The sequence below is a fragment of the Amycolatopsis sp. NPDC031561 genome (genome assembly GCF_055580625.1).
The window spans coordinates 1-46,190 of record NZ_JBVILA010000007.1 but is presented as its reverse complement, the minus strand read 5'-3'; the positions used below and the strand labels follow the sequence as shown (position 1 = coordinate 46,190).

The 46,190-nt window shown below is 66.3% G+C and carries 40 protein-coding genes, 1 tRNA gene and 2 pseudogenes; 21 read left to right on the top strand and 22 right to left on the bottom strand.

The window, feature by feature from the left end; translation table 11 throughout:
* The first annotated feature begins 298 nt into the window (after window positions 1-298).
* Together ACZ5IK_RS17130 and ACZ5IK_RS17125 are read left to right on the top strand one after the other, a co-directional pair.
* Window positions 299-1,861, top strand: coding sequence for a molybdopterin-dependent oxidoreductase (locus ACZ5IK_RS17130; protein WP_465488551.1), 1,563 nt, complete (start codon window positions 299-301; stop codon window positions 1,859-1,861).
* A gap of 88 nt (window positions 1,862-1,949) precedes the next feature.
* Window positions 1,950-2,621 (top strand): fasciclin domain-containing protein, encoded by a 672-nt coding sequence (locus ACZ5IK_RS17125; RefSeq protein WP_101606175.1) that lies wholly within the window; start codon window positions 1,950-1,952, stop codon window positions 2,619-2,621.
* Window positions 2,622-2,691: 70 nt separating this feature from the next.
* On the opposite strand, the gene ACZ5IK_RS17120 is transcribed toward ACZ5IK_RS17125, so the two are convergent.
* The 6 genes from ACZ5IK_RS17120 to ACZ5IK_RS17095 form a co-directional block, all read right to left on the bottom strand.
* A complete protein-coding gene (locus ACZ5IK_RS17120) occupies window positions 2,692-2,997 on the bottom strand; it encodes a hypothetical protein (RefSeq protein ID WP_410604329.1) in 306 nt (101 codons plus the stop codon).
* Window positions 2,994-3,395 carry an Asp23/Gls24 family envelope stress response protein gene (locus ACZ5IK_RS17115; protein ID WP_410604330.1) on the bottom strand — a complete coding sequence of 134 codons (402 nt, stop codon included), beginning with the start codon at window positions 3,393-3,395 and terminating at the stop codon, window positions 2,994-2,996. Before ACZ5IK_RS17115 ends, ACZ5IK_RS17120 begins: the two co-directional genes overlap by 4 nt.
* Window positions 3,385-3,951: an Asp23/Gls24 family envelope stress response protein gene (locus ACZ5IK_RS17110; protein ID WP_465488550.1), complete on the bottom strand. Its 567-nt coding sequence runs from the start codon at window positions 3,949-3,951 to the stop codon at window positions 3,385-3,387. The genes ACZ5IK_RS17115 and ACZ5IK_RS17110 overlap by 11 nt, the downstream gene beginning before the upstream one ends.
* The gene (locus ACZ5IK_RS17105; RefSeq protein WP_465488549.1) at window positions 3,942-4,523 is read right to left on the bottom strand and encodes an RNA polymerase sigma factor; all 582 of its coding nucleotides are present in this window, start codon (window positions 4,521-4,523) and stop codon (window positions 3,942-3,944) included. Before ACZ5IK_RS17105 ends, ACZ5IK_RS17110 begins: the two co-directional genes overlap by 10 nt.
* 153 nt (window positions 4,524-4,676) lie before the next feature.
* Complete coding sequence (locus ACZ5IK_RS17100; RefSeq protein ID WP_465488548.1) at window positions 4,677-5,855, bottom strand: FAD-dependent monooxygenase; 1,179 nt, start codon at window positions 5,853-5,855, stop codon at window positions 4,677-4,679.
* Between the two features lie 59 nt (window positions 5,856-5,914).
* Window positions 5,915-7,060, bottom strand: a complete 1,146-nt coding sequence (locus tag ACZ5IK_RS17095; protein ID WP_465488547.1) for a CaiB/BaiF CoA transferase family protein — start codon at window positions 7,058-7,060, stop codon at window positions 5,915-5,917.
* Between the two features lie 148 nt (window positions 7,061-7,208).
* Here ACZ5IK_RS17095 and ACZ5IK_RS17090 point away from each other — a divergent pair, with 148 nt between their 5' ends.
* Complete coding sequence (locus ACZ5IK_RS17090) at window positions 7,209-8,036, top strand: SDR family oxidoreductase (RefSeq protein ID WP_465488546.1); 828 nt, start codon at window positions 7,209-7,211, stop codon at window positions 8,034-8,036.
* Between the two features lie 54 nt (window positions 8,037-8,090).
* On the opposite strand, the gene ACZ5IK_RS17085 is transcribed toward ACZ5IK_RS17090, so the two are convergent.
* Window positions 8,091-8,840, bottom strand: coding sequence for a DUF4389 domain-containing protein (locus tag ACZ5IK_RS17085; protein ID WP_465488545.1), 750 nt, complete (start codon window positions 8,838-8,840; stop codon window positions 8,091-8,093).
* 83 nt (window positions 8,841-8,923) lie between these two features.
* Here ACZ5IK_RS17085 and ACZ5IK_RS17080 point away from each other — a divergent pair, with 83 nt between their 5' ends.
* Window positions 8,924-9,481 (top strand): TetR/AcrR family transcriptional regulator, encoded by a 558-nt coding sequence (locus ACZ5IK_RS17080; RefSeq protein WP_465488544.1) that lies wholly within the window; start codon window positions 8,924-8,926, stop codon window positions 9,479-9,481.
* Between the two features lie 4 nt (window positions 9,482-9,485).
* Here ACZ5IK_RS17080 and ACZ5IK_RS17075 read toward each other — a convergent pair whose 3' ends face one another.
* Entirely contained in the window at window positions 9,486-9,923 is a 438-nt protein-coding gene (locus ACZ5IK_RS17075; RefSeq protein ID WP_465488543.1) for a DUF5994 family protein, read from the bottom strand.
* A gap of 147 nt (window positions 9,924-10,070) precedes the next feature.
* Here ACZ5IK_RS17075 and ACZ5IK_RS17070 point away from each other — a divergent pair, with 147 nt between their 5' ends.
* The 7 genes from ACZ5IK_RS17070 (at window position 10,071) to ACZ5IK_RS17040 (ending at window position 15,609) form a co-directional block, all read left to right on the top strand.
* Window positions 10,071-11,219 (top strand): N(5)-(carboxyethyl)ornithine synthase, encoded by a 1,149-nt coding sequence (locus ACZ5IK_RS17070; protein WP_465488542.1) that lies wholly within the window; start codon window positions 10,071-10,073, stop codon window positions 11,217-11,219.
* A 71-nt stretch (window positions 11,220-11,290) separates the two neighbouring features.
* Window positions 11,291-11,578 (top strand): hypothetical protein, encoded by a 288-nt coding sequence (locus ACZ5IK_RS17065; RefSeq protein ID WP_465488541.1) that lies wholly within the window; start codon window positions 11,291-11,293, stop codon window positions 11,576-11,578.
* 9 nt (window positions 11,579-11,587) lie between these two features.
* Window positions 11,588-12,979 (top strand): sensor histidine kinase, encoded by a 1,392-nt coding sequence (locus ACZ5IK_RS17060; RefSeq protein WP_465488540.1) that lies wholly within the window; start codon window positions 11,588-11,590, stop codon window positions 12,977-12,979.
* On the top strand, window positions 12,976-13,638 hold the full coding sequence (locus ACZ5IK_RS17055; protein WP_465488539.1) for a response regulator transcription factor: 663 nt from the start codon (window positions 12,976-12,978) through the stop codon (window positions 13,636-13,638). The genes ACZ5IK_RS17060 and ACZ5IK_RS17055 overlap by 4 nt, the downstream gene beginning before the upstream one ends.
* Before the next feature lie 60 nt (window positions 13,639-13,698).
* Window positions 13,699-14,283 carry a DUF4956 domain-containing protein gene (locus tag ACZ5IK_RS17050; RefSeq protein WP_465488538.1) on the top strand — a complete coding sequence of 195 codons (585 nt, stop codon included), beginning with the start codon at window positions 13,699-13,701 and terminating at the stop codon, window positions 14,281-14,283.
* The gene (locus ACZ5IK_RS17045; RefSeq protein WP_465488537.1) at window positions 14,280-15,044 is read left to right on the top strand and encodes a polyphosphate polymerase domain-containing protein; all 765 of its coding nucleotides are present in this window, start codon (window positions 14,280-14,282) and stop codon (window positions 15,042-15,044) included. Before ACZ5IK_RS17050 ends, ACZ5IK_RS17045 begins: the two co-directional genes overlap by 4 nt.
* 64 nt (window positions 15,045-15,108) lie before the next feature.
* Window positions 15,109-15,609 carry a hypothetical protein gene (locus ACZ5IK_RS17040; protein WP_465488536.1) on the top strand — a complete coding sequence of 167 codons (501 nt, stop codon included), beginning with the start codon at window positions 15,109-15,111 and terminating at the stop codon, window positions 15,607-15,609.
* Between the two features lie 21 nt (window positions 15,610-15,630).
* Here the strand turns inward: ACZ5IK_RS17040 and ACZ5IK_RS17035 are convergent, their stop codons facing one another.
* Entirely contained in the window at window positions 15,631-15,792 is a 162-nt protein-coding gene (locus tag ACZ5IK_RS17035) for a hypothetical protein (protein ID WP_465488535.1), read from the bottom strand.
* Window positions 15,793-16,038: 246 nt separating this feature from the next.
* Between ACZ5IK_RS17035 and ACZ5IK_RS17030 the strand changes: the two genes are divergently transcribed.
* Window positions 16,039-16,112: transfer RNA gene (locus tag ACZ5IK_RS17030), tRNA-Ile, on the top strand.
* 808 nt (window positions 16,113-16,920) lie between these two features.
* On the opposite strand, the gene ACZ5IK_RS17025 is transcribed toward ACZ5IK_RS17030, so the two are convergent.
* Window positions 16,921-17,211 (bottom strand): DUF3040 domain-containing protein, encoded by a 291-nt coding sequence (locus ACZ5IK_RS17025; RefSeq protein ID WP_465488534.1) that lies wholly within the window; start codon window positions 17,209-17,211, stop codon window positions 16,921-16,923.
* Between the two features lie 78 nt (window positions 17,212-17,289).
* Window positions 17,290-17,970, bottom strand: coding sequence for an HAD family hydrolase (locus ACZ5IK_RS17020; protein WP_465488533.1), 681 nt, complete (start codon window positions 17,968-17,970; stop codon window positions 17,290-17,292).
* A gap of 38 nt (window positions 17,971-18,008) precedes the next feature.
* Between ACZ5IK_RS17020 and ACZ5IK_RS17015 the strand changes: the two genes are divergently transcribed.
* A complete protein-coding gene (locus ACZ5IK_RS17015; protein WP_465488532.1) occupies window positions 18,009-18,833 on the top strand; it encodes a hypothetical protein in 825 nt (274 codons plus the stop codon).
* A gap of 1 nt (window position 18,834) precedes the next feature.
* Here the strand turns inward: ACZ5IK_RS17015 and ACZ5IK_RS17010 are convergent, their stop codons facing one another.
* Genes ACZ5IK_RS17010 through ACZ5IK_RS17000 form a run of 3 tightly spaced genes read right to left on the bottom strand, consistent with a single transcriptional unit; the run spans window position 18,835 to window position 21,470 of the window.
* Window positions 18,835-19,275 (bottom strand): NUDIX hydrolase, encoded by a 441-nt coding sequence (locus tag ACZ5IK_RS17010; protein WP_465488531.1) that lies wholly within the window; start codon window positions 19,273-19,275, stop codon window positions 18,835-18,837.
* 21 nt (window positions 19,276-19,296) lie between these two features.
* Complete coding sequence (locus ACZ5IK_RS17005) at window positions 19,297-20,508, bottom strand: MFS transporter (protein WP_465488530.1); 1,212 nt, start codon at window positions 20,506-20,508, stop codon at window positions 19,297-19,299.
* A 2-nt stretch (window positions 20,509-20,510) separates the two neighbouring features.
* Window positions 20,511-21,470: an NAD-dependent epimerase/dehydratase family protein gene (locus ACZ5IK_RS17000; RefSeq protein ID WP_465488529.1), complete on the bottom strand. Its 960-nt coding sequence runs from the start codon at window positions 21,468-21,470 to the stop codon at window positions 20,511-20,513.
* A 201-nt stretch (window positions 21,471-21,671) separates the two neighbouring features.
* On the opposite strand from ACZ5IK_RS17000, the gene ACZ5IK_RS16995 reads away from it, so the two are divergent.
* The 4 genes from ACZ5IK_RS16995 (at window position 21,672) to ACZ5IK_RS16980 (ending at window position 33,137) form a co-directional block, all read left to right on the top strand.
* Complete coding sequence (locus tag ACZ5IK_RS16995; protein ID WP_465488528.1) at window positions 21,672-22,811, top strand: N-acetylmuramoyl-L-alanine amidase; 1,140 nt, start codon at window positions 21,672-21,674, stop codon at window positions 22,809-22,811.
* Between the two features lie 1,768 nt (window positions 22,812-24,579).
* Window positions 24,580-24,924 (top strand): trypco2 family protein, encoded by a 345-nt coding sequence (locus tag ACZ5IK_RS16990; protein WP_465488527.1) that lies wholly within the window; start codon window positions 24,580-24,582, stop codon window positions 24,922-24,924.
* A 21-nt stretch (window positions 24,925-24,945) separates the two neighbouring features.
* Window positions 24,946-29,874, top strand: a complete 4,929-nt coding sequence (locus ACZ5IK_RS16985; protein ID WP_465488526.1) for a hypothetical protein — start codon at window positions 24,946-24,948, stop codon at window positions 29,872-29,874.
* A 614-nt stretch (window positions 29,875-30,488) separates the two neighbouring features.
* On the top strand, window positions 30,489-33,137 hold the full coding sequence (locus ACZ5IK_RS16980; protein ID WP_465488525.1) for an ATP-binding protein: 2,649 nt from the start codon (window positions 30,489-30,491) through the stop codon (window positions 33,135-33,137).
* Window positions 33,138-33,207: 70 nt separating this feature from the next.
* Here the strand turns inward: ACZ5IK_RS16980 and ACZ5IK_RS16975 are convergent, their stop codons facing one another.
* The 3 genes and pseudogenes from ACZ5IK_RS16975 to ACZ5IK_RS16965 form a co-directional block, all read right to left on the bottom strand.
* Complete coding sequence (locus ACZ5IK_RS16975) at window positions 33,208-33,351, bottom strand: hypothetical protein (RefSeq protein ID WP_465488749.1); 144 nt, start codon at window positions 33,349-33,351, stop codon at window positions 33,208-33,210.
* A gap of 26 nt (window positions 33,352-33,377) precedes the next feature.
* Window positions 33,378-33,674: pseudogene (locus tag ACZ5IK_RS16970) on the bottom strand (ATP dependent DNA ligase); the annotation flags it as partial.
* 200 nt (window positions 33,675-33,874) lie between these two features.
* Window positions 33,875-37,555: an nSTAND1 domain-containing NTPase gene (locus tag ACZ5IK_RS16965; RefSeq protein WP_465488524.1), complete on the bottom strand. Its 3,681-nt coding sequence runs from the start codon at window positions 37,553-37,555 to the stop codon at window positions 33,875-33,877.
* Between the two features lie 220 nt (window positions 37,556-37,775).
* Between ACZ5IK_RS16965 and ACZ5IK_RS16960 the strand changes: the two genes are divergently transcribed.
* Both ACZ5IK_RS16960 and ACZ5IK_RS16955 read left to right on the top strand, forming a co-directional pair.
* Entirely contained in the window at window positions 37,776-38,000 is a 225-nt protein-coding gene (locus tag ACZ5IK_RS16960) for a hypothetical protein (RefSeq protein WP_465488523.1), read from the top strand.
* A gap of 958 nt (window positions 38,001-38,958) precedes the next feature.
* Window positions 38,959-39,489 carry a DUF402 domain-containing protein gene (locus tag ACZ5IK_RS16955; protein WP_465488522.1) on the top strand — a complete coding sequence of 177 codons (531 nt, stop codon included), beginning with the start codon at window positions 38,959-38,961 and terminating at the stop codon, window positions 39,487-39,489.
* A gap of 340 nt (window positions 39,490-39,829) precedes the next feature.
* Here the strand turns inward: ACZ5IK_RS16955 and ACZ5IK_RS16950 are convergent, their stop codons facing one another.
* Entirely contained in the window at window positions 39,830-40,657 is an 828-nt protein-coding gene (locus ACZ5IK_RS16950) for a hypothetical protein (RefSeq protein WP_465488521.1), read from the bottom strand.
* A gap of 120 nt (window positions 40,658-40,777) precedes the next feature.
* On the opposite strand from ACZ5IK_RS16950, the gene ACZ5IK_RS16945 reads away from it, so the two are divergent.
* Complete coding sequence (locus tag ACZ5IK_RS16945) at window positions 40,778-41,581, top strand: hypothetical protein (RefSeq protein ID WP_465488520.1); 804 nt, start codon at window positions 40,778-40,780, stop codon at window positions 41,579-41,581.
* A 641-nt stretch (window positions 41,582-42,222) separates the two neighbouring features.
* Here the strand turns inward: ACZ5IK_RS16945 and ACZ5IK_RS16940 are convergent.
* The 3 genes and pseudogenes from ACZ5IK_RS16940 to ACZ5IK_RS16930 all read right to left on the bottom strand — a co-directional run.
* Window positions 42,223-42,339: pseudogene (locus tag ACZ5IK_RS16940) on the bottom strand (hypothetical protein); the annotation flags it as partial.
* Between the two features lie 222 nt (window positions 42,340-42,561).
* Window positions 42,562-43,734 (bottom strand): hypothetical protein, encoded by a 1,173-nt coding sequence (locus ACZ5IK_RS16935; protein WP_465488519.1) that lies wholly within the window; start codon window positions 43,732-43,734, stop codon window positions 42,562-42,564.
* Between the two features lie 232 nt (window positions 43,735-43,966).
* The gene (locus ACZ5IK_RS16930; protein WP_465488518.1) at window positions 43,967-44,860 is read right to left on the bottom strand and encodes a tyrosine-type recombinase/integrase; all 894 of its coding nucleotides are present in this window, start codon (window positions 44,858-44,860) and stop codon (window positions 43,967-43,969) included.
* Between the two features lie 175 nt (window positions 44,861-45,035).
* Here ACZ5IK_RS16930 and ACZ5IK_RS16925 point away from each other — a divergent pair, with 175 nt between their 5' ends.
* Window positions 45,036-45,902 carry an esterase/lipase family protein gene (locus tag ACZ5IK_RS16925; protein WP_465488517.1) on the top strand — a complete coding sequence of 289 codons (867 nt, stop codon included), beginning with the start codon at window positions 45,036-45,038 and terminating at the stop codon, window positions 45,900-45,902.
* Here the strand turns inward: ACZ5IK_RS16925 and ACZ5IK_RS16920 are convergent.
* On the bottom strand, window positions 45,903-46,190 hold a 288-nt coding region (locus ACZ5IK_RS16920; RefSeq protein WP_465488516.1), incomplete at its 5' end, for a transposase.

Sequence of the window (46,190 nt, the reverse complement as noted above, 5' to 3'; positions counted from 1 at the left end):
CACGTTTGCATTACCCCTCAAGAGAACCCGGGTGTCGCGAAAGCCACTTTCGGGACACCAGACGTCCCGAAAGTGGCTTTCGCGACACCCGAAGCAGGCGCGTGGGCAGGCGGACAACCCCCTCGCGACGCGCTCCAGAGCGCACGTCCACTGTGGACTTCAGGGACCGTGTCCCTTTTGTGACCTGTCCGCGGGCGCCTCCGCCACGAATACCGGGTGACGCCCGTTGTGAAATCAGCGATTTTCCTTACAGGAAAAGAAAACCAGTCCGTTCCGCCATCGGCCACGAATACCCGGCATGAAGACTTCGCGAGCCGATCGGGAACCGCGCCTCCCCTTCTTCGGGGCGGCGCTGATCGGTGTCGTGGCCCTCGCCGCGGCACTGGCGGCCGGACACCTGGTGGCCGGGTTCATCAGCCTCAACGCCTCGCCGTACCTGGCGGTCGGCAACGGGGCGATCGACCTGACCCCGGTGGAACTGAAGGACTTCGCGGTCCGGACGTTCGGGGTCTACGACAAGCTCGTGCTGCTCGGCGGGATGGCCGTGGTGATGGTGCTCGCCGCCGCGGCGGCGGGGATCGCCTCGCGCCGGTCACCCGTTCCGGGGATCGTGCTGATCGCGGCCTTCGGGTTGCTGGGCGGTTTCGCCGTGTCGCAGCGGCCCGACCTCTCCGCGGTGGCCATGCTCGCGCCGCTGGCCAGTCTGATCGCCGGAGTCGGCGTCTTCTTCTGGCTGCACCGGCTGGCCGCGGCCAGGTCGCGCGTCACCGATGACACCCCTGGCGGGGCTCCGTCTCGCCGGTCCGTGTTGCTGGCCGGAGCCGGGGCTGTCGTGGCCGCCGGTGCGGCCGGTGCCGGTGGGCAACTGATCTCCGGGACGCGAGACGCCGAGTCTTCCCGGGAAGCCATCGGACGGCTGGTGCCCGCCGCGCCGGCGCCGCCGATCCCGGCCGACGCGGATTTCGCCAAACTGGGCACGCCGACGTTCCTCACCTCGAACCGTGACTTCTACCGCGTGGACACCGCGTTGTCGGTGCCGCAAGTCCGGGCCGAGGACTGGAGTCTCCGGCTGCACGGGATGGTGCGCAACGAAAAGCGGTTCAGCTACGACGACATCCGGAACCGCCCGCTGATCGAGCGCACGATCACCATGACGTGCGTGTCCAACGAGGTCGGCGGGACCTACGTCTCCACGGCGAACTTCATCGGCGTGGACCTCGGGGATCTGTTGCGGGAGGCCGACGTTCTTCCCGGTGCCGAGCAGATCTTCTCCACCAGCGTCGACGGCTGGACGGCGGGCAGCCCGGTCGTGGCCGCGCTCGACCCGGAGCGGGGCGCGATGCTGGCGATCGGGATGAACGGGGAACCGTTGCCGGTCGAACACGGTTTTCCCGCCCGAATGGTCATCCCGGGTCTCTATGGCTATGTTTCGGCGACGAAATGGGTCAAGGACCTGGAGATCACCACCTGGAAAGCGCGCCGCGCGTACTGGCTCGATCGCGGCTGGGGCGAACAGGCCCCGATCAAAACGCAGTCCAGGATCGACAGTCCGAAAGGATTCGAAACGGTACCCGCCGGCAAGGTCCGGATCTCGGGTGTCGCCTGGGCGCAGCGCACCGGTGTCGAGCGGGTCGAGGTCCGGCTCGGCGCGAACGGGAATTGGCAGCCCGCAACGCTTTCCCGCGAGGTGGGTCTCAACACCTGGCGTATGTGGTGGACCGAATTCGACGTTCCGGCGGGCAGTCACCAGGTCACCGTCCGCGCGGTCGACAAATCCGGCTACACCCAGACCGACGCGCGTGCCGGAACCGTTCCGGACGGTGCGACGGGCTGGCACGTCATCAGTTTCACCACACGGTGATCGGCGTCACCCGAAAGAGTGGCAATCCGATTTCGCAGCAGTTCCGAATACCCGGTAAGAGTCCGAAAAACAAATGGAGTGATTTTCCGTGAGCAAGCTTCGCGTCGCAGGAATCGGTTTCACCGCGGTCGCCGCACTGGCCCTGACCGCCTGCAGCAGCAACGACACCCCCTCGGCGGGCGGCTCCAGCAGTGCCCCGGCGCCTTCGAGCTCGATGTCCGCCCCGATGTCCAGCGCCGCCTCCGGTGACGGCGTCACCACCAACGCCGACGTGTTCGGCCCGGCCTGTTCGCAGCTGCCGCAGGGCAGCTCGCCCGGTTCGCTGGACTCGATGGGCCCGCAGCCGGTCGCCAGCGCCGCGTCGACCAACCCGCTGCTGACCAAGCTGGTCGCCGCGGTCAAGGCCACCGACCTGGTCGACACGCTCAACAGCCAGCAGGCCATCACCGTGTTCGCCCCGGCGGACCCGGCCTTCGCCGCCCTCGGCGACGCGAAGTTCAACGAGCTGGCGGGCAAGCCGGCCGAGCTGGCCCCGATCCTGCAGTACCACGTCGTCGGCAAGCGTTACGACGCCAAGGGTCTGGAGTCGGCCAAGACGCTGGAGAGCCTGAACACCGCGGGCGGCCCGCTCAAGATCGAGGGTACCGGTGACAACATGACCGTCAACGGCGCCAAGATCCTATGCGGCAACATCCCCACCAAGAACGCCACCGTGTTCGTCATCGACAAGGTGATGACCCCGGGTACCAACAAGAACTAGGTCCCCACACGACGATCGCGGTGGCCACGCCCTCGGGCGCGGCCACCGCGATCGTCGTGTGCCAGGAAGGTCAGGGAACGAGCGCGGCGGCGTCCACGTCGGTCACCACGAGGCGCAGGCTCGCGTTCTCCCAAGGGGTTCCGGTCAGCACGGCGCGCAACGCGGCGCCGGCGACCTCCGTCAGCGGCGGGATCGGCACCTCCAGCGCGACGACGCGGATCTCGACGACGTGCTCGGAGATGTCGACGGCCATCACGTCGAGATCCCACGGCACCGCCGAGGCGGCGGCCGTGGTGGACGGTGTCGCCGCGCGCAACCCGGGGATGTCTCGGAGCGTGCTCAGCAGCGACGCGGTCAGTTCGGAACGTGCGGTCACAACAGTCCTCCACGGATTTCGATGTCCAAAATGGACACCGAGACGGCCGACGGGGTGAGCCCGGTCGCCTCGGTGACCGCCCGGCTGACGGCACGCTGCACCGCCTGCGCGGTCGCCGCTGCCTGGTCCAGCCCGGAGAGCGAAACGTCGATCTCCACCCGCACCCCGGGCGGATCGTGATCGAGGAACGCGCGGACCCCTTCGGTCGGCGCCGGTTCGAGGCCCTTGATCCGCTGCCGCGCGATCCGGGTCAGCGAGCCCGCCAGTCCGCGCAACCCGGGTTCCAGGCGCACCACGCCGGGGACCTTCGCCGCGGCGTGCGCGGCGACCGCCGCGATCACCGGCGGGGAGATCACCGTTTCGACCAGCTGCCCGGCCGGTGCCTGCTCACGCGTCATAGATGTCCTCCACCACGAGATCGAGCCGCGCCAGGCGGAGACCGATCCTGGCGCCCGCCGCCGCCGTGACCCGCTCCCGGACCACGTCCAGCGAGTCACCGTCGAAATCATGCGCGATCGCGAGGCTCAGTTCCACGTCCACGGCCAGCGCGTCGGTGTCTTCCGGTGAGCGCTGGACCCGGCAGTGCCGGGCGCGGACGCCGTCGACGGAGTCCGCGGCGAACCGCAGCACCGCCGCGACCGCCTGATCGCTCACCTGTACCTCGCCGGGCTCGGGGCTGGCCAGCGGCACCAGGTCCCGGCGCCGCACTTCGGCGCGGACAGCGGACATGATCCGGCTCGCGAGGTCCGGTGACGGCTCGGCGTCGTCGTCGGCCAGTTCCCTGGTCAACCCGCGCAGCACCCGGAGGCTTTCGCGGGTCGCCCGGCAGTGCGGGCAGTCGAGTTCGTGCGTGTCCGCGCGGCCGGCGTCGACCTCGTCGAGTCGTTCCCAGACCTGTTCGACGTCCCTGCCGCACGGGAGCAAGTAGTCCTGAGTCGCGTGGTTCATCGCCATGGCGCCATCACCTCCGCCAACTGTGCTCGTGCTCGCGCGATGCGTCCCCGCACCGCGGTGGTGGTCGCCCCGATCGCCTTCGCGATCTCTTCGTAGGAACGGCCGTGGACCTCGCGCAACAGCCAGCAGGCCCGTTGCTCGGCGGTCAGCTGGTCCAGTGCCCCGGTCAGCGCCGTCATCTGCGCGCTGGTCTCCGCGGCGCGGTCCGGCCGTCCGGCCGACCCTTCGGACTCCCGCAGGTCGAGTTCGACGTCGGCCACCGGTTTCCTGGCGCGGATCACATTGAGGCACCGGTTGGTCGTCATCCGGTAGAGCCAGCCGACGAACGCCGCGTCCTCCTGCAGCTGGTCGAGCCGCCGCCAGGCGAGGAGGAACACCTCTTGGACGACGTCCTCGGCATCCCCCTTGTTCCCCAGCATCCGCAGCGCCAGCCGGTACATCGGCCCTTGGAACCGCAGGACGAGCTGCTCGTACGCGCGGATCTCGCCGTCACGGGCCCGCGCCACCAGCGTGGCGTCGTCCAGCATCGTCTCGCCGGCGGCCGGTGCGTCGTCTCTCGCTGACGTCGTCATCCAGCGCACCTGTGCAGTGACGCCATCCGAAGCTCCCTTCACGCCACCTTCTCGGGTGACTCCCGTAAGACACGTCTTCCCCGGAAACGTCACGCGGGAAACCCGGTCCAGCCGACCACGTCACAGCGGACAGCGCACGCCGAAGTCAGGTGGTCACGCACGGTACGCGAGCGCGGGGTAGTCCTCCAGGTCGATGTCGGTCGCGAGCTTGTCGGTCACCCACAGCATGCAGCGCAGCACGAACGGCCGCCGGAACATCTGGTTGCGCAGGCTCATCCGCAGTTTCGTCGGCGGCGCGAGGAACGGGCCCGCGTTGGCGCTGCGAGCGATCTTGGCGTAACCGCGGAACTTCTCCTCGTACCGCCGGAACGCCACCTCGTGGTCGCCGTTCGCCGACGCGAGCTCACCCGCGATGACGTACGCGGCCACGATCGCGAGCCCGGTGCCGAAGCCGCCCAACGTGTTGCCGTAGGCCGAATCGCCGATGAGCGCGACGCGGCCGGTGGAGTAGGTCTCCATCGTCACGCGGCTGATCGAGTCCAGGTAGACGTCGTCCGACCGCTTCACCGCCTCCATCAGTTCGGGCAGCCGCCAGCCGCCGTCGGCGAACGCGCCGGACAGGATCTTCTTCTGCTGGTCGGTGTCGTACCGGTCGTAGGCGATCTCGGGGGAGGCGAAGACGAAGAACGCGGAGGCCTTGGGCCCGCCGGTGGCGGCGAGACGACCGGGCTCGTTGTACATGACCGAGGTGCCGCCCGGGCCGCGGAAATCGTCACCTTCGCCGGTCTCGACCAGGGCGTAGTAGTGGCCGAGGTGCTTGACGTAGTCGGCCTCCGGGCCGAACGCCAGCCGTCGCACGGTCGAGTGGATGCCGTCCGCGCCGAAGACGAGATCGAACCGCCTCGGCGCGCCGCGTTCGAAGGTGACATCGACGCCGTCGGCCGTCTCGGTCAGCGAGGTGATGGAGTCGCCGAAGACGTACTCGCAGTCCTGAGCGGTCCGTTCGTAGAGGATCTCGGACAGGTCGCCGCGCCGGATCTCGACGTCGCCGCCGGTGAACTCGCCGGGCATGACCGCCAGCGGCCGTTCCGTGGCGTCGATGATGGTCTGGTCGTGCCCGCCGGTCTGGCGCCGGTACACCTCGTCGAGGATCCCCATCCGCTCCAGCACGGCGCGATGGGTGGCGCCCTTGAAGTCGACCGCCTGGCCGCCGGTGCGGAGTTCCGCCGACCGTTCGACGACGGTGACCGCGTAGCCCTGGCGGGAGAGCCAGAAAGCGAGCGCGGGTCCGGCGATGCTTGCGCCGGAGATGAGGACTGTCCTGTTCGTCATGGCCAGGAGCTTCGCGGCCGATGTTGACGAAGCGCTGACGGTCCGCTGACGGCCGTCCGTCAGCTCCAGCCAGGCAGGGGGAGGGTGAGTTGCCCGGGGTCGTCCGGCGGCGCGCTCTCGTACCGGGGCGGCGTCGCGGACAACCCGATCGGGTTGCGGGTCAGCCGGACGGAGGTGCCGTCGGGCCGGGGGAGGTCGACGGTCGGGTTCAGGCCGAGCCGTTCCGCGAGGGCGAACGCGCCCGCGACGTCGTTGACCTCCCCGGCGGGCACCCCGGCGGCGCTCAGGTCCGCGGCCCAGTCGGCGGCCGGACGGCGGCCGAGGTGCTCCTCCAGTAGCGCGCGGAGTTCGGCGCGGTGCTCGACCCGCGCCGGATTGGTCGCGAACCTGGCCTGGTCCGCGAGTTCCGGCAGGCCGATGACCTCGCACAACGCCGCGAACTGCCGGTCGTTGCCGACGGCGAGCGCGAGTTCGTGATCGGCGCAGGGGACGAGTTCGTACGGCGCGATGCTGGGGTGCCGGTTACCCATCCGCGCCGGGACCGCCCCGCCCGAGGTGTACGCGCTGCCCTGGTTGACCAGCGCGGCGAGCAGACTGGACAGCAGGTCGATCTCGACGAGCTGCCCCTGCCCGGTCCGGTCGCGGTGGCGCAGGGCGGCGAGGACGCCGACGCTCGCGAACAGCCCGGCCAGCACGTCGACGAGCGCGACGCCGACCTTCTGCGGCTCGCCCGCGGGGTCGCCGGTGATGCTCATCAGCCCGCCGACGGCCTGGATGAGCAGGTCGTAGCCGGGCAGCGCGGCGCCACCGCCGGAACCGAAACCCGTGACGGAGCAATAAACCAGGCATGGGTTCGCCGCTCGCAGGGTCTCCGGGCCCAGGCCGAGGCGGTCCATCACGCCGGGCCGGAAGTTCTCGACCACGACGTCGGCCTCCAGCGCGAGCGCGCGGGCCTTCGCGAGATCGTCCGGATCGCCGAGGTCCAGCGCCACACTCGTCTTGTTCCGGTTCACCGACTGGAAGTACGTAGCCTGGCCCGCGGCGTCGTAGGGCGGCCCCCAGCTGCGGGTATCGTCGCCGGTGCCCGGCCGCTCGACCTTGACCACCGTCGCGCCGAGGTCGGCCAGCAGCATGGTGGCGAACGGGCCGGCGAGCACCCGCGAGAAGTCGAGGACGCGCAGCGGGCCGAGTGCGGTGTCGGGCATGGACCCGACCCTAAGCGGCCGCTCGCGTCTTCGAAGTTGTGATCGCGCTCACGAAAGGCCGGTTTTCCCAATACTTTCCTCTAGGTACCTACTATCCCCAGGAAGGTAGCTTCGGTCGCGTCAACGAAAAGCGAACCGAGGAGCGACCATGATCGTGGTGACCGGAGCGACCGGGAACGTAGGACGGCGGCTGGTGAAAACCCTTGCCGCGGCAGGGGAAGAGGTGACGGCGGTGTCGCGCCGGATCTCGGCGGCGGACGTGCCGGACGGCGTGCGGACGGTGCGGGCCGATCTCGCGGTGCCCGGAGACCTGAATCCGGTTTTCGAGGGTGCGGACCGGGCATTCCTTCTGACGTCGGGGGAATTCCTGGCGGCGGGCGGTGACGTCGCGGACGTCGTCGCGGCGGCACGGGAAGCCGGGGTACGGCGGATCGTGCTGCTGTCCTCCCAAGGCGTCGGGAGCGGACGGCACGCGCCTGCGTTCGAAGATGCGGTCAAGGCGTCCGGTCTGGAATGGACGGTGCTGCGGCCGGGAGGCTTCGCCAGCAACGCTTTCCAGTGGGCACCGGCGATCCGTGCCGACCGGGCCCTCGCCGCGCCGTTCGGCGACGTCGCGCTGCCGGTGATCGACCCGGCCGACATCGCCGACGTCGCGGCGGCCGTCTTGCGGGAATCAGGCCACAGTGGACAGACCTACGTGCTGACCGGACCCGAGCCGATCTCGCCCAGGGAGCAGGCGGCGGCCCTCGGCGACGCGCTGGGCGAGCCGGTGCGGTTCGCCGAACTGGCCGAAGAAGAGGCTCGCGCCGCGATGTCGGCGTTCATGCCGCCGGTCGTCGTCGAGGCCACGCTCGCCATCCTCGGCAGGCCGACGGAGGACGAGCGGCGGGTCAGCCCCGACGTCGAGCGGGTGCTCGGACGGCCGGGGCGGACCTTCGCCGACTGGGCGGGGCGGAACGCGGCGGCGTTCAAATGAGCCAGGCGCGGTGAAGGCACTTCCGCGACGACGGAAGTGCCTTCACCGCCTGCCTCATGGCCCGGGATGGCCCGCGGGTACGGGTGTTTCGGTGACGTCCACCGGTTTCGGATCGCCCGGCTCGCTGCCGCCGAGGTCGAGCCGGAACGGTGGATAGCGGTCGGTCATCAGCGCGGTGTAGCCGGCGACCCGCAGTGCCCAGCGCTGGATCCCGACGATGAGGTCGAAGAGCGGGCGGGGATAGGTCCCAGTGAAGGTCAGCGCGAGCGCGGCGATCAGCACGAGTACACCGATCAGGCTGCCGCCCCAAGCCCAGCCGTCGTCGCCGAGTCGCCACGTGAACCACGTGCCGCCGCCGAACAGGACCGCGAGCACGAGATAGTGCGGGATGGCCAGGAGCCACCACTTCACGAGCGCGAGCCCGCGGGAAAGCCGCTCGGGATACTCGACGTCGAGCGTCGCCGGATAGTCCGGCTGTTCGCCGAGGCTGAACGGCGGGTAGCGGTCGGTGCCGAGCGCGCCGTAGGAGTAGTACGTCACGCGCCAGCTCCAGCGCATCACCCCGAGGTTGAACTCGAAGAGCGGCCGGGGATACCGGGCGGTGATCACGATCGCGACCAGCGCGACGATCCCGAGCAGCGACGAGGCCACCCAAAGCGCCATCAGCACCAGGACGTGCGGCACGATCAGCAGCCATTTCACCAGCCACAGCCAGCGTGACACCGGCTCGTCCAGTACTGCCCTGACCTGGACCGGGTAGGGCCGGCCGGGGATGCCCGGATGCCGTGGAGCCGTTGCGGTCATGGCACTCGCCTCTAATTCTGTACGTCGTACAATTACTGTACGCTGTTCAGAGATGTTCCGATAGGCACATACGCGGAGGAACCATGACCGGCAAAGCCCGCCCGGGTCCCCGGCGGACGCTCAGCGAACAAGCCATCCTCGACGCGGCTCTCGCCCTGCTCGCCGAGCGAGGCATGGACGGGGTCACCGTCCGCGGCATCGCGACCCGCGTCTCCGTCGCGCCGAACGCCGTCTACACCTACTTTCCCGACAAGGCCTCGGTTCTCCGGGGGATGGCGGAACAACTGCTCGGCCGCGTCGAGCACGACCGGTTCACCGATCCGTCGCTCCCTTGGCGGGATCGAGTCCGGGCTTTCGCCCTCGAACTGCGGTCGGAGCTCCGCGCCCATCCCGGCTCGGTGTACCTGATGCTCGGTCACCCGCTCGACGGCCCGAACGCGCGCGGGATCGCCGGGACCCTGCTGTCCATCCTCGCTGAGGCGGGACTCGGCGAGGAGGCGGCCGTCCAGGCGTCACACCTGGTCAACGTGCACATCCTCGGTTCGGTCGCCTTCGAAGGCCCGGAAGCCGCCGAGACCGAGAGCGAGCGCTTCCGGTGGGGGATCGACCGCGTTCTCGACGGACTCGCCGCACTCGTCTAGCAGGTCATTCGCGAGAGGCGAGCAGAGTCTCGATGTCGTCGACGCTGTCCCGGTGCGCGGCGGTCATCAGCAGGTGGTGCGCGAGATCCGGTTCGGTCTCCGGCGGGACGACCAGCAAGGTCAGCCGCCGCCTGCCCCCGGTGCCGATCACCGTCAAGGTGTGGGCGTGCTGCGAACGGAACCCTTCGAGCCGGACGTCGCCGCTTTCGACGACGAGCCGCCGGGGAGCGGGTGGCCAGGCCTCGAGGTGGTAGGTCACCCGCTCGATGTGGTCGAGCTGGACGGCCAGCACCACCAGCAGGGACGGCAGTTCGACGGCCAGATCACGGGAAGCGGGCCACCAGGCGCCGTCGACATAGCCGGTGGAGGGCGCTTTGGGCTTCAAGCGCAAGCGGGCGACGTGCTTCGGATGGTCAAGGGTGTTCGTCTGCGGGACCGTCATGGCGGTACTCCGTCCCAGGCCGAACGGCCCGGATGCGCCGAGGACGACGTGAGCTCGACCGCCCACGCGCGAAATGCTCTCGGACAGCCCGAGTTTACGCTGGTCGCGGTCTTTGTGCTTAGACTGTGGTCTAGCTAAGGGGCCCACGTGGACCAGCTCACTCTCGGCGTCATCTCCCGCTCTCGCAAAGAAAACGAGTGGCGGCTTCCGATCCACCCGCGCCATCTCGAACGGATCGACCCGGAACTCCGGAAACGCATCTACCTCGAACACGGCTACGGCGAGCGCTTCGGCATCCCGGACGAGGATCTGGTGCTGCTCGTGGCCGGTCTGCGGTCACGGGAATGGCTCATCGCGGAATGCGACATCATCCTCCTGGCCAAACCGCTCGCGGACGATCTGGCCGAACTCCGGCCGGGACAGATCCTGTGGGGCTGGCCGCACTGCGTCCAGGACGACAAGCTCACCCAGCTGGCCATCGACCGGAAGCTGACGCTCGTCGCCTTCGAAGCGATGAACCACTGGCGCGGCGACGGTTCGTTCGGCTTGCACGTCTTCCACAAGAACAACGAACTGGCGGGCTACTGCTCGGTGCTGCACGCGTTGCAGCTGATCGGTTCGACCGGCGACTACGGCCGACGCCTCCGCGCCGTCGTGATCGGCTTCGGGGCGACCGCGCGGGGTTCGGTGACGGCGCTGAACGCCCACGGGATCCACGACGTGCACGTGCTCACCCACCGCGGCGTCACCGCGGTCGGTTCGCCGATCCATTCCGCGAACATCGTGCACCTCGACCACGACCTGAACGGACCGGCCGATCTCCGCCGCAGCCACGCCATCACCGAGACCGGCCGCGTACCGCTGTCGGACTTCCTCGTGGGGCACGACATCGTCGTCAACTGCGTGCTGCAGGATCCCAAGGCCCCGTTGATGTTCCTCAAGGAAGAAGATCTCGCCGGGTTCAGGCCCGGAAGTCTCGTCGTCGACGTTTCCTGTGACGAGGCAATGGGTTTCAGCTGGGCGAAGCCGACGACGTTCACCGAGCCGACCTTCGCGGTCGAGGGTGTCACCTACTACGCCGTCGACCACAGCCCGTCCTATCTCTGGGACTCCGCCACCTGGGAGATCAGCGGCGCGCTGCTGCCGCATCTGAAGCGGATGCTCGGCGGACCCTCCGCCTGGGCCACCGACGAAACGCTCGACCGCGCCGTCGAGATCAGCGCGGGCACGATCCGGAACACCGACATCCTGTCCTTCCAAGACCGTTCGCCGGAGTACCCGCACGCGCGTCTGTGAGCCCGGCTCGATGAGAAAGTTCTCATCGAGTCCTCATCGGCGTATCACCCGCGCCGGGCAACCTGGGTGCTATGCGAGTCCGAATCTTCGTCCTGGCCGGGGTCGCCGCCGTCGTGGTGGCGGCCACCGGCACGTTCGCCGTCATCGCGGCCACCGCCGCCGCGCCGCCCGACCTCGGCCCGGCGGTCGTCGCCCCCGCCGGACAGGCCGTCACCGGACCGGGGGAGGGCGGCGCCCCGCCCGCCGTCGTCCCGCCCCGGCTGGCCGGGCACGACGACGACCTCGATGATGACCATGACCATGACCATGACCATGACCATGACGGTGACGACCACTTCGACTTCGACCTCGACGACTGAGCGGGGCCGATGAGCGCCCGCGCCCGGATCCTCGCGTGGGTCCTGCTGGTCGTCCTGCTCGCACTCGCCGGCTCGCTGCTGGCGACCCGCACCGTCCTGCACAACCAGCTCGACCAGCGGCTCGACAACGAGATCGCGCACGAGACGGGCAAACTCAGGGCCTTCCTGGCGTCGCCGGACGCCCGGCCCGCCGGGCAGCCCGCCACCGTCGAGGCGATCCTCGGCCGTCACCTGGAACGGAATCTGCCCGAGAAGTACGAGACGTTCTTCTCGATCGTCGACGGCGCCGCGTCGAGGAGGAGCGCGATCGAGCCGCCGGTCCGCCTCGACACCGACCCGAAGTTCGCCGCCGAGCTGTCCCGGGCCACGAGCCCGGCGTACGGCACGGTCACCACCGCTGTCGGATCCGCGCGCTACGGTGTCGTCCCGGTGACCATCGAGGGCTCGCCGGGCCGCGGCGCGCTGGTGATCGTCGAGTTCGTCGACCACGCCGCGGGCGAGATCAACGACGTCGTCGGCGTCATGGCCGCGATGTCCGGCGCCGCGCTGGTACTGGCCGGGCTGATCGGCTGGCTGGTCGCGGGCCGCATCCTCGCGCCGGTGCGGGAGGTCCGCCTCGCCGCGGAACAGATCGGGGAGACCGATCTTTCACGCCGGATCGAGGTCCGCGGCTCGGACGATGTCGCCGCGCTGGGGCGCACCTTCAACACCATGCTGGACCGGCTCGAAAGCGCCTTCGCCGGGCAGCGCGACTTCATCGACGACGCCGGGCACGAACTGCGCACGCCGATCACGATCGTCCGCGGTCACCTCGAATTGATGGGTGACGACCCCGAGGAGAACGCGGCCACGCGGCATCTGGTCCTCGACGAACTCGGGCGGATGCAACGGATCGTGGACGACCTGCTGATCCTCGCGAAATCCGGCAGCCCTGACTTTCTTTCGCCCGGCGATACCGACCTCGCCGATCTCACCGTCGAGACGCTCGCCAAGTCCCGCCCGCTGGCCGACCGAGCCTGGCGGCTGGACGCCGTCGCCGAGGTGACCGTCCGCGCGGACGGGCAGCGGCTCACGCAAGCCCTGCTGCAACTGGTCTCCAACGCCGTCCGGCACACTTCGTCGGGCCAGGAGATCGCCCTCGGCTCGGAGGTCACCGCGACGGCGGCGCGGCTCTGGGTCCGCGACACCGGCGAAGGCGTGCCGCCTGATTCGAGGAGCCGGATCTTCGAACGGTTCAAACGCGGCAGCAACTCGAGCGGCGACGACGGCGCCGGACTCGGCCTGGCGATCGTCGCCGCGATCGCCGAGGCGCACGGCGGCCGCGTCCTGCTCGACACCGTGCCTGGCGAAGGCGCGCGGTTCACCATGGAGATCCCTGTCGAGGAAGGGGCGGACCGGTGACCAGTGTGCTGGTGGTGGAGGACTCCGCGCGGATCGGCGCGTTCGTCGAGAAGGGCCTGCGGGCACAGGGTTTCGCGACCCGCTGGGTCAAGACCGGCTCCGAGGGGCTGACCGAGGCGTTGACCGGCGCGCACGATCTGGTCGTGCTCGATCTCGGGCTCCCGGATCTCGACGGTTCGGATCTGTTGCGCGCCTTGCGCGCGGCGGGCCGGACGGTGCCGGTGATCATCCTGACCGCGCGGGACAGCGTCGTCGACCGGGTCGCCGGGCTGTCCGGCGGCGCCGACGACTACCTGGCCAAACCGTTCGCGTTCGAGGAACTGCTGGCCCGGATCCGGTTGCGGCTGCGGGGAAATCCCGAAGCCGAACCGGCGGTGCTGCGCGCCGGGGACCTCTCGCTCGACCTCCGCACGCGGAAGGCTTCGGTGGCGGGGGAGGAGAAGGACCTCACCGCTCGCGAGTTCGCGCTGCTGGAGACGCTGCTGCGCAACCGCGGCCAGGTCCTGTCCCGCGAGCAGCTGCTCGGCGGGGTCTGGGGTCTCGATTTCGACCCCGGCTCGAACGTGGTGGACGTCTACATCCGTTACCTGCGCGGCAAGATCGGCGTCGAGCGGATCGAAACCGTGCGGGGGATGGGTTACCGGCTCGGTGAGTCCTGATGAGACGGTTCTCATCCGGCTCTCACGACGGTCTCTTTTCCCGGCGGCACAGTGGTTCCCATGACCACGACCCTGCTTCATCTCGCCGTCGACCTCGTCGCCGCCGTCATCCTCGCCTACGGCATCTACGCCCGTCGCCACCACCGCGGTGACCTCGCCTGCGCCTACCTCGCGCTGAACGTCGGCGTCTGCGTTTCGGTCGCCGTGCTGCTTTCCGTGTCGACCGCGAGCGCGCTCGGGCTCGGCCTGTTCGGAGTACTGTCGATCATCCGCCTGCGGTCCGATTCGATCAGCCAGCAGGAGGTCGCGTACTACTTCGTCGCGCTGGTACTGGGGTTGGTGAACGGGCTGCCGTCCGCGGACTGGCGGATCGTCGCGGTTTTCAATGTCCTGCTGCTCGCCGTCATGTACGTCGCCGACCACCCCTCGCGCACGCGCGGACCGCAGCGGCGGACGGTCGTGCTCGACACCGTGTATCCCGACGAACAGACCATGCTGATGGAACTGCGGGCACGGCTCGGCGGAACGATCGTGCGGCACACCGTGTCCGAAGTGGACTATGTCCGCGAGGTCACCGTCGTCGACGTCCGGTTCCGGCCGGACGCCACCCCGGTCGTCCACGGTGCTCCGGCGGGTCACCGGTGAGCGGGCGCGGAACGGCCACCGTCGCGGCGGTGGCCAAAGGGCTTCCTTCGCTGTCGCTGGCCGAAGTCGTCGCCACGAGCGGGTTGATGAGCCGCACGGACCGGAAGTACGTCCTGCCGCTCAACGACTTCCTGGCCGTCATGGAGGCGCTGTCGTCACGGTGCCTGGAGATCGACGGGCAGCGGGTGTTCGGCTACTCGTCGACCTATTTCGACACGCCGGATCTCGCGATCTTCCGCGCGCACCGGCAAGATCGGCGGCGCCGGTTCAAGATCCGCACGCGCACCTACACCGACTCGGCCGACACCTACTGTGAACTCAAGGTCAGCGGACGGCGGGACGAGACGGTCAAGGTCCGCCGCCCGCATCCGGCCGGGTCGGCGCACGGCCTGACCGCGCCCGCGCTGGCGTTCCTCGACGACGCCCTCACCGCCGCTTACGGCCGTCCCGCGCCCCGGCCGCTGACCCCCGCGCTGGTCACCGACTACCGGCGGACCACCCTCGTCACCGCCGACACCCGGATCACCTGCGACACGTCGCTGGTCTGGCGTTCGGGTTCGCGGAGCCTCGCCGCCGGGGGTGATTTGGTGCTGCTGGAGGTGAAGTCGGCTTCCGAGCGCAACAGCGTCACCGAGGCGCTGGCGAAACTGCGGATCCGCGAGCAGTCGGTGAGCAAGTACTGCGCCGGCCTGGTGGCGCTGGGGCTGGCGACCGGCGGGAACCGGTGGCGACCGGCGCTGCGGCGGCTCGGGGTGGCGTAACGATCGCGGCGCGGCGGCCGACCCCTGCTGTTGGGCCATCCGGCCCGAACGAGGGAGGGTGAGCATGAAAACGAGGGACAAGGTCGCGCTCGCGGCCGCTGGGCTGGCCGTCGCGGCGGCCGCGGGCACGGTGTTCGCCGGGACGTCCGGGGCCGTCGGCCCGTCGCCCACGCCGAGCGTGCAGGCCGCGGAGACGTCGTGCGTGACCGACGGCGCCGGGATGTGCACCGTGCCGCACGCGCTGGGCGCGGTCCCGGCCGCGGTGGTGGTGTCGGCGAACACGCCGGGCCAGTTCAACGCGTACATGCTGAACACGGTGCAGGGTTCGTACACGGCGACGACGTTCCAGGTGCGGGCGATGTTCAACCAGACCACGCCGAAGGCGGGCGGGGCGATCTGGTTCAGCTTCGCGGCCTACGGTGGGCCGGTTTCGCCGCCGACCACTGCGACACCGACGAAGACGACTCCGCCGACCACGCAGTTACCGCCCACGACGACCCCGGTGCCGACCACGAGCCCGACTCTTCCGGGCCTTCCGGGTGGTGGCTCGGGCTCGGGCAGCTGACTGTCCAAAGAGGACCGGCGATCACTGCCGGGGTCGCGGCGACGGCCGGTCGTCCAGTTCTTCGGCGAAGATCGTGTCGAGGTGGAGACGGGCCCGCCGCAGTACCCGGATGCTCGCCCTCAGTGACAACGCGGCGCCGATGACCGCCACGACACCGAGCCCGATGGCGATCGAATTCGCCACGAGCGCCTCCCTGCCCCGATGGGCGAGATACCGGTGCCCATCTTGATGGTGAGCGTGAGCCGCTCGGCGTTGGTCCCTGCAACCTAGACGAGCCGAACCCGTCCTGTACTGGAAACCAGCTGTTTGGCCTAGGCGATCGCGGCAGGTGAGCGCTGTGATAACTTGGAGCGAACTGGGACTTCTGTGCGTTAGCAAACCCGCTGATCGGGCTGGGACGGCTCCCGCGGAGGTGTCAGGACACCCTTGGGGCCGGTAGCTCAGTTGGTTAGAGCAGGGGACTCATAATCCCTTGGCCGTCGGTTCGAGCCCGACCCGGCCCACAACATCAACATCGCCACCGACCTGCAGAAATGTTGGTCCTTCGGCGGCATTTTCGCCTCGGCGTTGATCGCGACTGGGCTCCGTTATGTCTCCGTTTGCTCCGGTGTGCTCATAGGTGGAGGAGTGCTCTGCAGAGCTGGTTGGTGGCGTAGCAGCGTTTCTGCTTCCTCGCCACAACCGCTGCGGTGGGGACCTGCGGTAGTGGACGCGTGCGTTGCTTGTCGATACCTGCTCACGAAGTGGTCAGCTCTGGATTGACGTCATTGCCGGAGACTCGTCTGACGCCTTCGCCTGCGACTGTGGGTAGTCGGCTTCGGCGGTGCGTGTCGTCTTGCGCGAATCTCTCAGTCACTTAAATGACAGCTTTCTGATCTGCGAGAACAGCATTCGTGACCCCCCTCACTGCCAGTCAGGTTCTGACAGGGCACTGACCGGCTGTAGCCCGGTGGCACCGAGCACGGCAGGCAGGCCGAAGTCCAGCCACGGGTATCAGAATCGGCGGCGACGCAGATAGGTCAGTGCTTGGGCCTGCTCGGCCTCCGGGGGCGATGCACCGCGCGCACGTCGTTCCGTTCCCAGATCAGCTCGGTCTTCAAATACCCCGGGAAGGCGCTGGGGCAGCGTAGTTACGAATGACGCAGCCCAGCCGGGTACCCACCTAGCCCAAGGAGCTTTTGAGCGTGGAGAGCATGGACGCCGCAAGGTCGAGCAGACGCGGTGAGGGCGTTGATCGTCGGATCGATGGTCGGCAGCTCGGTGTCGAGCTTTGGCTCTGATCGAGCCTCGATTGACATTTGCTTGGTACCGCTACTCTTCGGTCACTCGTTGTCCGGACGTTTCACGCGGCTGTCGTGCCAGATGCGTCCCTCCTACGACGGCGAGGCCGAGGATCCCGAGCAACACCGTTTGGTTGCTATCGGCGAGGACTCCCACAAAGAGGGTGATAGCGATTGTGGCGTCCGCGCAGATCAGAATCCACTGCCATCTCGGCGCTCGTCTACGGTCTGCGCTTCCCATTGCTTCGGCCAGCCGTGGGTCAGTGGCCAGCAGTTCGTCTTCAATCTGACGTAGCGTCCGGCGCTCATGTTCGGGGAGCATGTCTTCTCCTCCGCGGCTACTACCAGGGATACCTGGGGTACCCGGTTGCGTGCGAGGCTAAGCCTGCGGCCGGAATGCTTAAGGCTCGTGAGGGCGCCGCGGCGATGTGCGAGCCAGAGAGACGGTGTCGGAGAGCCTTTCGACCACTGGAAACGAGGTCGCGTAAAGGTCGTCCTTGCGGTGAAGCGCGTGTTCTCCGGCGAAATAGAGTACGCACGCGATGCCGCAGTCCCGGGCGGCCGCCGCGTCGTCGACGCTGTCCCCGACGAGCAGCACCTGCGCCGGGTCGATGTCGAGGGTGGCGAGGTGCGCGGCGAGATGCGGCGCCTTGCCCGCAGGCGTCGTCGGACGCGCTCCGGCGATCCGATCGAAGTACTCGGCTATTCCGTTCTCTGCCACGAGCGGGACGAGCTTTTCGTGTGAGTACAGCGATAGCAAGGACTGACTTCCACCCCATTGCTTCCAGGTCTTCAGGGAATCGGCCGCTTCCGGATCGAGGACCACGTCGGCGAGTCGGCGAGTGTAGCGTGCTCGGAAGTCCTCGAGCAGGTTCTGCAATTCGGACTCGGCGAGTGGGCGCCCGGCGAGCTGCTCGAAGAAGAGGGGTACGGCCTTTCCGTGGAACCGCTGATAGCGCTCTTTGGTGACCGATCCGTGGCCGGCCGCGGCGAATGCCTCCAGGGTCGACACAATCAGCGCTTCGCCGTCTTGAAGGAGGGTTCCGTTCCAATCCCAGACGATATGGCGGATCTCTTCCACAGGCTGCTTAACCTCTCCTTCGGGATTAGGGTCGGGGCATGCCGAAGATTCGTGTCGCGGAAGAAGCCGGTGTCGGAGTACGCGGCGAGGAGAGGGCCAGCGAAGACGTCGTGGCTGTTCTGGGCAACGCGGTGCTTCTCCTCGACGGCGCGACCAATCTGACGCCCGGTCTCCCCAGCGGTGGCTGGTATGCCGGAAAGCTGCGGGATCGGCTCGTCCGAGCGCTGGAAGCCGACCCGCACGCGCCTCTGTGGTCGGTGCTGGAGGAGGCGATCCGGGGTCTCGCGGCGACCGAAGGACTGATACCAGGGTCCTCGCCGTCGAGTACGGTGGCGATGGCCCGCTGGACGGACGAGCGGGTCGACGCGCTGGTCCTGTGTGACAGCCCGGTCGTGGCTTTCGGGGCTGACGGTCCCAGACCGCTGGTCGACGATAGGGTACGACGCCTGCCCTCGTCGCGGCACACCTATCAACGGGCGTTGCGCGATGGCGCGGGATACAGCGAAGGCCATGTTGGTGCCCTGCGCGCCGGAATGGCGACGACAGCGTCCCGGTATCGGAATCGTGAGGAAGGTTTCTGGGTCGCGGAGGCCGACCCCGTCGCGGCCTCGCACGCGGAATACGCGACGTGGGCACGCGACGAGGTCGAGGGGCTCGTCCTCGCCAGTGACGGAGTTTCGTGCGGCGTCGACGATTATGGGATTTTCGACTGGCCTGGTGTTTACTTGCTCGCCGGGCGCGAGGGACCGGGAGCGGTGCTGGCCGCAGTCCGCCAAGCCGAGCGCGAGGATCCGCACGGACGCCGATGGCCCCGTCCCAAATGTCATGACGACCAAGCTCTCGTCCTTGTCGAAGGGTTATGAGTTATGGGACCGGGTCGAGGAGAACCTGCCCGTCGTGAGCGCGGACGGCAACCTCTGAGGTAGCGAGTGCGTCGATCACTCTGACGGCGAACACTTCGGCCAGCAGAGTGCTGACTTCGGCGGGATGGATCCATCGGAAGGCCCGTACCTCGTCGTTGAGCGCGAGTTGGCCGCCCACCGGGCGACAGCGGAACATCAGCGCGACCACGCCAAGCTTCATGTTCTTGTAGACGCCGGTAAGTCGGTCGACGTCGATGTCGAGACCGGTTTCCTCATGTACTTCCCGGCGAAGCCCGCGCTGGATGTCTTCGTCGAGTTCGAGGACGCCACCTGGTGGTTCCCACCGTCCGTTGTCACGGCGCTGGGTCACCAGGATCCGGCCGTCTCCGCTGGTGATCGTCGCGGCGACGCTGACCGAATGCCGCGGTGTCGATGTCGTCACGGACAAGCCTTTCTCGAGCCTTCACAGTCGGATTTCGCCGAGTTTGGTCATGCCGATGGCCAACGCCGTCAGTAGTGCGGCGAACGCTGCGAAGGCCACCGGCAGTCCCAGAGTCTGGGCGGCTAGCCCGCCGAGCAAGGAACCTCCGAACTGCCCGGCGAAAGCGAAGATGAAGTACACCGCCAGCAATCGGCCTCGTGTCTTGTCGGAGGCGGAGGTGTTGACCGTCGAGTTGGTGATGCTGATCGCTCCCAGCCAGCCGGCACCGCTCAGCGCCGCAGCCACGAGTGCCAGCACGAGGTGCGGTGAGAAGGCCAGCGCCGCCATCCCGGCCGCGCTTGCCAGACAACAGATCGCGACGAACCGGTTGTAGCCGAGCTTGGCCGCCAGGCTGGCGACGAACAGTCCGGCCAGGATGGCGCCCGCTCCGAACGCGCTGAGCAAACCTCCGAAGCCCAGTGCGCCGCCCTGCAGGGAATCCCTCGCGACGATGGGAAGCAGCGACATCGCCGGCATCGCGAGCAGGGAGAAGAGGAAGGCGACGCCGTAGAGCTTGCGGACGATCGGATCACGCAGCGGCCGGATGCGTTCGGCAGGGGCACGACTGGTCTCCATCGGTGGTAGCAACCGCCAGACGAGCACCGCCATCAACGCAAAGCTCACGGCGTCGAGGAAGAACGCCGCGGGCGCGCCGACGGTGATCAGAAGCCACGCACCGATGGTCGGTCCCAGTGTTCGTGCGGCGTTGTATCCAGTGCTCACCAGCGCCACCGACCCGTGGACGTCCTCGTCCGGGACCTGACGGGGAACCGTCGACTGCCACACCGGGTTGTCCAGCGCGACGAACGCGCCCATGAGCGCGGTGAGCACGAACAAGGACGGGATCCGCAGCTGATCGAGAGCGGCCAGCAGGCCCATGGCCAGGGAGACGGCCATCAGCGAGAGGTTGATCCAGACGAGGAGCTTCCGGCGGTCCCGGGTGTCCGCCATTTTCCCGGCGACGACCGACAGCAGAACGATGGGCAGAGCCTGCAGGGCATCGACGACGCTGACCAGGAAAGGGGAGGGTGAGAGGGTGGCCACGGTCCACCGGGCGGCCACATTGTGGATCCACGTACCGAAGAACGAGACCACGCCCGCCAGCCACAGCCAGCGAAAACGGCTGTGGCGCAGCGGACGGAGCCCCACCGGCAGTGCGCGGCGTGGACGTCGGATCTGTCGCGGGGTGGGCATCGCTACCTTGACGGCACGCCGCTTGAGCGGGTCCGGTTACGCCATTCGACCAGGCTTCGCAGGCCGTCGGCCAGATCGACACCCGCGGAGAAACCGAGAAGGTCGGCCGCCTTGTCCTTGCCGCCGATGCGTTTCGTCACCAAATTGGCCGGGATGGCGGCCTCGCGGTACTCCGGCTCGATGTCGCGGCTGGTCAGGTCGCTGAGCATCGAGACGACCTCTCGAACCGTCGTACCCACGCCGGAGCAGACATTGAAGAATCCGCTCTTCGTGTCTGATTCCATGGCGCGGACGTTCGCCGCCGCGACGTCGTGAACGTGCACGAAGTCCAGCATCTGCGACCCGTCGCCGTGGATCACCGGCGGCTTGCCCGCCTCGAGCCGATCCAGCACCTTGTGGAGAACCGAAGTGTAGGCACCTTTGGAGTCCTGCCGCGGACCGTAGATGTTGAAGTAGCGCAACGCCACCCAGTCCAAGGAGTACAACTCACCACAGGCCAGCAGGAGGTGTTCGGCCGCAACCTTGTTGGCCCCATAGAGGGTTCTGTTGTTGTAGGGATGTTCCTCGGTCATCGGCACGATCTGAGGTTGACCGTACACACTGGCCGACGACGAATGGACGACCTTGCTCACGCCGTTCCGCCCAGCGGCCTGGAAGACGTTCCAGTTGCCCTCGACATTGATGGTGAAGGCATCGTCCGGTGATTCGTTGCTCGCGACGATGCCGATCGCCGCGAGGTTGAAAACACCGTCGACGCCCTGCATCGCCTCATTGAGCCGATCGAGGTCACGGATGTCGGGCTGACCTGGCAGCACGGTCAGCCTGGGATCGCCGACCGCGCTTTCCAGGTTACTCAGGGCCCCTCGGATAAGGGAATCGTAGATGATTACCTCTGAAACCTGCGTTTTCAGTAGTCGGTCGACGACGTGGCTGCCGATGAAACCGGCGCCGCCGATGACCATGATCCGCTTTCCTGTCAAGTTCACAGCACATGCCCCCATTGGATGGCTTTCCCGGAGTTGACCTTCGCCTGGTACCCGTTTTGGGGCGGCTAAACACGTCTCCAAGAAAATCTCGGCAATCTCTCTCCAGCGGCTGCAGGCCCCGCCATGCTGTGCAAAAGTGAAACGGTGGTCGGTACCGCAACAAGGGGGCTAAACGAAATGCGGATGCTTCGTCGTGGTGACTCGGGCGCTGCTGTGGCCGAGGTCAATTCGATTCTTCAGGACCAGAAACTACTTGACATGTCAGGGCCTACCGCCGATCAGGGGTACTTCGGGGAAGCGACCGAACGGGCTTTGCGAGCGTTCCAGCAAGAGCGGGGCCTCGACCCGGACGGGGTGGTGGGACCGGCTACTTTTCGGGCTTTGCGCGGCGCGATGTTCCATCTCGGTAGCCGTCCGCTGACCTACCTCTTTTCTGCGCCTGTCTTCGGCGACGATGTGCTGGCACTGCAGGAGAAGTTGACGGCACTCGGCTACGACGTCGGCCGATGTGACGCCGAGTTGGGGCCACAGACCCACAGTGCGTTGCGCAGGTTTCAGCACGACGTCGGTCTGGCCCCGGACGGCGTGTGCGGCGCCGAAACCGTCCACGCCCTGGACAGATTGCACCGCGCACCCGCGACTGGAGGCAGCCCGGTACTGCTGCGGGAGAAGGAGCGCTTGCGCCGGTCGGGGCCGCGCCTGCACGGTAAACGGATCGTGATTGACCCTGGTCACGGGGGCGAGGACAGCGGCGTGATCCACGATGGGGTGACCGAAGCTGCCCTGATGTGGGATCTGGCTCGACGGCTGGAAGGCCACATGATCGCGGTGGGTATGGAGGCATTGCTGTCGCGCGGGCCGGCCAGTGTGCCGGCCACCGGCCGCGCGGAACTGGCCAACGAAGCCGATGCGGATCTTCTACTGTCCTTGCACGTCGATGGCTCCGCGTCACCCCGTGCTCAGGGTGTCGCGAGCTTCTACTTCGGCACTGGAAACGGGCGGCACTCCACCGTGGGAGAGTTGCTGGCCGGACTGGTCCAGCGGGAGATCGTCGCCAGAACCGGGCTCGCCGACTGCGGTACGCACCCGAAAACCTGGGACATCCTCACCCGATCGCGCTGTCCCTCGTTGCGCCTGGAGATCGGCTATCTGACCAACGACGGCGACCGCGGTCTCTTGCTGGACCCCGCGTTCCGGGATCTGGTAGCCGAAGGGATTCTCGTCGCGGTCAAACGACTGTACCTCTTGGACGAAGAGTTCCAGCCGATGACCGGGACCTACAGCATCCACGACATCCTCCGGCACGAATCAGCGTGAGTGATCGGCGTGCACTGTTCGGACGCCCCCTACGAGACCTCATCGCCGACACCCAGTGGCACTCGGTCCGGGCTCAAGCTGGCGTTGACCTGCACAAACCGGTAAACAAGCATTCGGCGACACTGCCTGATATATCGGAACTGGGGTCTCATAATCCTGGCCGTCGGTTCGAGCCCGACCCGGCCCACAACATCAACATGGCTGCTGACCTGCGGGAACGTTGGTCCTTCGGCGACAATTCCGCCTTGGCGTTGATCGCGACTGGGCTCCGTTATGTCTCCGTTTGCTCCGGTGTGCGCATAGGTGGAGGAGCGCTCTGCAGAGCCAGTTGGTGGCTTAGCAGCTTTTTGCTTCCTCGCCACAACCGCTGCGGTGGGGGCTTCGGCAGGTCCGGAGTTCTTTGCTTCCACGGCTGGACAAGCTCGTTGTGGTCGCAGGTTGGCTGGGCGTGCTCCGTGTTCTCGAGCAGAAGGCCAGTGATGTCCACGGTTCTGCCCGCGCACTGCGCGCCGTCGAACCGACGAGGTCACGTCGGGCGATGAACTTGCGGTAGAGCGTGGCGTACCCAATGAAGTTTGAGTTCGGCGTCGCGTTGGTGTTTGGCGAGTTCGATCTGTTCGGGGCGTCGGGCGTACTTGTGGTCCGCTTTGGCTTCGAACGACCCGGCGCAGGGGGAGGCCAGGTATCGACTGGAATCAGTCAACCGGCGGGTTCTTGGTTCGAGTCCAAACGGGGGAGCGCAACCCCAGGCCACGCGGCCTGGGCTTCTTCGTGTCTGGGGTCTAGGGCGATTTGGTGTCGATTGTGACGCCTGTCGAGTGGTCACCCTGAAGTGCCGCTTGTGCAGCGATACCGGCGTCCGGGTGGGCCCGACTTGGCGTTGGGTCTCCGGCGGGTGCGCGAGGCGCGGCGAAGATCGTGGCTGTGGCAGCGCTCAGTGTGCTGCTCTCGGATGGCCGGCTTCAGCGGTGTGGAGCACCTAGCGGAAAGCGGAGTCACTCAAGTGGAAGCTTTCTGACCTGCGAGAACGGCATCGGTGACCCCCTCACTGCCAGTCAGGTTCGAGCAAGGCGCTGACCTGCGGTTATCGAGAACCCGCTGGTCGACTGGAGCAGTTGTGCTCTGACCGATGCGGTTCGGCGTCGTTGGACGCGGTTGTAACCGACGTTGTGCTCCAGGATTGCTCCTGAAAAATTAGTGTGAGAGTTCGGGATAGTCGTTTTGATTGCTGTTGCGGAGTGACGTCGTCGCTGGAGTGCGTCGATCTAACGGGCCGTCCTTATGACGTTTCAGATAGCCGTTTGATCGCTGGGTCTGGGTGCGGGTGGCGTCCGCTCATGCCGACGAGCGGACGCAACCTGACCACGGCACTAGCGTTGATCAGCACCGTGCGTAACAACCCAGACGGAAGAAGCGACTGTGTGTGGTAGCGGAGGGAGGAGTCACGGTGGCGGATCAGATTGTGGAGATACGCTTCGGCGGGACCGAAGTACTGGTAGCGACGGTCTCTGTGGCGGGACGGAACCAACGTCGAAGCTCAGTGATGCCGACGCGAAGGCGTTGGGTGCGTTCAGCCGTGCACATGAGGTGAACGCGGCGATCACATGGTGAAGCTGACCGACCTACGCGCCAAAGGCCGCCCAGTAGCCGACGTGCGCGCGGATCCACGCATCGCTCGCTACCTCGTTCACGTCGCTAGACTCAGAGGCCGCACCGAGCGGGCACTTGCTTCCTAGTCGCACGTTTTCGACAGCAGAGGAGTAAGTAAATGACCGACTACGGACTCGGTTTGGCCGAGTCTATTGCCGCACTTCGAGATGAGCTTCACGCCGCTATGGCGAAAATGCCGCAGACCGGATTGCTGTTTCGTTTGGCTCCCATTGAATTAACCCTTGAAGTCGTGGTCACCAAGGTCGGTGAGGGCAAGATCGGCTGGCAGATCGTCGAGGCCGGAGGAAAATATGAGAAAGGCCGCACGCAGACTCTCAAGCTCACACTCGACCCAGCCTTTCGCGATGCCGCTGGCAGGCTCACGGAGAAACCATACGTCTCCGATGCAAGCCAACTCAGTCAGCACATCGGGCCGAGGAATGAGTCTGACGAGGAGAGCTGACATCTCCCGTAGCCCGAGCCGATGAGTCGACTAGCAACCACGGGCGGCGTCCGGCTCGACCGGGTTGTCGCCGTGCTAGCCACCCTGGCCGACGGGACCGAGCAGATCGGTTCCGGGTATATGGTCAGTCCGGAAGTCATCGTGACGGCCAAGCACTGCACCCTCGACAGGGTGACCAAGGAGCCGGCCGAGACCATCCGAGTGGTCAACGCTGCCACCGGCGAAGTTCGGGATTCGTTGCGGATATGGAGCCTTCCTGGGGTGGACATCGCCGCCCTTACCCCTAACACTGACGGTACTTTCCACTCTGACGACGTCGTCACCACCTACGGGCGGGTGGATCGCACACAGTCCGGGAAGTTGCGCGACTGCGTGGGAATCGGATTTCCTCGATTTCAGTTCGATCCACGAGCGCTGACTCGGGGGCACAGTGAACTGCACGGAGTGATCTATCAGACTGATGAGTCAGAATCGGGCAACCTGCTTCTCCGCGAGCCACTGCTAGAGACTGTTCGCATCGACGAAAGCACTGACGACTCAACGGCCTGGTCCGGTTTCTCAGGGGCTGTCGTATTCCGTGGTGGACTCGCATTGGGTGTCATCGTGGAGCACCATCGGCGGCAGAGTTCATCATCCACTCAATTGGTCACCTTCGAGCAGGTCGCGCTGCGGTCAGGTCGGTCGGAGCGGCACCATGAGTTTCGCGATCTGCTTGGTATTCCAGGTCACGCTGACCTTGTCGTGGCATGTCCGGACGCGGAGCCGGGTACGGACTCCGGAGCGTTGTCGGCTGGTGAGATTCTCCCGTTCGAGCTTGTCGATGCCCATTGCTCCATATTCGGGCCGGCGAGAACTAGGTCTCTCCAGCCAGCATATTCCGAGTACGCGGACGGGCAGGTCCGTATCGGCAAGCGGGGACCTGAGCTGGAATCTCTGCTGGCGGCTGGAAGCGTCATGCTCACGGGCGCGGGTGCGGCGGGGAAAACAACCGTGTGCGCGTGGGTGGGCGTCCAACACAGCCTGCGCACTGGCGATGCCTACTACCTTGACCTGGCTCTACTCGATGACTCGGACGACCTGGCGGTCCAGAACAGAGTGGTCGACCTGGTGCCCAAACTCGCCACCGAGCACTCGATTTTAATCGTCGAGAACACTCACCGGGCCACAGCGCTAGCCTCCACCCTGCACCGGCAGTGGTCCAGGATCGGGGCGCCTGGGCGCTTGCTGATGTCAGAACGCCTGGTCAGAAACCTTCGGCATCACAACGAGCACTCACTGATCGCAGAGCTGGTTGACGTCGTGTACGAACTGACGACAACGACGAGGGATCTGGTTCTCACACTCGAGCGCAACGCCGGGATCGATGCGGCCGAGACGGGTACGCTGGAGATTCCGCATGAAAAGGCAACTGAATGGCTGGCGCTGTTCGCAGGCGACCGAATGGTGTTCACGCTCGCCGTGCGCAAACACCTCGAGACCGAGGGGCTCGAAACTTGGATCCGCCGCAGCGCGACGTTGACCGCAGACGACTCGGTCGCTCACGTCCTTGACGAGTATGTCTTCCACTGGCCGGAGGCACGGCCCGATCTTATCCGGCTGGCTGTCGGGGCCTCCCTCGAGGTTGCGGTCTCTGAGGATGCTCTGAACTTGGACGCGCTGGAAGCGCCGTTGCGCGAGGGATTCGTGCACCGGACAGTCGACGAACGCAGGGCGCACCGCTACTACACCCTCGCGCACAGCGGTCTGGGTGCCCTCGTGCTGTCCGCGTGCCGGATGGAGAGCAAGTCTGATCAGCTTGATGTCGTCCTGGAGATTGTTCGCCGATCGCCAGCGACGGGTTACCAGTTGGCAGGGCGACTTGAGGAAGGTGGTGACATCGAGGAGGCCGTGGCGACGCTGCGGGCGTGCGTCCGGACCGTGCCAGGGCTGTTGGCGGGGATGCAGCCGACGAATCTGAAACGGTTTTCCAGGTACGGGATCATCTCCTTAGGGCGCATTGACCAAGTCTTGTCTGAGCCGTCGAACGCTCCGCTCAGCGTCGCGATGATCCGCGGCTACCCGGAGATGATCGCCCTCAGCTACCTTCGCTCGATTCAACGAAGCCTGCCCAGGTTGTTCGGATTGCTGGCTGCGGAACTGCGGCCGAGGCTGACGACTCCGCGCGATATCAGCAGGTTTAGCGAGTACCTGCTGAGCAACCTCGGCGAATCAATCAGACTGTTGAGCGATCTGCCAAGCCTGTTTCCCGACGTCGGTTTCGCCATATCTGGCGCAATCGCTAGACAGCTAGCGACTCCCGAAAACAATGAAGCCCTGACAAACGCGACTTTGCGTGACCTGAGTGAGGGTATTGATTTCTTCACCCGCTTTCCTAAGTTGTTACCGGGGCTTGGGGACAACGTCGTGCAGGCGGTGATCGAGCGTTGGGCCACCCCTGAGTACATCGATCGGGTGGCCCGAGCCTGCCTAAGCCACCTCGGCTATGCTGTCAAGTTTCTTAATGAAGTCCCAGAGCTGTTTCCGGAGGCTGGACGCGACCTCGCCGAAGCCGTCTTCGAGCGGTGGAACTGGCAGAAAGAGATCGCCCTGCTCGCAGATATGTGCACCCGCGACTTGAGCAACGGGATGGACTTCCTGAGTCAGTTCTCCCGGCTATACCCTCAGGTGGGCACCACTGTCGTGCAGGCGGTGATCGAGCAGTGGACCACCCCTGAGTACATCGATCGGGTGGCCCGAGCCTGCCTAAGCCACCTCGGCCATGCGGTTAACTTCCTGGAACACGTCCCCCAGTTGGCCCCGGCGGGGGGCCCAACCCTCATCCACGCAATCGTGGTGCACTGGAACACGCCATCGGGCATCACGGTCTTCGCCGACGCATGTCTCAAGCACATCGGCTACACCATCGACCTCTTCTACAGGCTGGCGACATTGTTCCCCGGCATGGGCAGCACGACCGTGCATGCGGTCGTCGAACGATGGAGTAGCGAGGAGGACATCGACCGGCTAGCCGAGGCATGTCTCAAGCACATCGGCAACGCCATCCACTTCTTCGACGGGATCTTGAGGCTGCTGCCCGACGCAGGCTCCATGCTCGCCGACGGTGTCATCACGCTCTGGGAAACCCCAAACGGCGTCGAGCGACTGGCTGACGCGTGCCTCAAACACTTAGGTTACACGGTTGTATTCCTCGATCGCGCGCCGACGCTGTTCGCCGACCGCGGGCAGACGATCGCTGAGGCCGTGCTGTCCAACTGGAACACCCCGGAGGGGATCGAACGGCTTTCCGAACAGTGCCTGTTCCATCTCGGGTACGCGATAGACCTATTGGAACGAGCCGCAAGGTGCTATCCAGAGGTGGGGGTACCGTTAGCAGACGCGATCCTTAAGCAGTGGACGACAACAATAGGGCTCGATCAGTTCGCTTCGGCGAGCCTGAAGCACCTCGGCAGTACCCTTGAATTCATCCACGGGGTGTCGACACTGTTCCCGGAGCACGGTCAGACGCTGCTCCAGGCAATCTCCGGTCACTGGAACACTAAACAGGGCATCTTGAGTCTTGCTGAGCTCTGCATGCGCAACCTCGGCTACGCGGTCGACTTATTCGAGCGGGCACCCTCGCTCTTCGGTCAGGATGGGCAGGCGTTGTCCGAGGCGATCATCGGCCGGTGGCATGACGGAGACGAGATCGGTCGTTTGGCGGAGGGATGCCTGAGTCACCTTGGCTACGCGGTGAAGATCATCGACCGATTTCCCCGGCTGTTTCCGGCCCGAGGGCCGGATCTCGCCCTGGCTGTCGCAGCGAAATGGAGCTCACCGACGACCTTCTCCCGGTTATTGTTCGCTGTGAACCGGTCTATCGACCGGGTCGCCTTCGTCACCCACGCCTCGCGCTATTGGCCGCAGCCGGGTCCCGGCCTGATAGAGCGGATGCGCGACGTCGCCTCGCTTGGCGTGCTTGCTAGCCCCTTCGCCACAATCGCCGCAACGACCGGTGTCAACAGGTTGTCAGACTACTACAGGCTGGACCAGAAGCTGTTCCACGGAGTGGTGCGCCAAATCTTCGTACAGTACGGCCCGAAGCCTTTAATCCACCTTGCCGCAGCCACCCTGCCGAGGTCGGACTGGCTGCTGGAAGAATGCGAGTCGGCGATGCCCGACATTGCCAGGGCGGTTCTTCCCATGCTGGCGGCTACCCCGACCGTCGAGTCCTATCTCGGCTCCGAGCGGGCGAGCATGCGCGTGGCGAACGCCTTTAAGGCGCTGGCAGCTGTCGCGCGAGGAGCATTGCCGTTCGCTGAGTCCCGGGCACTCGAGCTGCACCGCCTCTTGCTCGACGTGTTCCGACAGGGCTGGCACTTGAGTGCCAGGGTGCGACTCGTGGACCTGGTCCGGGCTATTCCGGCGGAGGAGACCGCTTGCTTGGTCCTGTCGGAGGAGCTGTCCACCGGCTTGGGGGCGGCGGCGCGAAGCACAAGTTGGCTACGTCGTGAATTCGCCGTCACTAGCCGTGGACAGCTAATCGACGCGGTGTTCGATCTGTGGTGGAGCGGCGCTGAGCGCACTGACGTGCAAGCCCTCACCCACGATCTGCTGGCGGAACGGATACAGGACGACCTCGACGTGCTCAACCTCGCGAAGCCAACGTCGGAGATCGCCTCGGACGCAGTCCGGCTGCTGGGTGCGGGACGGCTGTACGGCATACACGTGATCGTCCCGACCGGGCTGGTCACCGACACCACAGCCGAGTTGGCGCTTGAGGACGCCGAGTCGCACCGAACGCGGCGGCAACTGCTCCTCGGCGCATTGTGGCTTCACGAGCGCGGGTGTGGCAGGCCAGCGGGAGTCGAGCGGTTTCTTCCGGAGGTACTCGCCATCGCCCCATGCGAAACCCAAGCCGAACAGGAAATCCTCCGGGACCGACTAATCGAGTTCGTCCGGCCACCCACCTGATTCGATGGCTGAGTCAGCGCTACCGGTGATCGAGGTACCGATCATGACGCATGCACTGTCATGCCGCTTATCGGTCGCTCCGTGAACGCACAGGCATGCCGAATAGCGGATGTTCGGTGACATCGTCGGCCGGCTCCGTAACGACCGCACGGTGGCAGCTACAGGTCGTTCGCGCCCTGTCGAGGTTCGAGCGGATGGTCTGGGTTGTGGGGTGGTCGGGGCCAGGACTCGCTCGCTGTCGGCGAGGGCGGCCTTGTATAGCGGGTTGGCCCGGCCTAGATCACCACTGAACTGCGCCCAGCGGTAGTAGACCTCGTGGACCTGGTGGAGTCAGACCGCTCGCCGGGCGAACTGCTCGCGGAGTGATTCCGGGCGATCGGCCCCAAGCCGTCTTCGCGGAACTCGCCCGGAATACTTGACCGCCTACATCCGCTTTGGCAGTGGGCCTGTCCTTGTCTTTGTCCAGTGGTAAGCGGCCATTCGAGTGAGAACCGCCCATGGGAGCGTGAATCACGTTCATCATTGTCCGAACGGGGAGCTCGTGAGGGACCGGCGAAACCGGCGGGGGCGTGGTGATGACGAGATCGACGGCTGCGGTTCACCGTACGATCGTCGTGGTCGACGTCGAGGGGTTCGGCGCATGGCAACGGACCAATCACCACCAGCTCGCGGTCCGGCGCGGGCTCTACAGCTGCCTGCAGACCTCCTTCGACAGAGCCGGCATCCCTTGGGAATCCTGTGAATCGGAAGACCGCGGTGACGGAGTCTTCGTCCTTGCGCCGCCGGAAGTGCCCAAAAGCCTCTTTGTGGAGTCACTTCCCGCCCGGGTGGTGGACGCACTCGCGGAGCACAACCACCTGCACGGGCCCGAAGCCCGCATTAGGTTGCGGCTCGCGGTGCACGCAGGAGAAATCAATTACGACGACCACGGCGTCACAGCCGCGTCAGTGAACCTGACGTTTCGCCTCGCGAACTCTTCTGAGTTGAGGGCCGCCCTAGCAGGGTCGCGAGGCATACTCGCGCTCATCACGTCGAACTGGTTCTTCGACGAGGTGGTGCGGCACAGCATCACCGCCAGGCCTGACACTTACCGAAATGTGACTATCTCAGCCAAAGAGACGGTCACTTCGGCGTGGATCGCCCTGCCGGACAACCCCTACAGCGACATCGTCGACTCAGCGAGACAATCAAGGTCCGCGGCAGGCGCCGAACGCCGGGTGCTACCGGTGCCCCGGCATCTCCCGGCGAATACCGCCCATTACACCGGTCGCCTCGCCGACATCGCAAAACTCGACTCGTTGCTTGTCAAGCCCGAGGCGAGCGGGCCCGGAGAAGCCACGATATTCCTGATCGTCGGCGCTGCCGGTATGGGGAAGACCGCGCTGGCCGTTCACTGGGCACACGCTGTGAGGAGCCAGTTCGCCGACGGCGACATCTACATCGATCTCCATGGCTACGACCCGGTCGTGCCCACACCGCTCGAGCAGATCCTGGAACGGGTGCTCAGAGCGCTGGGTGTCACCACCCGGAACATGCCGGCGGACCTCGAGGGGCAGGCGGCGCTCTACCGCTCACTGCTGGCCGGCCGGCGTGTCCTGATCGTTCTCGACAACGCCGCCACACCAGAGCAAGTCCGCCCGTTGCTTCCCGGATCGGCCACGTGCCGAGTGCTCATCACCAGTCGCCACCGGATGTCCGGTCTGGTCGCCCGAGAGGGCGCCGCCCGGTTAACCCTCGATCCGCTTCACCCGACGGAGGCGTACTCCCTCCTCGAGCAAATCGTCGGTGAAGACCGGGTCGCGGTCGAGGGTGCTGCGGCTGCCGAGATCACGCGCGCATGCGCATACCTTCCGCTCGCGCTGCGCATCGCCGCCGAACGCGTCGCCGCGCACCCCAGACTCACACTTGCCGAACTCGCTCACCAACTGTCCGGCGAACGCGACCGGCTCGACCTGTTGGCAGCGGACGACGACGAGAGCACGGCCGTGCGCGTCGTGTTCTCCTGGTCCTATCGGGCGCTGCCGCCGGCCGTTTCCCATGTGTTCCGCTTGCTCGGCTTGCACTCCGGCCCGGATATCTCGATCCCGGCTGCCGCGGCGCTGACCAACCTCACCATCGAGCAGACTCAGCGCAACCTTGACGCTCTCGCCAGCGTGCATCTCGTCGAGGAGGTCGACCACAACCGCTACCGTCTCCATGACCTGCTTCGGTTGTACGCCGCGGAACGCGCCAGCGAAGACGAAACCGAAGCCGACCGCAGTGACGCCAAACTGCGTCTGCTGACGTGGTACCTGCATTCAGCCGATGCCGCCGACCGTCAACTCGCACGACGTCGACGACACTTCTCGCTCGGCGAACCACCCGTCGGCTGCCGTCCTCTGACCTTCGAAACCCAGGGGCGGGCTTGGCAGTGGTGCGAGGCAGAACGCCTCAACCTCGTCGCCGCGACTCGACAGGCCTCGGACGAGTCGCACCTGGAAATCGCTTGGCAACTCCCGATCGCGTTATGGGGCTATTTCACCCTGCGGACTCCCTGGGTCGACTGGATCATTGCCTACCGTATCGGGCTCGTCGCGGCTGAGCAGCAAGCCGACCGGAACGGATACGCTTGGCTGCTCGCGGGTCTGGGAATCGCATACCGCAACCTCCGCCGGTATGACGATGCGATCGACAGCTTTGAGCGCGCACTCGACGTCTGGCGCGAACTGGGCGACCGTTACGCCGAGGCGTGGACCCTGGGAAGTCTGAGCATCGCCTTGTGGGAGCTAGAGCGGTTCACCGATGCCTTGGCCTGTTCCCAGGAGGCTCTCACCCTGTTTCGCACAGTGGACAGCCCATACGGCGAGAGCCAGGCCCTGCACTGCTTCGGCGACGCCTGCCGCGGTCTCGGACGGTACGTCGAGGCGATTGACTATCTCCAACAGGCACTGCACCTGCGACGTGGGAGCAGCGACCCGGGCGGTGAAGCCCAGATCCTCAAAAGCCTCGGGGACACCTACCGGGACCTCGACGAACTCGACAAGGCCGAAGAGCACTACCGGCAGGCGCTGGGGATGTGGCGTGAGGCCGGCGACCGCTGGAGCGAAGCGAGGAGCCTCACCGCCATCGGGGACATAGCGAAGATCCTCGGCACTATCGACACGGCAGTTGAATGCTGGCGTCAGGCACTTGCGATCTGCGAGGAACTCGGTGCCCCACAGACCGCCGAGATTCACGCCCGGCTGAAACACGCTACAAACGCATCTTCAGACAAGACGCAATGAACTGACGAGCCAGTCGTGTGGTTCGTCAGTGCGCGAGCTGGACCAACATCATTACGCTCGTTGTCCCGACTCACGACGGCTCCACGTCGGCGGCGAACGTCGTGATCCACCCGACTTCGCGGACGTCCTTGTCTGAGCGGAAACCGCGCCATGCGGTGTGCCGCAGGCGTCCTTCGCCTCGGGTGAACTGCCGGTACACCACTTCGCCGACCATGACGCCCGTCGACCCCAATGGGCCCGACGGGCGTCCTGGCACGTCAGCTGGCGGGTGAACGGGCCGCGCGGCTGCTCTAACCGTTCGAGTCGGGCTTGAAACTCTTGTCTGGCGCGGTCTGTGAAGCCGGTGCCGACGTCGCCGATGTACACCAGGTCGGCGGTCTCGGGGTCGTAGGCGCCGAGCAGGAGGCCGCCGAAAATTCCGGCGATGCGTCCCTGCCCTGGCGCTGGTAGGCCGCAATATCTGAACTTGTCGAATACCCAGTCAGGGTGCTGCCAGCAGGCTGCCTCTGTCCAGGGACGCCGGCGTCCAGCCGCCACATCGCCAGGCGGATCACAGGTCCCCGGCCGCCTGTCGCCTCCGCCCGTTCGGCCAGTACGCGTTACAGAGCCCGGCGGCGCAGCACCGGGTCATTCCCGAGGTGCCGATCCTCGTTGGTTTGGGGTCGGGTGAATGCGGCGGGCGGTGCACAGAAATGTACGGATGGTCGACGTCGAAAGTGCTGGGCTTGGCAGGTGGGTTATGTGAGGCCTGGTTCGTGCAGGTAGGTGCGGCGTTCGTCGGAGTTGAGAGAGCGGGTGACGCGTGAGTCAGCGATGGCTCGGACCTGGTTGATTGGCCCGCATGCGTCACAGCGGGTCAGGCGGATCGTGCCGTCGCCGTGGGCGGTGATGAGGGTTTCGTCGAGCCCGAATTTGGTCTCTTCGACGAAGGTGCCGTGGCCGCGGAGCGAGACGAGTTCTTCTCCGGTGGTGGTGTCCCATATTCGCTCGCTGCTGTCATGTCCGGCGCTGACGAGCTGTCTGCCATCGGGACGGAATGCCACGCTCCAGACCGGTCCTCGGTGTCCGCGAAGGATTCGGGGCTGTTCGCTTCCGTTGGTGTTCCAGATTCGGATGTTGCCGTCGTCGCCGCCAGTGGCTACCGTCCGGCCGTCCGGCGAAAACGTGACGCTCCAGACCAGGCCTGGGCTCCCGCGCAGGACAAGGGGCTTTCCGCGGTCGTTGGCGTTCCAGACTCGCACCGTGGTGTCTTGGCTCGTGCTGGCGACGTGCCTGCCGTCAGGGCTGAACGCGATGCTCCTGATGGACGCTTCGTGCCCTTTAAGCACGATGGGAGCGCCCGTACCTTCGATGTCCCAGATCCGCACGGTCTCGTCGGCGCCGCCGCTGGCCACTCGTCGCCCGTCGGGGCTGAACGCAACGCTCCAGACAGTCTTCGTGTGGCCGTGGAGAACGGCGATGAGGGCACCGCTGTTGGTGTCCCAGACACGTACGGTTCGATCGCGTGACGCACTTGCCACCCGGCGGCCGTCTGCGCTCAATGCCACCGAGAAAACCTCGTCGCCATGACCGGTCAGCACCACCGGGTCCTGCCGCATTTTGCCCCGCCATACGCGGACTGTCCGGTCGGCGCCGCCGCTGGCGATGGTGTTTCCGTCGGCGCTGACCGCCACGCTCCACGCGGCTCCGTTGTGACCATCGAGCACTTGAGGCTTGCCGGGATAGGCTGGGTCCCAGAGCCGGAGCGTGCCGTCACCGCTGCCGCTGAGCAGCCGCCAGCCGTCTGGGCTGAACGCGACGCTCCACACCGGTCCGTGATGACCGTGCAGCAGCACGGGATCTTCTCCGTCGCCCTTCGTCGTGTTCCACACCCGGATCGTGTCGCTTCCGCTGTGCCCGCTGGCGATCCTTCTTCCGTCGGAGCTGAAGGCCACGGTCTCGACGGTTCCGTCGTCGGCGCGGAGGACCAATGGCGGTTCGCCTCCGGTGACCGGCCAGATCCGGACTGTCTGATCGGAGCTCGCACTGGCCAGCATGCGCCCGTCAGGGCTGTAGGCAACGCTCTCGACGGTGTTCTCGTGGCCGCTCAACACCACAGGTGGTGCGGTCGTGGCCAGCTCCCAGACGACGACCGGCCCGTCACCGCCCGCGGCGAGATGGATGCCGTCCGGGCTGAAGGCGACCGCCTGAGCGGGGCCTCCGCCGAGCGGCAGTGCGCGGGCAGGTTGTGGACTCCCGCTCGTGCGATCCCAGACCCGGACGGTGCCGTCGTCGCCGGCGCCAGCAACCAGCCTTCCGTCAGGGCTGAACGCGACGGTGGACACCACGCCGCCGTGGCCGCGCAGCACGAGTGGAGGCACGTCGGTGGTCAGGTCCCACACGGTCACGAGACCATCAACCCCACAGGCGGCGAGATAGCGGCCGTCCGCACTGAACACCGGACTCCAGACATAGCCCGTGTGGTCGCGCAGCACGCGAGGTTCCGGGGCGAACTGGTCCGCGCCACGCATGGTCCAGACCCGGACCGTGCCGTCGGCGCCGCTGCTGGCCACCAGCCGGCCATCCGGGCTGTAGGCGACGCCAAAGACCTGCTGCTGTCCCGAGACGACCCTCGCTCGCATCCGGGAGTCGAGCACGGCCTGGCGGAGTACAGCGGCGGCCTCAGCGGTCGGTTTCGTGTCATAGGCCGCCCTGGCCAGCAGCACGGCCAGTTCTTGATCGACCTGCAGCTGATCGCGCGCGTTGGCCACCAACTGATGCGACAGGGCACGCTCACGCTCATTGTTGGCCCGGCTCGCCTCCCGGAACGCGAAAACCGCGATCAGGCTCATCACCGTCACCCCGACGGCCAGGCTGATCAGAGCCAGCCGCGTGCGCCGCTGACGCGACCGCGTCTCTCGGGCTTGCCGTTCCCGGCTGACCTCCAGGAACTCCCGTTCCGCGCCGGTCAGGTCGATGATCTTCGCGTCCGCCGCCTCCACCGTGGCCGACAGCCGCAGCCCCCGATATAGTGCACCGTCGTCGCGGCCCAGCGATTCCCAGGTAGCGGCCGCCTCGGTCAGCTGGCGGTGCAGCCGAAGCCCGGCCCGGCTCTCCTCGACCCAACCTTGAAGCCGCGGCCACGCCCGGATCAACGCCTCATGCGCAATCTCCACGCTGTCGCGGTCCGTACTGACCAGCCGTGCTCCTGCGAACGCCTCGATCACGGCCGTCGCCTGCTCGATCGTGGCCAGCTCGGCACGGCTCAGCCGGCGGCGGGTGATCAAACCGTCCTGCCCGACGTCGACCATCCGTAGTAACACCCGCCGGGCGACGTCCCGTTCCTGCTCGGACAGCCGCTCGTACGCCTGCTCCGCAGTACGGGCCACCGCGCCGGCCACACCCCCGGCCGCCTGATAGCCGGCCAGAGTGACCATCGCACCCTGACGGCGGTGCCACGCCTCCCGCAGCGCGTGCGCCGCCAGCGGCAGGGCACCGGGCGAGTCGACCATCTCCGCAACGATCGTGGCTACCAACGCGCCTTCGACCCGGGCACCGCGGGCCTCGGCCGGTCTGGTCACTGCCTCGCGCAGCTGCGCCGGGCTCATCCCACCGATCAGCACCTGCGCATCCGCCAACGCGGCCGCCAGCTCCGGATACTCGGCGAACCGGGCGTAGTGATCGGCCCGTACGGCCAGCACCACTCGGCCCCGGCCACCTGGCTCCCGGCACATCGCCAATAACGCGGCCACGAAATCCGCCCGCTCACCCGGATCCGCACAGCTCGCGAAGATTTCCTCGAACTGATCCACCACCACCAGAAGATCACCACCCTCCGGCGTGTCGGGCAGGCCCTGGCGGACCATCAGATGCGCCCGCGCCGAGTCCTCGCGCAACTCGTCCAGCAACCCACCAGCCGGCACACCGGCATGCCGCGCCAAGTGCACCGCCAGCTCCGCCATCGGATGCGCGCCCGGCGTCAACACCACCACCGGCCCACCCACGGCCGGGACCAGCCCCGCCCGAACCACCGACGACTTACCGGCACCCGACGGGCCGAAGACTGCCAGGAAACGCTTCTCCTCGAGCCGGCGCACCAATTCGCCCACCAGCGCAGCCCGGCCGAAGAACAACTCCGCGTCCTGCGGCTGAAACATCGCCAGCCCTGGGTACGGCGAACGCTCGTGCCAGTTCCCCGCGACAGCCGGGTCCTCGACAGGCGCGACGCTCAGCCGCTCCGCCTCCCGCCAGCGCCGCTCCCACTCCCCAAGGTCACCGTCGCACGCGGCGACGTACGCGAGGGTCACTTCCAGCGTCGGCAACCGCCGGCCCGACGCCGCCGCCGACAAGGTTGCAACCGAATAGTTCACCCGCGCGGCCATCTGCCGGTAACCCGGCCTGCCCGCCTTCTCCCGCAGCTGCCGCAGCTCGGCTGCCATGTGCGCGACAGGGCCCTCCGACTCGTCCAAGGGTCGTTCCGGCCTCGGCATCCCCCGACCTCCCTCCTTGTATCACCCACGACGTCCATCGCTCACCGTCAATTGTCTCTGCGTTGTCCAGAGTTGTTTGTCTGACGGCCCCGGCCAGTACCCAGACAACCCGAGCGGCACTAGACAGGACCGGAGACACCGATCCCCATCTGCAACGGAGGAATGCAGCATGACCAGTAGATTCCGTCTTGTCGCCGCCGCGCTGGGGCGCTCGTCGTCGTGCTGGCTAGCCCGACCGCCGCCGATCCGTCCTGCCCGTCCGGCTATCACTGCGGCTTCAACACCCACATCGGCATGCCATCCGAGTTTTGAGCCGATCGCTGTATTGAACTCCAAAGGCACGGCGGTCGAGGACAACAATTCCAAGCTGGTTGGCGCGACGCTTTGTTCGTGACCGCTTGCACGCCCAGATAGAACAAGTCATCTCACCGAAAGGGATCAATGATGCGACCCAGGATTCTGCTCACGACCATCGGAATCGCCACAGCGCTCATCGTCCCCACTTTGTCTGCGACTCCAGCCATGGCTGGAGACGCAGTTTTCAGTATGCACACGACCAGTTACGGAGCCAACTACGCCAGCGTCGGCGGCGATCACAAGTGGGTACAGGTCTGCGACATGGAAAACGATGGACACGGCGTGCACGGCGAGTTCAGGCTCTCCGGCGGTGGCGTCATGACCAAGGGGGACGCGAATGGATCTGCCGGCGGCTGCGGAAATCAGACCGCGGGCACGACCATCACTTCTTTCCGGGTCTGCGAGACCGGGTACGGATGCTCCGTATGGACGCCTGTGCGCGACTAGCTTGAGTTTAACCTTCGGGTGGTGCTGCCTACCCTGTCGATCATGAGCGCGGCCCTTGGTCGATCATTCCTTCTTGCGACAATTGGAAGATCGGTCAAGGGCTGCGGTAAGCAGTTTGCCTGATGCCAGTGACAGGCGCGCCAACGGGGAGCTGGACGTGATTTCCCTGTTCTTGATTAACGCAGCCGAGACCGCCGTAGCATGGATCTTTTTCTTCACCGCTTAGGGGCCGTGGGTACTCGCGCGAAACTGGTTTGCGCTGCGCGGCGATTTGCCTTGGTCGGTGATGGCCTTCCCGGAGGACGCGCACCAGCGCGGCGTGCTCCGCCAGGCTGGCGGCGTCTACCAATTCCGGCACGCGCGGCTCCGTGAGCACCTAGCCCGCCGCTGACGGGTCGGATCGAGAGGAAACGTTTGCCGTGGGTGACCACGATCTGAATCGCGGTGACCGCGGCCTTCACCATCTGAGCCAAGCTGGGCAACGGCGGCTGGCTACGGCAGAGTGAAGATGTGACGTTCTCACTGGGTCAGTACCGGTGCTGTTGGCGGTGAGCAGCCCGGAGTCGGTGATGGTGCTGCGCGGCGATCTGCCGTGCCCGGGAGTCCGGGTCGGCCGGGTCGCTGCTTATGAGTTCGATATCCCGGAGGGGATGTACGTCCGCCCGGATGCCGGACGTCGGCCGCGGGTCTTCCTGCTGCTGGACGAGTCGGCCCAACTCAATCAGCCGGTGGTGTTCAAGCCGAGCCGGGCAGGCTGGTGGTACATCGACCTCGTCGAGATCCGAGAACAGGACGACACGATCCACGTCACCGACCACTACGTCGACATCATCGTCGGCCCACCCGGATTTCCCTACCGGACGCTGGACCTGCACGAACTGGGTGACGCGGTGACCACAGGCGCACTCACCACGCAGCAAGTCGCCCACGTACTGACCGCCACCCGGACGTTCATGGACCGACACCTGCAGGGCAAGAACCACTACGGGCCCGACTGGCCGGACTTCCCACCGGCCGCCCTAGCGCCCGTACTCGAGATCGAAATTCCCAGCCGCAGACCAGAAACACCCGCGGACTGACCGGCTGCCGGACGATCGGTGCTGAGGAAATGCCACAGTTCTCAGACCGATCTTTGGTGACATCGCCGCGAGACATAATTATCTCTAGGATTCTGTGGGTGGAGAGTCCAACGAATCCGGCACCCATCGTCCTTACGGACATGCAACAGCGAGTCCTGCGCCGCTGGTCAGCGGAGACGGACGGGCCTGCCCAACGGGTCGTGCACAGCAAGATCCTGCTGGCGTTGGCCGATCGTCGGACTGACGCCGACATATCGGCGGACTTGGGTGTTACGCGAGCTGCGGTGTCCGCGTGCCGCGTGGAATTCCTCCGTGGCAGACTCGACGGGCTGTCGGACCTCTACCCGGCTGCTAGCTCCCGACCGCACGACCAGTTGGCTGATGGACACCCACAGCCGACGACGAGCACTCCAGGGGCGGCGCCGCTTTCAACAAAGGCGACAGAGGCGGGACTTCCCACGACAGGAACAGCCAGGACGGACCCGTACTGAGTCCAGTCACGTCCGTCGCTGGACGCGCGAACCGCTTGCTCGCGCCGACGTAGTTTCACCGTGAACTCTTCCGCCTCTGGCAACGGAACCAGTTGGGTGATGTCCAGCCGCAGGCGATCCCCGAGTCGGTGCGGCACCAGTCGGACGCAGGTGATGTCGAGATTGTAGGTCGTGGTGAGCCAGAGAATCGTGGTGGTGATCTCGCTGCCGAAGCCGGCGGAGACCAGCACGATGCGCACTTCCCCGGACAGCACGGCTTCATCGCCGCCCGCGTCCTCCAGCCAGCCGGCTAGCGTGTCGCGGGCGTTGTCTTGCTGGGTCGGATCCACTCGGGCCAAGTGTCGTTCGAACACCTCGACCAGCTGTTCTAAGATCATCGACGACACCATGGCCGCGTACCGGAGGGCCTGCAGCTCCACGTGCCCGCCGTCGTGGGTGCGTTTGAGCTCCACCATGACGAGACGGCCTTCTCTGTCCACGCACAGCAGGTCAATGCGCCGGTCGCTTCCTTCGAAGTCACCGAACTCCTCGGCCACTACCAGCAGCGTGTCGTCGATGGTGGCGATACAGTCCCGGAGAAGCCGCTGCAGATCCCGACGCTCCCACACACCCTCCGTGGCGAAATCAGTCGCCGGTACCGCGACCAGCTCCTCAACGGTCATCTCGAACAACGTCATTGCTCCACCCTTCACGCCACACGTCACGATCCGCTAAAACGTCGCAGACTAGGAGCACCTTGCAACACGACGAGTAGTGTCGAACGGATTCCGACGTGCAAGCCTGGAGGGAGGGGTTCAGTGGGCCGTTTTCCGTTCGGGCAACCGGCGACGCGCAGGCCGCCGCGGGTCCCAGCGTCCGGCCTCGCCGCGCTGATCGTCTTGGGCGTCTATCCCAGCGCTCTGCACATCCAGTGGCGCAGGCCCGACGGCGTGAAGGTGGGTGCGCTGGCCGTGGACGATGAACCGACTGTGTTCTGGGACGGAGCAGACGCGGCATCGCGCATCAAGCGCTGGCAACACGCCGTGGGATGGACACCGCGCTGGGGATCAGTGGCTGCAGCGGGTGGAAACGGCAGCTCCGGGCGCCATGTCGTCGACCACGTCCTGACCCCGCTCGGTGTCACTCCCGACGAGGTCTGCTTCACTGATTGCCTCCCGACCTACTTCGTCAAGTCCGGCGCCTCGTCTCAGGCCGCAGCCATACGCAGTGTCTATGACCCGTTCACCGTCGACCAGCACCCGCCGCTGCCGCGCGCCGATCTGCCTTCCCGCCCATCTCCGGCCGCGCTCGTACGCCGCGCGGTCACCGAGGAAGGTCCCACGCTGTGCGCGCAGATCACAGACGCTGGCGCACCGACGATCGTGACACTCGGTCAAGAAGCCGCGGACGTTCTGGCCGCGATCGCGTACGCCGATCGCGTGAGGCTCACAATCAACGCAGACTACGGTCGCGCGCGGGCGATTACGGTCAACGGCCGGCAGATGCAATGGCTGCCGCTGATCCACCCAGGAAATCGCAGTCAGAGCTGGAAAACCCAGCACCAACAGTGGACGCAGGCGATGGCCACCGGTGGGCCGCTGAACAGCTCATCCGCTGTATAACCAGCCACCCATCGCACGGCGTTCCCGAACACCTCCACAGCAACACCAGCATGGTTGCGGAACGCACGCTCACGCCGCATAGCGGGCGCTGGTCTGGGTGCCCGCTATGCGGCATGAGAGTGCGTTGGTGCTGAATGGTTTAGGCGGCGATCGCAGCAGCCTGCTCGGTTGAGTGACGGTGGTGTTCAACGGTCCGGAGCGGAGGCCGGGTTCGCCGGCAAGGGCCATGGGCAGCCGGTGATGGTCACTGTGTCGATGTGGTGGTGCGGTGCGGCGTCGTGAGGTAGCTCATCGGCGGTTATCAGCCATTCGTCGGCCGAGGACGCGACGGCCACGTCGCCGACATCGAATCTGAGGAGAACTCCGCCCACGGATGGCTCTGCGGACGACTGCCGGATCAAGGTGGCATCGCGAAGTCGGAAGCCGACGAACCTCGTGAGAAAGCTTGGTGCCTGGGCGGGACCGACTTTGCCTTCGCCGTACTCGCCCATGTCATAGGAGCTAGGGGGCATTGAGTCTTCCAGGTGAAGCAGCTCGCCAGTGCCGTGCAGCCGCAGGACAGGTGCGTGGCGAAAATGCAACCAGAACCTCAGCAGTGCGTTCTGCTCGCCTTGATACCAGTGCCACTCTTCGGTCACCGACGCCGACAGCGCGCGGTAGGTGATGACGTTCGCGACCTGCGCGGCGTGCAGGCGGCCGTGGGTGTCGTAGACGTACTGGATCACCTCTTCGCGGCGGTCGGACTCGATGTCGACGTCTTCACCGGACTAACATCGAGATGACAGATCCCTGTTCAGCAAGTGCATCGTGTCCGCCCGCTCTCCCCGAGTTGAATCCTCAGCCAGCTTGTTGGCCTGATGGAATGCCAGCGCACGCCCAGCGGCATGAGCGTGCGTTGCAGCGTGGTCGCCTCACAGGGAATTCCGTTGGCTCCACTGTATGGCGTGTTCGAGGGAGTTGGCGCTCGTACCACGACTGCCTCAGTGTCCGAGATCGTCGGCCCTCGGCTCGCCTGGGTGGGACGCTGCCAGCCGCTGGAGCTCTTCCTCGGAGATCGGGAGCGTGGTGTACTCGAGCAGCAGCCTGCTGGTCGGCCGCCAGCCTTCCGGTGTCCACAGCTCGTATTCGAGTTCATACGGGTTCGGCAGGCGCTTGGCCAGGAAGAGGACGTTGCCGAGATCGTGGACGTCATCCCCTTTGCGGAAGACTGCTTGGTAGTCGTGGGCCCGGCCGCGGAACGCGCGCGATCTCCCCATCATCGCAGCGACGTTGAGTGCGATGCGGAAGTGCCGCTCGCCGAACTCCACGACCCACCAGCCGGGCTCCAGCCGCCCGAGCACGTCGGTGTGCTGCCAGCCGAGGTCGTCGGGGGTCTCGTCGGCCGATCCGGTGCGGCGAACGAGATCGTGGACGTAGTACCCGTCTTTGGTGGCGAGGCCGTGCCACACGTCGAAGTACCTGGCCTCGGCGGTCTCCCGTCCGCGGATGGTCCGTTCCAGATCCTCGCGGCCGACCGGCAGCACGACCCTGTCCCGCGGCTCCTTCCCCTGCACCCACCTACCCTCTTTCAGGTAGGTCTCCCATTCGCCGTCGCCGCTTGAGGGGCAGCGGATCAGCGCGTGCGCGCGGTCGAGGTCCGCGACGTCGTCCAGCTTCTCGAACTCCGCGAAGTAGTAGTGGCCCTTCACCTGTTCGGCTCGTCGCCGTGCCGCCAGCAGAGCGACGATGCCCGTAAGGCTGTCCCGTTCGAAGGGCGCCAGCGGCAACGCGTAACGGTGTTCCGGCAGCAACTCGTCGACCACGGCGCACGCGGAGCGCAGGTCGACCATGTCGGCCTCGTGCCGGAACACCGCGAAGCCGCCGCCTTCGAACCCGTCCCGCCGCTCGTGCTTCGCGGGCCCGCGGTCGTCGGCCACTTGCCTGAGCCTCTCTAGCTCTGCGGTGCTCACCTCGCGGTAGTCCTCGTAGGAGTTCCGGTCGCCGGTTCTCGACAGACCATCGCTTCGCGTCCACACGCCGTGCCCGACGTACTTCTGCTCGTCGTGAGAGCCGATGCTGCGGTAGAGGTCCTTGGCATTACCGACATCGGACATGGCGCGTTGGGATTCGAACAACGCGAAGTAGCGGTAGCCGGCCAGATAGCGCTCGAACACGCGATCACCCCCAAAGTGATCATCAGATCTTAGCGAGCAGACCGGCGGCCGGGACGCATACCGGGGCTCTCCATCCGGAGACACAGATCACGTGACTGCCTGCGAGGAGGCCGAAACGCAGACCAGCGCATGAGCCCGCCGCGAGCGGTCTTGGGCCCCGAGCATCCGACGACCGAAAGTTCTCCGCTCGAATCGCCGACGTCCGCTCATCGGCAAGACAGTGCGTTGGGTATCAGGTTGCGGACGCCATGTACGCCGCCAGGATGTAGTTCGGGTGCCGGTCGAGGTTCTTGCGGGCGCGGTCGTAGCGCATGGTCGTGCGTGGGTCGGCATGGCGGGCTGCGATCTGGACGTCGCGGAGGTCGACACCCGCGTCGAGCATTGTGGTGACGAAGGTGTGGCGGAGCATGTGCGGGTGCATCCGCGGCAGCCGCACCACCGAGGCCTCGGCCAACCGGCGGAGCCGCCGGGTTGCGCAGTGCCGGTCCATGCGGACGCCTCGTCGGTTGAGCAGGATCGGACCGTGATCGCGGTCTCCAACGGCTCGGTCGATAGCCCATCCGACCGCCGGCGGTAGGGGCACCAGCACGACCTTGCTGCCCTTGCCGACCACCCGCAGCACCCGATGTCCATGCTCCTCGCCGATGTCGCCGATGTCTGCGCCGCAGGCCTCGAATACCCGGAGACCAAGTAGGCCGAGCATCGCGACCAGTGCGAAGTCGAACGGGTTGACCGATTCCCGGGCCGCGGTCAGCAGGGCCTCGAACTGCAGGTGTGACAGGCCGAGGGTCGGTGACTCGTTGGGCACCACGGGGCGTCGGACGTACTCCGCCGGCGAGTGCTCGAGCACGGCGTCGATGACGCAGGTGCGGTAGAAGCCAGTGACCACTGACATCCTGCGTGACACCGTGGAGGGCTTAAACCGTCGCACCTCCTGCATCCAGCGCACGTACAGCTCAATCTGCGCCCGGCGCGCTGCCAGCGGAGCGAGGTCGCGTTCGCCGCACCAGGTGAAGAAGACCCGCAGGTCCGACTCCGAATGCGTCCGCGACACACCCGAGTAGCGTCCGAGGTACGCCGCAACCGCCAGTCGTAACACAGTTTCGTCCAGGTCTGAGGGCTCCATGACCTCAGATGCTGGGAGAAATCGCTCCTTACACAAGACCGGGGAGCGCCACCTGCGGCATGACAGGACGTTTACGGAGGGTGGTCGAACATGTAACGAGGCTGCGGTGGTAAACGACAGTTCACCAAGCTGAAGTCGCGGTGGGGCGGCCCGGAATCGATGTGGGGGGCAAGCTGTGACCGAGCTCGTCGAGGTGAGTTCCGGCGAGAACCCGGTATTGGACGTCGTTTTCGTGCACGGCCTCGATGGCGACTCTCGTAAGAGCTGGTCGGCGAAGCGGAAGAGTACGTTCTGGCCGGAGTGGCTCGGGCGGGACATCGAAGGATTGGCTGTCTGGTCGCTGGGGTATGCCGCGGCGTCGAGCCGCTGGTTAGGTCACGCGATGCCAATCCAGGATCGGGCGGTCAACCTGCTGGCCCACCTGGAAAGTCACGGGGTCGGGCAACGCCCGCTGTGCTTCGTCACCCACAGTATGGGCGGGCTGGTGGTCAAGGAGATGCTGCTGCACGCGGCCGACGGTCGCGCCGACTACACCGAGTTCGCCACCGCCACCCGCGGGGTGGTCTTTCTGGCCACCCCGCACACCGGCTCCGACGTCGTCACCATGGCTGTCGTCAAGGCGTTATCCATCATCTACCGCAAGACGCCAGCGGTCGACGCCCTGGAACGCAACAGCACTCATCTACGGCAGCTCAACACCAGATACCGCAACTGGGCTGTACACCCGACAACGAATATCGAGCACAAGATCTTCTACGAGACCCGCCCGACCAAGGGTGTGCAGGTTGTCGACGCGGGCTCGGCCGACCCCGCCATCCCGGGCCAGACACCGATCCCAGTGGACGCGGACCACATCGACATCTGCAAGCCCAGTGCTCCCAGCGACCTGGTTTACAGCCAGGTCAAACGCTTCATCACCGGAATCGTCACGGCACTGCAGGCCAGGCCTGGTGCCACCGGCCAGCAAGAGACCCTCCGTCAGCCTCGGCTTAACGAGACCCCTCAGGGTCTATCCCATGATCGGTGTTTCCGGCGTTGTTGATCAGTAGGTTTCAGCTCCCGGCCAGCGGTCACCGAACGTGATGGCGAACGCGTTGATCACTGGCTTCCAACGCATCGTCCATCGGGCGCGGCCCGTCCCGGTCGGGTCCAGGCTGCGGGTCACAAGGTACAGGCACTTCATCGCGGCCTGCTCGGTCGGGAAATGCCCGCGCGCGCGGATCGCTCGCCGATAGCGGGCGTTCAGCGACTCGATCGCGTTCGTGGAGCAGATCATCGTCCGGATCTCGACGTCGTAGTCGAGGAACGGCGTGAACTCATCCCAGGCATT

Excerpts from the sequence above, each read along its gene's own strand:
- ACZ5IK_RS17130 (WP_465488551.1), top strand. The coding sequence starts at position 299 with ATGAAGACTTCGCGAGCCGATCGGGAACCGCGCCTCCCCTTCTTCGGG.
- ACZ5IK_RS17115 (WP_410604330.1), bottom strand. The coding sequence starts at position 3,395 with ATGACGCGTGAGCAGGCACCGGCCGGGCAGCTGGTCGAAACGGTGATC.
- ACZ5IK_RS17110 (WP_465488550.1), bottom strand. The coding sequence starts at position 3,951 with ATGGCGATGAACCACGCGACTCAGGACTACTTGCTCCCGTGCGGCAGG.
- ACZ5IK_RS17105 (WP_465488549.1), bottom strand. The coding sequence starts at position 4,523 with ATGACGACGTCAGCGAGAGACGACGCACCGGCCGCCGGCGAGACGATG.
- ACZ5IK_RS17100 (WP_465488548.1), bottom strand. The coding sequence starts at position 5,855 with ATGACGAACAGGACAGTCCTCATCTCCGGCGCAAGCATCGCCGGACCC.
- ACZ5IK_RS17095 (WP_465488547.1), bottom strand. The coding sequence starts at position 7,060 with ATGCCCGACACCGCACTCGGCCCGCTGCGCGTCCTCGACTTCTCGCGG.
- ACZ5IK_RS17090 (WP_465488546.1), top strand. The coding sequence starts at position 7,209 with ATGATCGTGGTGACCGGAGCGACCGGGAACGTAGGACGGCGGCTGGTG.
- ACZ5IK_RS17085 (WP_465488545.1), bottom strand. The coding sequence starts at position 8,840 with ATGACCGCAACGGCTCCACGGCATCCGGGCATCCCCGGCCGGCCCTAC.
- ACZ5IK_RS17080 (WP_465488544.1), top strand. The coding sequence starts at position 8,924 with ATGACCGGCAAAGCCCGCCCGGGTCCCCGGCGGACGCTCAGCGAACAA.
- ACZ5IK_RS17075 (WP_465488543.1), bottom strand. The coding sequence starts at position 9,923 with ATGACGGTCCCGCAGACGAACACCCTTGACCATCCGAAGCACGTCGCC.
- ACZ5IK_RS17065 (WP_465488541.1), top strand. The coding sequence starts at position 11,291 with ATGCGAGTCCGAATCTTCGTCCTGGCCGGGGTCGCCGCCGTCGTGGTG.
- ACZ5IK_RS17060 (WP_465488540.1), top strand. The coding sequence starts at position 11,588 with ATGAGCGCCCGCGCCCGGATCCTCGCGTGGGTCCTGCTGGTCGTCCTG.
- ACZ5IK_RS17050 (WP_465488538.1), top strand. The coding sequence starts at position 13,699 with ATGACCACGACCCTGCTTCATCTCGCCGTCGACCTCGTCGCCGCCGTC.
- ACZ5IK_RS17040 (WP_465488536.1), top strand. The coding sequence starts at position 15,109 with ATGAAAACGAGGGACAAGGTCGCGCTCGCGGCCGCTGGGCTGGCCGTC.
- ACZ5IK_RS17025 (WP_465488534.1), bottom strand. The coding sequence starts at position 17,211 with ATGCTCCCCGAACATGAGCGCCGGACGCTACGTCAGATTGAAGACGAA.
- ACZ5IK_RS17015 (WP_465488532.1), top strand. The coding sequence starts at position 18,009 with ATGCCGAAGATTCGTGTCGCGGAAGAAGCCGGTGTCGGAGTACGCGGC.
- ACZ5IK_RS17005 (WP_465488530.1), bottom strand. The coding sequence starts at position 20,508 with ATGCCCACCCCGCGACAGATCCGACGTCCACGCCGCGCACTGCCGGTG.
- ACZ5IK_RS17000 (WP_465488529.1), bottom strand. The coding sequence starts at position 21,470 with ATGGTCATCGGCGGCGCCGGTTTCATCGGCAGCCACGTCGTCGACCGA.
- ACZ5IK_RS16995 (WP_465488528.1), top strand. The coding sequence starts at position 21,672 with ATGCGGATGCTTCGTCGTGGTGACTCGGGCGCTGCTGTGGCCGAGGTC.
- ACZ5IK_RS16990 (WP_465488527.1), top strand. The coding sequence starts at position 24,580 with ATGACCGACTACGGACTCGGTTTGGCCGAGTCTATTGCCGCACTTCGA.
- ACZ5IK_RS16985 (WP_465488526.1), top strand. The coding sequence starts at position 24,946 with ATGAGTCGACTAGCAACCACGGGCGGCGTCCGGCTCGACCGGGTTGTC.
- ACZ5IK_RS16975 (WP_465488749.1), bottom strand. The coding sequence starts at position 33,351 with ATGGTCGGCGAAGTGGTGTACCGGCAGTTCACCCGAGGCGAAGGACGC.
- ACZ5IK_RS16965 (WP_465488524.1), bottom strand. The coding sequence starts at position 37,555 with ATGGCAGCCGAGCTGCGGCAGCTGCGGGAGAAGGCGGGCAGGCCGGGT.
- ACZ5IK_RS16960 (WP_465488523.1), top strand. The coding sequence starts at position 37,776 with ATGACCAGTAGATTCCGTCTTGTCGCCGCCGCGCTGGGGCGCTCGTCG.
- ACZ5IK_RS16950 (WP_465488521.1), bottom strand. The coding sequence starts at position 40,657 with ATGACGTTGTTCGAGATGACCGTTGAGGAGCTGGTCGCGGTACCGGCG.
- ACZ5IK_RS16930 (WP_465488518.1), bottom strand. The coding sequence starts at position 44,860 with ATGGAGCCCTCAGACCTGGACGAAACTGTGTTACGACTGGCGGTTGCG.